Below are 57,671 nucleotides of genomic sequence, written 5' to 3'. Positions count from 1 at the left end.
AAGGAATTCAAATGGATGTCAAAGTCAAGTTTTTGGGAGGTTCAGGATCTGTCACAGGATCTAAATACCTGGTCGATCTGGGAGAGTTTGAGTTTCTGGTGGATTGTGGACTTTTCCAAGGCCCAAGAGACCTGAGAGAAAGAAACTGGGACAAATTCCCCATGCCTGTAGAAGCCTTGGAGGCAATCATCCTTACTCATGGCCATCTAGACCATGTGGGATACTTACCGAAAATAGTCAAACAGGGATTCAAAGGCCCCATCTATTGTACCGAAGCCACAGCTGAATTGGCAAAAATCTTACTTCTTGATTCAGGTAAACTTCAGGAAGAAGAAGCGGAATTCGCCAAAAAGAAAGGATATTCCCGTCACGAAGACCCGCAGCCTCTCTATACCGTAGAAGATGCTGAGGCAGTATTCCCTCTCTTGGTCCCGCAGCCTTTCGAAAAGACCTTTTCCATTTCAAAAAATGTTCAAGTCACCTACTATCATGCCGGTCACATTCTTGGTGCCGCTATAGCCAAAGTGATGATTCAGGGAGATTCCCAAACCAAAAAGCTGGTATTCTCAGGAGACCTAGGCAGATATCATGACCCTGTGCTATACCCTCCTACTTCCATTCCCAAAGCAGATGTGCTTTGGATCGAGTCAACTTATGGAGACCGAAAAGCACCTCAAATAAGGCCGGAAGCCGAATTAGGAGCCGCTATCAATGATACCTTTGACCGGGGAGGACTGGTCATAATTCCCTCCTTTGCCATTGGCCGAACTCAACTGGTCTTGTACCACCTGTATCAGTTGATGGAGAAAAAGAAAATTCCAAAAGTCCCGATTTTTCTGGATAGCCCGATGGCAATTGATGCCACCAAATTGTATTTGGACTTTCATACCGACCATAGATTGACTGCGATGCTGGAAGAAAACGAGCACCCATTTAAGCATCCTCAGCTCCATTATTTTCAGAAGCAGCAACAATCCATGACGCTCAATGAATATCGGGGCAATGCCATCATCATCTCAGCAAGTGGTATGGCTACAGGAGGGCGGGTACTTCATCATCTTTTCCATCATCTTCCTTCGGAAAAAAACGGGGTAATCCTCGTCGGGTATCAGGCCGAAGGCACACGAGGGAGAAGATTATTGGAGGAGGAGCCCGAGATTCGAATTTATGGACAAGAGGTGCCAGTCAAGGCAAAAATCTACCAAATCGAAGGACTTTCTGCCCATGCGGATCAGGATGAGTTGATGGAATGGGCAGAAGGGTTCTGTGAGGTGCCCAAAATGACCTTTATTGTCCACGGGGAAAAAGACAGCGCAGAAGTACTCTCTCAAAAGCTAACCGAAGAATTAGGCTGGCATACAATCATCCCTCAATACCTTGAGTCCATAGTCCTCTTTGAGGGTATATGATAAAAATCCCGTCCAATCCAATTATGAATAGCTGCAGACACATTTTCAAACTTCTATTAATCTTGGTCATGCCCCTATTTTCGACCCTCCACTCCTGCAAGCCATACCAACCCGAAGGACAAGGAATTACCGGTACAATCACTTGGGTAGAAGGCAATCTGATGCCTCGAATTTCGGATACTGGTGAAGAGGTACTACCAAAACCTGAAGGAGTAAAACGTAAACTGGAGGTATATCCCCTAGTGAGTATCAATGATATGAAAATGGAAGATGGGCTTTTTGTCTCTTTAGCAGTCAAACCCATTGCCCAAGTTGAAACAGATGCTAATGGAAAATATAGCCTTCAGCTAGCCCCAGGGAAATACTCAGTGTTCACGGTAGAAGAAGGAGGGCTTTTTGCCAATATTTTTGATGGAGAAGGAAATGCCATGCCGGTCACCGTGAAAGAAGGAGAATGGACCTTAGTGGATATCCAGATCAACTACAAGGCTGTATATTAAAAAAGCCCTGAAAACAGCGTCTTCAGGGCTTGATTTGGGAAGAAGGCAGATTAATCTGCCTTTTCTTTTTTCTTTACAACTATGGTAAGCTCCGTTCCTTCACCTGAATAGTCCGCAGTAATTACGTCCCCTTCAGAAAGGTCACCTTTGAGGATTTCCTCAGCGATGGCATCTTCAAGGTACTTTTGAATTGCACGGTTCAGCGGTCGGGCACCATACTGCTGATCGTAACCTTTCTCGGCCAAGAAGTCTTTGGCTTTATCGGTGAGTTCGATTTGGTAACCCAATTCGGTAATTCTGTGGAATAATTTACCCAAGCTGATATCGATGATTTTGAAGATATCTTCTTTTCCAAGAGAATTAAACACAACCACATCATCCAATCGGTTGAGGAATTCAGGACTGAAAGCCTTTTTCAAAGCAGACTGAATGGTGGACTTCATGATTTCGTCCATATTCTCCTGCTTGGCACGGTTGGCAAAGCCAATCCCTGCCCCAAAGTCTTTCAAGTCTCTAACCCCGATATTGGAGGTCATGATAATGATCGTATTTCTGAAGTCTACTCTTCTGCCCAATCCGTCAGTCAAGATTCCATCATCCAACACCTGAAGAAGAATATTGAACACATCCGGGTGAGCTTTCTCGATTTCATCCAAAAGGACCACAGAGTAGGGCTTTCTTCTGACTTTCTCGGTCAATTGGCCACCTTCTTCATAGCCCACGTAGCCTGGAGGGGCTCCTACCAATCTGGAAACGGAGAATTTCTCCATATACTCAGACATATCGATTCGGATGAGTGAGTCTTCTTTGTCAAACAGGTAGGCAGCCAAAGTCTTCGCCAATTCTGTCTTTCCTACCCCGGTTGGGCCTAGGAAGATAAATGAACCAATGGGCTTTTTGGGATCTTTAAGTCCCACCCGGGTTCTTTGGATGGCTTTGGTTAGCTTTTTAATCGCCTCATCCTGACCAATCACTTTTCCTTTCAGCTCTTCACCCATGTTAAGAAGTTTGTTTCCTTCATTTTGGGCGATTCGCTTGGCAGGAATACCAGTCATCATGGCGATCACTTCGGCGACATTGTCTTCCTCCACCGTGAAGCGCTTGGACTTACTTTCATCCTCCCACTTAGCTTTGGCGATTTCGAGTTGCTCCAACAGCTTCTTCTCCTTATCCCGGAGTTGAGCTGCTTCTTCGTATTTCTGGGATTTGACTACCCGGTTTTTCTCTGTCTTGATGTTTTCAACTTCTGCTTCGAGTTTGAGAATTTCCTCAGGCACATGAATGTTGTTGATATGCACCCGTGCACCTGCTTCATCAAGAATATCGATAGCCTTGTCTGGAAGGAATCGATCGGAAATGTATCGATCCGAAAGCTTAACGCAAGCGTCAATTGCCTCCGGCGTGTAAATTACATTATGGTGATCCTCGTACTTATCCTTGATGTTATTCAAGATCTGGATGGTCTCTTCAGGAGAGGTCGCATCGACCATCACCATCTGGAATCTTCGGGCAAGTGCTCCGTCTTTCTCGATATATTGTCGGTATTCATCCAAGGTCGTAGCTCCGATACATTGGATTTCACCTCTTGCCAAAGCCGGTTTGAACATATTGGAAGCATCCAAAGAACCGGATGCACCTCCCGCTCCAACAATCGTGTGAAGCTCATCGATGAAAAGAATGACATTTGGAGACTTCTCCAATTCATTCATCACCGCCTTCATTCGCTCCTCAAACTGTCCCCGGTACTTGGTACCGGCCACCAACGAGGCGAGATCCAGCGTGACCACGCGCTTGTTGAAAAGCACGCGGGAAACTTTTTTCTGAACAATTCTTAAGGCAAGACCTTCAGCAATGGCCGTTTTACCTACTCCAGGCTCACCGATCAGAATAGGGTTGTTTTTCTTTCTTCTTGAAAGGATCTGAGCTACTCGCTCAATTTCCTTTTCTCGACCAATGATTGGATCTAGTTTGTCCTCTTCGGCCATTTTGGTCAAATCCCTGCCGAAATTATCCAAGACAGGAGTTCTTGATTTTTCAGACCCAGGCTTAGATCCACTTCCTGTACCAGACCCAGAGGATCCAAACAATTTTGAGCCATCATCATCCCCATCCTCAGCTTCTGCTTTGGATCTTGGACTAGCACCCGGGTCGGATTGCATTTCCAGCATATCTTTGATCGTGTCGTAACCTACCTCAAACTTATTCAGGATTTGAGTGGCAATATTGTCTTCATCCCTAAGGATAGAAAGCAGCAAGTGCTCAGTGCCTATCAATTGGCTTTTGAAAATCTTAGCCTCGAGGTAGGTAATTTTCAATACCTTCTCGGACTGCCGGGTCAGGGGAATGTTGGCCATGTTTTTCACATTATGATTGGCAGTTCCCTTTACCGCTCGTTCAATCGCATTGCGCAGCTCATCCAGAGGCACGCCCAATTTCTTAAGAATGGAAACAGCTACACCTTCTCCCTCGCGAATCATCCCTAGCAAGAGGTGCTCTGTGCCGATGTAATCGTGCCCCAGACGCAGGGCTTCCTCCCGGCTGAGAGAAATCACCTCTTTGACTCTATTTGAAAATTTTGCTTCCATTTATTTCCTTTCTGATTGTATAATAAATCTGTACGTATGTTACCGAATTTGTTTTAAAAACACAATCATTTTAACGATTGTTCATTCTTTTTTTGCGGAGCTTTTGAGAACATTTCCGGCCTCGGGCCCCATGCAAAACAACAAATCCAGAATACTCAGGTTGGGCTCAAAGTCTAAGCCAAAAAGCTGAGGGTAAGCATTCGGCTGATAGAAATTCCTCTCCCAAAAAGGCCTTGAAGGCACGATAAGCCGTCTTTGGTCTAGGAAATCAGGGATATGTGCGGAATCCTCCACAACCGATACTTTGACAGGCCATCGCAGAAGCTTAAGACATATTGTCAGCAATCGGGTATTGAATTCCCACAGACTTTCCGTTTGACTTTCGAATACAGGGAGAAAGTAAGGAAAGAAAAACTCAAAGAAAGGCGCCTTGCCATAGGCACTCTGAATCCCGCGGAGGTGAATTGACGGCCACTTTTGTGAATAGTCAATTTTAATCTGATCCAAAGGAAGTCTTGGACGCCTCCCTTGGATAGGAATACTGAGGGTCTCTACCTTGTTAGCCAGCAAAATCCGGGTTCGGTTGAAATAGGACTGCCTTTGGTACTGGTTTTTGGGAAAAAGAAGAATCTCCTCAGCATCAATTATAGCACTGAACCATTCTAGTGTCGGCAGGTAATGAAGATCGACGGCAATTCTTTTCAAGGTTGAGGGATTGGTTAATAGTTTTTCTGTGTCCGTTGTGGGAAGTAGGATAGGGTTATAGGTTGTCTTTTGTCAGGCTGAGCGAAGTCGAAGCCTTGTCTCTTGCTTCTTGTTTCTTGTTTCTTGCCTCTTGTTTCTTTTCTCTATCAAAGAATTTCCTCCAAGTTCCCAAGTCCTTCACGAAGCAGAACTACCTCGTCCCCGGTACAATCCAAAATAGTAGAAGGCACATTGGACCCATATCCCCCATCGATGACCACATCCACGAGATTTTGATACTTTTCAAAAATCAATTCCGGGTCGGTACTGTACTCGATGATCTCATCCTCATCATGAATGGAGGTGGAAAGGATGGGTTGACCAAGTTCCTCCACGATAGCCCGGGGCACTCCATGGTTGGGGACCCGGATACCCACTGTTTTTTTATTGCTATGAAGGATTTTTGGCACTTGGGAGCTGGCTTCCAAAATAAAGGTAAAGGGTCCTGGAAGGCCTTTTTTCATCATCTTGAAAACCGGCTTGGTGATCACCCGAGTGTACTGAGAAATATTGCTCAGGTCGGCACATACAAAGGAAAAGTTGTGCTTCTTGGGGTTGATGCCTTTGATTTTGCAGATCTTTTCCACGGCCTTTTGGTTAGTGATGTCGCATCCCAAACCATACACGGTGTCGGTTGGATAAATGATTATCCCTCCATTTCGTAAGATCTCTACAATTTGTCGAACTCGTCGAGGGTCCGGATTTTCTTCATAAAGCCTGATAAACTCGGCCATGGTTGTTACCTTTCTTTTGAATCTACAAGCTTAACCCATTTTTCGATTAATTCGTGCACAATGGGCAAATCAGCAGGTGCCCAATCCAAGGAAAGCAGGTCTTTTTTTTCCAGCCAAAGGAATTGATCATGCTCTGCCAAATGGACTTGCCCTCCCACTTTATATGCCGCCATGGGAATTAGCCGGATGGTTTTTGTAGGATAGGTAAAATCGGCTGGGCTCAATTTTTCTAAAATTTCAATCTCAATGGCCAGCTCCTCCTGAATTTCCCTCTTCAAGCACTCCTCCGGACTTTCGTCTTCCTCCACTTTTCCACCGGGAAATTCCCATTTGCCCGGCAAATCCATGGTTTGGGACCTTCGGGTAGCGAGAACTTTCCCTTCCGAGAAAATGAGTGCACAAGTGACGGGGATGATTTTCATTTCTTTCAAAATCCGAATTAAAACCTTCTTGTCATTCCTTATGGGAATTCAAAATTTGGATCAAATTGTCTGAATACCCTTCATTAACTAACTCAATTTTTCCTTTTTCATCAATCAGGTAGAAGGTTGGATATCCTTTAACTCCAAAGGCTGAACCTACTTCTTGAGCATCGATTAACGCTGGAAAAGGTATTCCCACTTTAGCCTGATATTTTTCCATTTTCGAAATGTCATCCACGGGATTGACATATAATGGAACTACATTTTCGGCAAAGGAAAAAGAGGGCTTTTTAAACTCATCGATTGCGATCTTACACCAGCCACAGTGGATCATAGAAAAATCCAAGAGCACTTTTTTCCCCTGAAAATCACTCAATTTTACCCATTCCCCCTGAATATCTTGAAGTTTGAAATCCGGTGCAGTATCACCCACTTTAAGGAGATTTGACACTATCGTTTTTTCATCTTCTACTTTTGAAATATAACCTTTTGGGAAATTGGGCTGCAAAGGGTCTTCACCTTGATAAAAGGTATAATTAGAATAAAAAACTTCAATCAGCTGATTTCTTTTGCCGTCGTGATAAAGTCTCCGTGAAAGAAACTCTGGTAGGGAATTGGCAGGATTGATAAACAGATGATTTTCGAGATAAATTTTCTTCTCGGAAATCACCGTATCCATTTCCACCCAAACAAAATCCATCAGGGTTTTCCTGCTTATCACTGTATCTTTTCTGTAGGCAAATGGCTCTTGGACCAGCAAATGGATTGGGCTAAATGACCTGTAAGCATTTCCCCGAAGTAAGTCTGGTTGATTTTCCCATACAGTCACTTCCTTTTTTTTGTGATCTACTCCATAAGAAACGTTTTCTACAAACCAGAATTCTACATCCTCCTTTTTTCCAAAAAAGTCATACCCTAATTCCGCATTAGGATTCTTCCGAAAGAATGACTCAAGAAAAATAGTATCGATATCTCCTAAGTTAGGATCTTCCCAAAGCATCATTTGATTAAACCCAATTTGCTCAGCCTCTAGGATTTTATTTTTGGAACTATGTAATACTTCCTCTGGTGAAAGGGTCTTCTCGCACCCAAAACCTAAAGCCGCAAGTGAGAAAATAAACAACTCTTTTTTCATACCTAATTTTTAAAAACAAATCATGATCACCCAAAATAATAGAACCCTTAGTATTTGTAAGTCAGAAAATGAAATATTCTCCCTTAAATCAAGAATTACAACTTGGAAAGACTAACTTTAAAGATATTCTGTGGGCCGTAAATCAAAAATCCCAAATCGTAAATTCAAGGCAAGCCCAACTTTTTAATTCCCCCGGTTTTATTTCCTATTTTTGCCCCCTATGCAACTCGAGAAGCGTAAAAAAATATTGCTCGTCGCCTTGGTTTCTATCTCCGTCTTGGCGATTTCGATGACCTTCTATTTCTATCAGGTCTTTTTCAGTCCCAATACCTTGATAGAGAAGGATCAGCCCTACTATCTAAAGATTCCTACCGGATCGGTATTCAAAACAGTCAGCAGCCAACTCTATGAGGATCAGGTAATCAATGATGCCCTCAGCTTTAGTTTCGTGGCCAAAGTCCTCGATTATCAAGAGGCAGTAAAACCCGGACTGTATCGGATAGATCCCAAGATGAGTAATATTGAATTGGTCCGAAGGCTGAGGGCTGGAGATCAGGTACCTGTGAAGGTGACTTTCAACAACGTACGAACCAAAGAAGAGTTGGCAGAGAAAATTACTGCAAACTTGGAAGTAAATCCCGATCAGATTCTCAGTCTTATTCAGGATTCAGTCTTTATTCGAAAGTTTGATTTTGAAGAGGAGACCATTCTCTCCATGTTTATTCCCAATACCTATGAGCTTTGGTGGAATACCAGCGCCGAGGGACTTTTTGACCGGATGTATCGGGAGTATCAAGCCTTTTGGACAGAAGAAAGAAAGCAAAAAGCTCAGGCTATAGGACTGACTCCAAAAGAAGTCAGCACTCTGGCTTCCATCGTGCAGGCAGAAAGCCAAAAGGCGGACGAAAGGGCTAAAATTGCGGGGGTATATCTCAACCGGATGAAAATCGGAATGGCTCTCCAAGCCGACCCCACGCTGGTCTATGCCGCGGGGGATTTCACCCTGAAACGAATTCTGAACATTCACAAGGAAATCGACAGCCCATATAATACCTACAAAAACACCGGACTTCCTCCAGGACCGATTAATTTACCGGATATCAATTCTCTCAATGCCGTACTCAATGCTGAAAAGCACCAGTACATGTACTTCTGCGCCAAGGAGGATTTTTCAGGATATCATGCCTTCGCGGTCACTTACAATGAGCATTTGGCCAACGCGAGGCGCTATCAGGCCGCACTGAACGCTGCAAAAATATTTTAGGATGTTCCAAGCCGAAACCCAAATCCGAGTCCGCTACGCCGAAACAGACCAAATGGGCTACGTCTACTATGGCAACTACGCCATGTACTTTGAGGTGGCCCGTGTGGAAGCCATGCGATCGGCCGGTTTTTCCTACCGGAAAATGGAAGAAGACGGGGTGATGATGCCGGTCCTGGAAAGCCATTTTCGCTACCTCAAGCCTGGAAAATACGACGAGCTTTTGACCATCAAAACCACAATCCCCCAACTTCCGGGAGTAAGAATTCGATTTGAATATCAAGTACTTAATGAAGCTCAAGAATTGATCACGGAAGGCTGGACCACACTGGCATTTTTGAAAAAAGATACCCATCAGCCCACCCGACCACCGGGAATTTTATTAGATTTATTGAAACGCTATTTTTAAGGAAAGTGGTCAAAGAAAAAATTTTCAAATACAGAGTACGACTGCAGCTCAAAGCAAGGCGATTAAAAAAGATCCACTTTGGGCACCCGGATAAGAATCTTTATGATGTCACCCGGATTTTTATCCAACAACTTAAAAAAGACGATATCAATGAGCGGGCAGGATCCATGGCTTTTAGCTACACATTGGCCCTTTTCCCATTGTTGCTATTTATCCTAAATCTGATTCCCTACATCCAGCATTTTTACCCCATGGTGACAACTGAAACTATTTTGAGTTTCGTTAGAAGCATTGTTCCATTGGGTATTTACCAAAATGTCGAAACCACTCTGATGGATATCGTATCCAAACCCCGGCAAAGTCTCTTGTCCTTTGGTTTCTTTTTTGCCCTTTTTGCATCTACCCAAGGTGTGGTATCCATGATGGACTCCTTCAATTCGGTCTATCGAACCAAGGAGAATCGGGGCTTTTTCGGAACGAGACTGATAGCGATAAGTATTGTAACCGCTTTGGTGGTGACCATTATCGCAGCCAGTTTGGTCATGATTCTAGGTGAAATTTTCATCAACAGACTGGATGAACTGCATGTATTCAACAGTGGATTCATGTACTTTTTATTCAACACCCTCAAGTTCTTCACCTTACTGGCGGTCTTTTTTATCACCTCTGCGTTTATTTTCAGATTTGCTCCGGCTGTTCACGACAAGTGGAACTTTTTCTCCATCGGTGCCCAACTGTCCGGCTTTCTGATCACCTTAGGCTTCTACGGATTTATATTCTATCTGGAAAATTTCGCAAGCTACAACAAGCTCTATGGATCCATTGGAACCCTGATTGCACTGATGCTCTGGCTTTTCATTACGTCCATGATTGTCCTGGTCTGCTTTGAGGTCAATGTGAGTTTGGATCTGGCAGAAGAAAAGCAAAAACAAAGAGAAAGCCGAAGAAAAGTGCTAGCCGATGATCTGCAGGAAAAATAATTAGGATATAATCAGGCACTTAGGAGAAAAGTGAAAAAGCTACTTGCCTGAAAAGTGTAAAGGATTTACTTTTGCAAACTCGATCGACAAAAGACGAGAACTAGAGGAGTGGCAGAGTGCTTCCCGAAATACTTCGGGACGGCGGTCTTTAAACAACTCAAGTCAAATTAGAGGAGTGGCAGAGTGGTCGATTGCGGCGGTCTTGAAAACCGTTGTACCGCGAGGTACCGGGGGTTCGAATCCCTCCTCCTCTGCATTTGAAAGCCAGACGAAAGTCTGGCTTTTTTATTTTTTATCCTCAAACCAAACCAAAGACATAATCGGTTCAAAGCCAATCCTTCATGTTGGCTTTATAATTAATTTAATCCGTATGAAAAAACCAGACGGATTGTCTGGTTTTTCCTATACACAAATATGCCCCTCTTGCAGGGAACTGACCCGGGGTCATATTTTTTACTCCGGCTGCCCGTTCTCCTGAAAAATTATTTGAATAGCATTGCTTTGTAGCCGGATTTTGTATCACATAGACTTCAGCCAATGCCGGTAGTATTCCTCAAGCATGGGTTGGAGAGTACTCCGATCTCTTTGCCCTTTGTCCTCAATGTACATGGATACTACGTGATCATTTCCGACGACTACTATTCCGCGCTGTTTGGCATTTTGCTGATCTGCCCAAATTGCCGCCTTTCCCAGTCCTTTTATCTTTAGATCCTCCGGCACTTTGTCAAAGTCACGCATAAATCCATTGGAAATGATCGTGTAGGTCGATGGCAAAGACATCAACTGCACCATTAAAGCGACCCCGGCCCCACCCGAGTCTTTGGCTATCATGACACAAGTTCCTTTACTTACATTCATCGCGGAGACGTCTTCCATCTGAAATGAGGCAGGCACCTCAAATATTCTTCTGAATGTCTCCTCATCCATCCCCGCACAGGCATCCCATTCTCCCATGACTTTGTCGGACTCTGAGAGTAAGTCTATATTTTCAAGCTCTATTGTTTCATCAGTCGTTTTGGAAGTGCAGGCAACCAATACTCCTATCGTACAGGCAATGATTAAGATGTGATTTCTCATGGTATTTTAAATGATATGAATGATATAGCTGGATGGCTGAGAATTGCCGCGATCATTGGGTCCTTGCAGGGTCACCTCCACCTCATATTGAGATTTGGGAATACGTCCGACTTGCCGACGGATAAACCCTTGCTGTTCTACTTTGGAGCCCGGTTTCAAGGTTCCAGAAGTTTTTCCGGAATTAGCACCACCTGATTTTCCATCCTGCGGAGCTTTTGGTTCGGGGAGATTTCCGCCTTTTGCTTCAGGGTCATCGATTCTTCCTACCTGGCGACGGATGAATCCCTGCTTTTCCCAGGTATTGATCATGGATTCCTCCAGCCCTTGGGAAAAAAGTGGAAATTCAGAAACATTTTGAGACAATGTGACCGGCATACGTTCCGATTCGAAGAGGACTTTTCCATTTTGTTTCACCCTGTAGACCAGTGCACCTTGGACCTGCCTATTCCCTAGACGCTGTAGCGCTTCGCGATCCAAGTTTAATACAGGTTTTTGGTCTTGGATCATTTTCAAAATCTGCTGATACTCTCCGTCCTGAGAAGGGATGGAAAGGGTTTCTTTTTTGGCTAGGGCCAAAGGAGACTGTGCATGTCCCAAACTTATCGAAGTACACATTATTAGCCCTAAGAAGTAAAATCTAAGTTGTTTTTTCATGATCAAATTCGTTTAGTCGATTAATTCAAGCGTATAGGTGTATCTAAATCTTACATGATCCTTGTCATCATACATTTCTCCTTCGCCTCGGACATAGCGCTTGCCTCCGACCGTTTCCAGCCAAAAAGTTTCATCCGAATTCGGAAGCCGTTTTCGTCCACCACTTGCATTGGGATAGTCCCCTGCTTGAGTCTGACCGGATAAGAATTTAATGATTTCAGCCAAGTTGTTGGATCGATCCCCCCACATATCCGCAGCCAATAGATTAGGTCCCCAGGAAAATCGCATGGAAGTAGTGATTTTCATGGTAGAGGACTGGATTTCAGCCGTTGAAAAGGGAATATTCCAGATCACAAACTTGCCTATGTTCCGTTTTTGACCTTCCGGCCATGTAGTGCCAAAGTTGTTCCCCATCCAACCAAACCAAACAAAATTGCTTTTCCCACGGGTTCGATTATCACGCACGTAGCTGATTTGTTCCTCCCGGGGCTTTGGGCCTTGAATAAGAGTGGATATACTTAAATCCCCTCGTTGGTTTCGTCCCACTCTTGCTTTGGTGAGTGTGACATCGTTGTACGTCATTTTCATCCGGTACATGTTGGAGGAAGCCTTCGGCATGGGTTTGGAAGCTTCTGCCTTGTTTTGGGCCTCTATCCGCTTAGCTTCTGCCTCCCGGGCAGCTTGCCATCGGGCGATGGATCCTACCCCAGTCACAGCCATTTTCACATTTGCTGGATTGAAAGGATCTGAAAACAAGATCAATTCGCCCTTCACGGGTGGGTCAGCACGTTTGCCAGTAGGGTCCAGCCGGGCCAGTTCCAAATCAGCCGTCAGAAAATCGAATTGGGTGGTTTTAGCTTTCCCATAAAAAACCCGCCCATTATCCTGTCGTCCATTGATCATTCCCTGTTCGGACATGACCAGACTGTTCCCGTTTTTATCGGAAAAGGTCAGCAGCTCTTTTTGAGTTTTATTGCCGTCCCATGAGATTGCATTGTCTTTGGTCAAAACCCGAAAGTCTTCACCGGGAGCCAAAAACCCGGAAAATGAAAGATTATCTCCGTTAATCATGATGTCAAACCGACCGGCACTTTTCTGAGCCGAATTGACAAAAGTTCCGGCTGCCCTACGCCCTCCCGGGTAGACTTTCCCAAAAAACACCCATTGATCATGGACTCCGTAAATGTATCCCCCGGCTTGGGTGATGGAAAGTTCCCCTTTGTCGGAGCTCCATACACCTGTCCAGAGATTTCCCTGGGCTTGGGCTCCAAAATTCAAGAAGAGCCCAAAAAACAAAATCAATAGTCTTTTCATAATTGAATAGATTGGTGTGGTTTAATTCCTTTTTTCTCCAAAAACTTGTTCAATGAGTCTGTCTTCATAGTCAGAGACTACCTGAAGATTGATGATGTCCACCCTGCGGTTTTTTGATCTTCCTTCTGACGTATCATTGGAATAAAGGGGATACCGCTGACCATATCCAATGGAAGCCAACTGATTGGTATCCACTCCGAAGTCATTGACCAAAGCTTTGCGAACGGCCGAGGCACGCTGCTCGGAGAGGAGACGGTTTTGCTCCTTATCCCCAGTATTGTCTGTATGGCCCGCTATGGTGTAGCTTCCTCCATTGGCAAGCATAAAATCGGCTATCTGCTTTAGAGAAGGGAAGGATTCCGGCCTGATCTCTGCACTTCCCGGGTCAAAATAGATCCCTGTAGCCTCAAAAACTCCTTCGGCAAGCTTGTTCTTGATTATTGGCGGAGCATCGGCGAAACGAAGATTGGAGAAGTAGAAAAACTCGTCCACATTGGCATTATTGGAATAAAATTTCAGGGATCGGAATGCAGAATGATCAGGCTGAGCTTGGACGATGTCAAATACTTTTTCTTCATTGAGATAGAGTCGGACCCGATTTTTATTTTTCCAAAGCGAAATACGGATCATATCACCCCGCTCCAGATTTTCCTTACTGAGCATTGGAATCGGAGTATTCACGAATTCATTGTATTGGCTATCCTTCCATCTTTTCTCCAAACTCTTGTGATCGGCATTGAAGCCCATATTGATCAAATGAGTACCTGCACGTCTATTTCCCAGCTGAATAGTGGGTGACTCCAAATCATTCAATACCACCAAAAACTGACGAGTGCCCGGGGCAAACTTCTGGGCATCCACATCCAAGATCAGATCAAATTCCAGCGTGAAGTTTTCTGGCAACTCACCCAAATCTAACGGTGTAAATGAATTTTCCCCTTTTCCCAGCTGAATCCATTTCCCTTCAAAACCCTCTAATTCTACCAGCTCCAGTGAACTGGAACTCACCCAACCCTCGGGCATGTCTCCTAGAGCATCCGCCGAAAAATCCGATGCATACAGAATATCCGATCCGAGGATAAAATCAAACTTGGAGTATGCCTGCAAACTCTTTGGGCCGGGGTCAGTGCCAAAAGGTTCTTCCATTTCCTCAGGAAACGCCGGATCAACATCGGCTGACCACTCTTCCTCCCCAGTGCTGGCATTGGGATTTTTCTTTTTTACCCGGATGCTGAAAAGGGAATCAATAGCCTGCTCGGTGGTTTGTTCCGTCTTTTCTTCTGTCTTTCTTTCGACAGTTCTTTTGGCTGCTTCTTCGGCTCTTTTTTTGAGATCTTTGATAAATTGAGCCCTAAGCCCAAAATCTGACAAAAATCCCATTCCGATAAATAGCAGAAGAAAAAATACGTATCGCTTCATCGTTTGATAGTTTTGTTTTTAGCTTAGTGGGTAGAGCGATAGAAAACATTAACCACCCGGAGAAAAAATTTTTATGATAGATCCTAAATGGGTCAAGGCGTTGACAGGAGACGAACTAGGTCTGAAAGAGCTCTACTCTACCTTCAGAACTCCCTTTTTATCTTTTCTGAGAAAAACGGGAATAAATGAAGATGAGGCGCTCTCTATTTTTCATGATACGCTGATCACTTTAAGGAAAAAAGCGATCCAGGGCAAACTGTCGGAAGTGAAGCATCAATTCAAGACCTACCTTTTTGCAATAGGAAAATACAAGGCCTATGACCTGATCCAAAAAGAAGGCAAAAGGGGGTGGATGTCCATTTCTGAATTTCCTGATATTGAGGATAGGGAAGATGCTGAAGACAAAGAGGACCTGGACGAAAACCTAAACCTGATCCAAAAGGGAATTCGACAATTGGGAAATTCGTGCCAAAGAATGTTAACATTATTCTACATTCAGGGACTAAAAATCAAAGAAATCCAGGAAAAGGAAGGCTATGAAAATGAAAATACGGTCAGAGCTCAAAAAAGCCGTTGCTTGAAATCATTGAAAATCTGGCTTGAAAAACAAAAAACCAATGAGTGACCGAGACCTACAGATCGAGCGCTATCTTCAAGGAGAAATGAGTGAAGCTGAAAAAGTACAATTCGAACAGCTAATCGCTCAAGATCCTGAACTTGGGGAGGAAGTCTCATTTCAGCTTGGCGTGCAAAAGGCCCTGTGGAATGAGGACGAAAACTCCTTCCGGTCCGAGCTGAATCGACTGGAGAAGGATCAAAAAGCAAATCTACAGAGAAGGAGATTCTGGATGGCTGCTGCCAGTATAGCTCTCTTTGCGTGCATTGCCGGGCTTTGGCTGTTTTTGCCAAAAGACCAAAATGAATTGTTTCAGGCTTACTTTTCTCCCCAGCCCAATATCTATCAACCCATTACCAGAAGCGCCGGAGAATCCTCTACCTTAAACCAAGGCCTCATTGCTTATGAAAAAGGAGACTGGAAAGAAGCTCTTAGGCACTTTTCCGATCTCGATAAAAGTGAAAAGCCCGAATTCGTCATCCTCTATGAAGGTAACTGCCTCTTGGCGCTTGGAGATTTTTCCATGGCAAAGCAAGCTCTTGACCCGCTATTGACCTCCCAAGATGGCACACTTCGCCACCGGGCAGGATGGTATTGGGCTTTGGCCCAGCTGAACTTAGGCCAAAAGAAGGAAGCAAAGTCACAGTTGGAACAACTGACCGAGGAAGAAGGACCTTTTCAGGAAAGAAGCAAGGAACTAATTCGATTGCTCCCTTAGCCTTTTTTGTCTCCAAATCATTCCGACAGCTAGGATAATCAAGATCATACTCATCCAAATCCATGCATAAGATTTGGAATAAACGGGTTCAGAATCTCCTAGTATGACAAACCCCGCCCAAAAGTACGGATCGGCCAAGGCAGGATCATTCACCTGACTCAAATAGTCCAATTTGGCTAAGCGAAGAGCTTCGTCCTTTCGATTGCCCTCCTTGAGACGCTGGTAAAAAGCTTCCATCAAAATCCCGGTTTCCCTATCCGGAACTTCCCAAAGACTCATGACTGTACTTTGAGTCCCCGCCACCATAAAAGAGTAAGCCAAACTGAGCAATCCGTTACCAAATTGCTCATCCCCCACCCCCGAATTGCAGGCACTCAGCACGGCCAGTTCTGCTTCCAGTGGCATTTCGAATATCTCTAAGGCAGTGAGGGTCTCCTCTTCCACATCCCCAAACCACAGTCTACTGAAATTGGGTGAAATCCCATCCAATTCCCCATGGACTGCCAGATGAATGAGGCCTGCCCTTGGGGCTTTATTCAAGAAATTGGCTTTGGAAGCTGCAGAGTCAAAGTAGGCTTCTCCTCCTGTCAAACGGCTCAATTGTGTCACCTCTTCCCTGTTGCCAGGCAGAGACCTTAACTTGTAGTAGGGCGCAAAACCCATCCAGTCTTTTTCTAAATGATCAATCGGCCTCTTTTGCAAGACCTGGAAGCTAGGGATATATCGGACGGTAGTATTTTCTATCAATGGCTTTTGATCCTTTAGCTTAAAAACCTCAAGAGGCACCTGACAAAGTAAACCATCAGGTACTACGGTAAGGGATTGATAGGAAGAAGAAAAGCCCGGAATCCAATCCTCTACCCATAAATCGGGTAAGGACCCCGATCTCACGGGATTTTTGATCTGACCTACCCAAGAGGTGAGGTCCAAAATCCTGTCAGCGCTATGATCCAGATACCCAAAACTTGATCCTTTAGAATCTCCAATCCAATAAAAAATGGATTCCTCCCCAAGAAAATAAGAAATCAATACTTGCCCCTCCTTGAGGTCGCTTAATATCCTCTGGATCACATCGGAGTCAAGGCCTGACTCTTTTGGTGACTTCATTTTGGATTCGATAGTAGAAAGAAGATTAAGAAGGCTATCCTCCTCCTCATACCAATCCAAAAGCTTGGATTTGTCGGAGTTTTGGCCCTGCTGAATACCTGCGATTTTGATCCTTACTTCTGCCAGAGATTGCCTGATGATCTGCCAAGACCTTTTATCTTTCTCTTTCCACATCTTGACCAACTCCTCACCTCTGCCTTGTTCATAAACCACCTTCCTTTGGATCTCCATCAGCCTAATAGCCAAATCACTCCAGACCTTCGACTTATCTTTCTCCTTTCTTTGAAATGTACAGGCCAAAAACAGCGATTCCTCGATCAATGGCTTTACTTCAGTCAGCACGGAGACAGAATTGATCAGGCCGGTTTGATCTCTTTTCAGAGTCTCCACCTGAGAAATAACTTCGTTCAAAAAGGTTGAAGCTGCATTTTGATCTTGAGTACCCGTCTGCAAAAAAACAGCCTTTAGCCGCATAGCCTGCAAAAGCAATCCACGGGAAGATTTTAATCTAACCAGCTCTTCTATCAACTGATCCAAAGAACGCTCCCAACTCACCTGATTACTTCGACCTTCCTTTTGCTCCAGTTCCAAATGGAGCAGCTTGGATTCTGCCTGAAGTGAGGCTGCATCCTTGAATTTTGAATTAAGAATATGATCCAACTCCGAAAGGTAGATCCTGGCCGAAGGGAAATTTACCTGAGTCATAGCCAAACGGATCAAGCCTTTTAAAGCCTCAATCTTAAAAATATCCCTACCCAACTCATCAGCCAAACTCAAGGCTTGATCAAACGCAGCTTTTGCGCCTGTCACATCTCCCAATTGGCTCAGATACAGGCCCAACTGATTAAATCCCTGTGCTTTTGATCTTCGTACGTCGGTATTCTTTGTCCGTCTTTCTATTTCGAGAATTTCCAAAGCTTGCTTTGCAAGCTTGACTGACTCTTCAGACTTTTTCCGATGATGAAGGACCAATGCCAACTGAAGTTTGGAAGAGGCCATTTGGGTGGAAGATTCCTGACCGATTGCCTGAAAATGCCCCACAGATCTTCTGGCTTGAAATTCTGCCTGGCTGAGATCTCCCATTTTTAAGGCGGAAAGAGACAACATTTTGTAATCATCTCCCAGATAAAAACTGGAATCACCACCGTCTTTTCGATCACTGTCCAAAGCCTGCTTGAAATAGGGCAAGGCCCGAAATGGGTCTCCTAGCCTGTCCAGATATAGAATCCCAAGATTATAAGAATTGGCGGCAATGGTGCTGTAAGGTTTCTGATCCAAGAGTCCCAAAAGCTGAGTAGAAGATTCATAAGCCTCAGCAGATGCCGAAAACTGCTCCAAAGCATCCCAAACCACCCCTTGCACTGTTCTATTGCTCGATGAAACGAGCAAAAACCCCATTTCTGAAAAAATCTGATCTGCTTGCTTCAAGGCGGTCAGTGCTTCCCGATACCTATTGAGGTCAAAATAGGTCCTTCCCAGCCGATCCAAAGACAACCCGTAGACTCGTCTGCTTTGAGGGAACTTCGAAAGTCGATTAACTAAAGATTGCAAATGCGCCAAATCCTGCTTTCCGGTCAAGGCCACTTGAGAAGAATAATCAAAGTAGCTCCATTCGGCTTCAAGCATATTTCTGTTGGGGCTTTGGGAAAAGAGTTCAAGGTAGGAAGGGCCTTTTTCTAAAAGTTCACGATAGCGCCTGCCAAAAAATGTAAGCTCGGTCCAGGCCCGAAACGCCTGATTAAGCTGGGTTTCCGAACCAAGTCCTTCAAGCAAAACCTTCTCCATAAAGTCGGAGGCAGCTTTTCGGTTATAGGAAAAGTTGGTTTTCTTACCCCGATCTATTGAATCCAAATAGGCATCAAATGATTGGGAAAAACCCTCCATCTGAACACAGAAAAGCAAAATAAAAAGACTACTCAACCATCTTTGCATACCAAAAATCCACTAATTCCACGCTTGTGCAAAATAGCAAAATTGGGATTATGAGCGGATTTTTTTCTGCCTTCCCAGGCTAAATTAGGTCTGAAAAATCAGAGGGGTAATCCAAAAATGAGAAGGATTGGAAAGAAGTTTCCGGATACTGTCGCTTGGGCGTTTGGAAAGTACTGACTTGGACAGGATTGACCAGTTCGATGGATTTCATCATGGCTGCCAAGGGCACCATATTGGCATTGGACGAAACAAAAGCGTTTGGATCTGATTTGCCTGCATATCCATCACCTAATTACGATCCCCTGCTTTGCCTACACCCTATAAAAAAGAAGAAGCAGCTTTTCTGCCACCAAAGAATTGATGATGTCACATGGAGGAAAAGTACGGGTTGGAGAATAAACTAACTAAATCTCCTAGGCCACCCTAGTTTGTGAAAAAAGATCGTAGGCCGCTACCAAGACTTGGTTTTCGGCCGAAAGACCATATCTACCAAATCCCTCAATGGCCTCTCTCTCCTCGGCAAATACTGGATAATAATCTTCATCCAGTTCACTCCAGATTATCAAAAGGTAAGAATAGGAAAGCGGACTGTTTCTCCCCTTTTCCATCCAAAGCTCAAATTGATCTTCGGAAAGGGATTTGGGATAATCGGGACTGTCAAACATACTTGGAAATTTGCCCGAAAGGTAAAAAAAGGAAACTTTGAATAGTCAATTCCAGCTCAAATTGGCCAGTATTAATCCAGGTTATCCTTTTTCTTGTTTTTCTCCTGATAAAAATCGCTCATTGCCTGAAGGTCCTCGTCCATGCACAGGGGCATGAAATCAATCCGAAACTCCTCATTTTTTTCCCTGCGCTTTCTGAGAATATCCTCTCTTTTAGCTTGCACTTTTTCGGAATGTTTTTTCAAAGTAAACCTGTTTTTAAAATAGATCATAAAAAAGCTTTTCACACATTGGAAAGGCTGGTAGTCACTAATCACCTAATTGGATGCCAAACTTTATTCCCATCTGAATTTTTCCTCACGCCGATAAAAATTAACAGGAAAAAGTACCCACTTGAAGGCTATAATTTCTGCCTTGTAATTACTCAAAGGTAGGGATTGAGGAGGGTAGAAAAATACCCACTACTGGGTATTTTTTCAAAAAAAGGCAGTTTCACCCCATTTTTTTGAGGTACAAACTGCCTTTGCAAAGGATGTATCCAAAAACAAATTTCCTAGTTTTAGCCATGATTTCTTAGGCAGAAAAAACCCGTTTTTTCAGAAAATCAAGACCTATCAGAATTCCTGAATCAATCGATATACTTTATTTTCCTGAATGTAGGAATTCCCATTGACCGGTAAAGCCTGAAGAAACCCTTGCGAAGTAGGCCAGGAGATAAAATAACTGAATGGGCTCTCATAGATCCGTTGGATTGCATTTAATCTAAGTGTATTCAAGTCCAAACGGTAAAGATTACTTCCATCGGAAATCAGTAAATTCCCTTTCCATTCACTCATGTTTACTTGAAAGTTGAAAAGTGAAGGTCCATTTGCCACAGGTTCAACTTGCCCGCCTATACGATACCTTTTAATCTGCAAGGTTGAATTCCCGGAAACAAAATAGAAATAATCGCCTACCACTACCCAGCTATTTGTATTTCTGACCTCAGAAGGCACCTGAATCTCGCTTAACCTCCATTGGTCAGTGATCGGATCATATTCCCGGAAATTGAGGTAATTAAATAAGACAGCATAAATTTTCCCATTGACGGAGAATGATTTCACTACGTGCGAAAAATCAAAAGGGAAATCGCCCAGTCTTTCCCATCGACCTGACTGAAAATCATAGCGATGAAAATCCTTGTGATGGATCTCATCATTACTGGAAAACTCCACGCCCAAGCCGTAATAAATATACCTGTCATTCAGCCCTACCATCAGTTCGGCAATTCGCTGAAAAGGCTGGTTGGCCTCATCTTGAAATGCTTCCAAGGACGTGTTTCCCACTTGAAGTTGATAAAATTTTTCCCTCTCGTCCCCACTGTTTTCCCAAAAGATAATCCGGTCACCAAATGGATACTTGCGAAATTCATGGAGTTGAGGGACATTCAGTCCATCTTGGAATACTTCCCAAGAAGGAAGAATTTCTATGGGTTGGGAATATTGACTAAAATAACCGGGAAATGACATTCTAATAAAAGAGGGGCCTGTGGGAAGAGATCGTACTGATCCTTCATAGACACCTCCCTCTAAAGAGGTCAATGGATAAATTTCCTGAATAAAGTTTTCTCCCGATTGCAGCAAAAAATCATAAGTTATGTTCAGCTCAGGATAGCTGGTGAAAATCTTTAGCTTTTCCCCCACATAGACTTGCCTGGGCTCCACCGACAGAATAGAAGGTACCGTAATAGAAAACACATCTGAAAGTGTAACCGTCTTCCCGCCGCTTTTGATCAATAAATCGAATTTTTGCTCAGTAGGCTGGAAATTATACGAGGTATTTTCTACCAAAATTTCCAATTGCTGATTGGTCGCGCTCAAAAGGGTTACACGAAAATCATTTTCTAATTCGGGAATCCTCACTTCATTGTTTTCGATTCGCGAATTAAAAAAGTCTCCCTTGATGGTGATTCTGGCACTTTTATAAAAGGAGGTCGGACTTACCTCGGTGACTACTGGAGGAGACGTCCCCAAACTGGTAAATGGAAGAAATTCCCCGTAGACGGTCGTCTCCCCTGCTTTCACATAGGGTCTTACCAGGTAATTTCTACCATCGATCAAGTCGTACTGAATCCGAAGGGACGCGACCTCTCCGCTGGGAGAACCCGCCTGAGACACCTTCATCACATCTGCAAACTCCGTAGGGTTGGCATTGGGTGAACTCAAAAAATACTCAAGACCATGCTCTTGAATAGAATTTCTTCCAGCTTTCTTTATTTCAAAATTTACTGAAACACCGGTCTGATTCAAATCAGAGACACCCAAGCTCTCTATGAATGGATAATCCCTCAGTGTTATTTCTTCCTCTTGTCGGCAGGAAGTCCCGGCCAGTAAAATCATTACAACCCAAAAACTATGTCTTAACCAATTCATCATTTCAAAATTTATATCCCAAATAAAAATTCAAACCTGCCAGCGCTCCACCCTTAGTTTCTCCAGTAGCCTTGGAATAGTTGAATCCAAAAACTACCGCTCTTCGATTGGGAAGATATTTATCAGCACCCAAACCAAATCCAGTGCCGGTAAAGGTTGTTCCCAATTCCAAAGGAGGTGAAGAAGTAGTGACTTGATTGCCTTCTATCTCTGCCATAAAAAGCCCTGAAGTGGAATAGCAAGCCTGAACATAAACCAACCCTGCTTCTGCAAAAATCCTGAACCGATTTGGATTCAAATCAAAGTAATATCGAGCGGCAACGGGTACCTGAACCCAAGACATATCTACAAATACGTCGGTCTGAAAATCAGAACCTTTCCATGAATATTGCCGGAATTGCTGTGCATCCAATTGCGACCATTTCAATCCTAAATTGAAGGAAAGGCTTCTATAAAAGTTCAAAAATAATTCACCGTTCAGCCCGATCACAGGTGCAGCAGCCTGCAGCTTGACCTCCTCGAGACTTTCAGGTATCAAAAACTCAATCGAATTCAATCCAATACCTGCGTGGGGAGTGATGGAGGCAAACTTGGAGAAAGTCCTCTCCTTCTGGATAGTGGTAGCTGTCCTGGAAAAGTAGATGAGTGAACTCTCTTTCAACCTCGTGATAGGGATCAGATTTTCCAGACTCTTATCTGAAAAAGCTGATCTCAAAGTTTCCTTATAATCCTCCTCCAAAGGAAGGAGCTCCTGATCCACTTCCACAAAGAATTGATTGGGTTCCCCGTTCAATTTCCAGAAAATCGCCTTTACGAAAGGCCTGGGAAGTCTTTCCAAAAAGACAAATTGACTTTTTCCTTGCCAGTTCAATTGCTTTCTGAAAAACTTCCTTTCAGATACCTGAAATTCGGAGACCTCTTCGACCGAATATCGCTTAGGCCCTTCCCACTTACTTCTTATGAAATAAACCACCCGATTGTCTTCCACCGGGATTCCCTCGACTTTTCCCTGTGCGAAGATCGAATCATTAATGATGATGTAATCTGTTTTCATGGAAGTTTGGGCCTCCAATCGAATACAGAAGAATAAAAACAGACCAAAAACCAACAAAAATACCCGTATGGGGGCAAGGGAGGGAGTAACTAGCAAGAGGAAAATAATTAGACAGTGAGAATACAGGTTTTCGTTGCAAAAGTAACGGGAGTTCTCAATAGTTAAATAGATAACCGATTTTTCTAATAAAAAAATTTTCAAGTCGAAAAGACCCCACAAAAACAAGAGCTGGAGATAAAATCAAGGGTAATTCTAAATCCATTTATTTGCTCCTTTTCCTCTAGCTTTGCAGGGATGAATAGGGAAATTTTGATCGAATTGGTAAATCAAACCATGCCCTTTGGAAAATACAAGGGCAGACTGCTTTGTGATATTCCCGAGTACTACCTAGTATGGATGAAAGGACAAGGCTTTCCTCCCGGCAAACTAGGGATGCAGCTGAGTTCGCTTTATGAAATTCGACTCAATGGTCTGGAAGGAATCCTTGCCGAACTGAAAAGAACCTACGGAAAAGTATAAAAACTTTACTTTATTCTTTCTTTTTGAAGCCGTTCAAACTCCTCAAGCAAAGCGATGAGCTTTATCCTCACGTGTTTGTCTGAAATGTCCAAACCCATCGCAGAAAATTGGGTTTGAATAAATTTCAGCGCATTGTAGGGAGTCACTTGGATTTTATTGAAAGCGGCTTCTTCCGGGGTTAGAATATTATTGTACATATCCATGAGGACATATCCCTTGTCAGAAGTACGCAATACCTCCAAGGCTTTGTCAATGACAGAGTTCCAATTCATAATAAAGTAATTCAGGCAGGAGTGGGTCTACTCCGGGATTTGGTGTTAAGCAGGTTAAAAATAAGGGGATGAGTTCATTGAATGGATATCCTCGGCCAAGTATTTGACAAAGAGGAGGCATTTTCTGAAAAAAAATCAGATACAATCCAGAAAAAAGATAAAATGCTTGAAAGTCCTTATATTTGTCACACTAATTATTTGCATGACACAAGAACTATTTGCCCGCTATTCCTTCCTACTAGACCGGACCGCCCGGAGAGTGAAGCAATATGCCCAACAGCAATTCAAGCAGGGCGAATTTGACGTGACGGTAGATCAATGGCTGGTCCTGAAAAACCTCTCTGAAAATGGGACCATGAGTCAAACTGAACTAGCCAATTTAGTTTTCAAAGACCATCCTACACTGACCAGAATTATCGATTTGCTTTGTAAAAAAGGCTATGTGGAGCGAGTCACTCATCCTCAGGACAGAAGGAGTTTTCAACTTCACCTCACCCCTTCAGGAGTTTCAAAAGTAACCGAACTCAAGCCTCAAATTCTGGAAATCCGGGAAAAAGCTTGGGAGAACCTGAACGAAAAGGATTTCGAAGAATTCAAGCGGATTTTGAATACGATTTATGAAAATTTGGAGGGGCAAAAAATAGAGGACTAAGAATAGTTAGTACACTAATTATAATTACACAAACATTACTCCCCTTCCGGGGTTAAAGAAGATAAGAAATGAATACCAATATGATCCATACAGATCTTTGCATCATCGGAGCAGGACCCGTGGGGCTTTTTGCTGTCTTCGAAGCAGGCTTACTCAAAATGAGATGCCACCTGATAGACGCGCTGCCTCAGATTGGTGGGCAGTTATCAGAAATTTATCCTCAGAAACCCATCTACGACATCCCCGGGTATCCTGAAATCAAAGCCCAGGAATTGGTGGATAATTTGATGGAGCAGGCCAAGCCCTTTCAGCCCACCTTCACTTTGGGAGAGCGAGTGGATCATCTCGACAAGCAGACTGATGGGAGCTACATCATTACTACCAATGAGAAGACCAAAGTGCACGCCAAAGTTATCATCATTGCCGGTGGATTAGGCTGCTTTGAGCCTAGAAAGCCTGTTTTGAACAATCTGGAAAACTTTGAAGGAAAAGGGGTAACCTACATGGTCAAAAATCCGGAGACCTTCCGTGAAAAAAACGTGGTAATCGCCGGAGGAGGAGATTCGGCTCTCGACTGGACCATATACCTGGCCAAAGTAGCCAATAGAGTGACTTTGGTACACAGAAATGAAACTTTCAGAGGTGCGCCTGATTCGGCCTCCAAAGTTTTTGACTTGGCCAATAAAGGAAAAATCGACCTGATTCTTTCTGCCAACCTAAAAGAGATTGGAGGAAATGGCAAACTGAATTCTGTAACCCTAGAGGGTAAAAACAAAGAGGAAATCAAGATTGACGCAGATTATCTGATTCCTTTGTTTGGTCTCAGTCCAAAGCTTGGACCTATCGCAGATTGGGGCTTGACAATCGACAAAAACGCCATTGAAGTAGATACCCGTGACTATTCTACAGGAGTGGAAAGAATCTATGCCATCGGAGATATCAATACCTATCCCGGAAAACTGAAGTTGATCCTTTGCGGCTTCCATGAAGCAGCCATCATGATGCACTCAGCATTCAAATATGTGTACCCTGACCAAAAGCTCAGCTTCAAATACACCACAGTAAACGGCGTCAACGCATTCTAAATCTACCCCAGCCATGATCAAATTTACTGTAGAGGACCAAGACGGCAACAGACAAGAGGTCGAAGCTCCCGCAGATATGGGACTTAGTCTCATGGAAGTTTTGAAAGCTTCCGAATACCCAATCCTTGCCACCTGCGGAGGCATGGCCTTGTGTGCCACATGCCATATTGAGGTATTGGAAGGACAGGATGGCCTCGGAGATGCCACCGATGCAGAACTCGATCAGCTCGAAAACCTGCCAGAATACTTCCCCACTTCCCGCCTAGCCTGCCAAATCCGAATCGGAGATATCCTAGAAGGAGCTGTGATCAAGCTGAGAGGAGAAGATGTAGTGTAAGGATCGAGAATCCAAAATTTAGAATCAAGAAGCTAGAAGTAACATGATAAGACTACCTGGATAGTGGTAGTTTTTTTTTGTAAATGCATGATAAGAGTAATCTTTTCTTTATTTCTTTTCCTTGTTTCGGTTGGCATTTGGGCTTGTGATTGTTCATGGTGGCATTTGGACAATGCTTACAGAAATTCCTCATTTGTGGTTTCTGGAAAAATTTCTTCGATTAAGAACTACGAAAATGACCCAACATTATTCAAAGTCTCAATTGAAGTTTATGAAGAATTCAAAGGGAAAAATCTGAAAGAATTTTTTGTCAACAATCCAGATAAAGTAGGTGGTATGTGTCATCCCTATCTAAAGGTTGGAGAAGAACTCCTTGTCTATCTTTATCCAATAGAAAATGGACTTCCATTTTTGGGATATTGTTCGAGATATTTTCCTTTGGATTACGTAAAAACCCAGAGCCCAGAATTAGAAATTCTTACGATTTTAAAAAACTCAAAGATCAACTACACTTCATCTTTCAGAGTTGAAGAAATTCTTTTCGAATCCCGGAAAGAAAACGATTTTTTCTCCAGATTATCAGGATTAAAATCCAATCCATCCATTCCGCCTTATGGGATATTTGAGATTGAGTATCACCACCTTTTTGGTCGGTCTACTGCAAGAATCATCCGTGGATTTGGAAATAATCTTGACCCTACTTTGATAAAGTGGCTAGAAAACACATCATGGGAATTATACGATTATTCGCAAGAGCTAAAGCTTTCTAGCCCCACCAAATTTATTTTGGTATTAGAAAATGACTTTTCTGCACTCACAGATTCTTTTGATTTCTCCAGATATACATTCCGATGAAGTAAAAGCTCCTTTTTCTATGGAAATCTGCGTGTTTTCTCCGTTGATCTCCTGGAGGTTTAGCATATCCACTCCAAATAGTTATCCTTTGACACAGCAGTCCACTTTGCATCGGGATAAGCCTTGGCAAAAGCGGCAGGAACTTTGGGCTTTTTGGTTCCCCATTTAAATTCCAGTCCCTGAATCTCCTGAAGACTATTTACTTCCAATAGGTCTATCTCCTGCCCATCGTAGGTTCGCCAGAAATAATAATCCGGAGCATAGCCTCTCGATGAGTTAAATTTCATCCGTTCCACAATCATCCATTGTTCCCAAAGTTGGCCAATATCATTGCGGAAAGCCATCGGGCTGAAGTTGTTAATCAGGGCATTCCGGATTCCATTGTCATAGAAATACCACTTCTTCGATTTGCTTACCTCTTTCCGGAGGTTTTGGCTATATCCACTAAGTGGAAAAATGATAAAGACTTTGGATAGTAAGTCAAGGTAGCGGTCCACCGTCTCCTTGTTCAACTGAAGACTGTTTCCCAACTCTACGGTACTCACTTGACTCCCAACCTCAAAAGCCAACAGCTTCAACAAACGAAATAAGACATCCGCACCTTTGATAGTAGTCAATGCCAGCAAGTCTTTCAATAAATAAGAGTTGACAAGCGACTTAAGGTATTCCTCCTTTTCCTCCAAAGTAGAAAGATGAATTAATTCAGGATAACCTCCATAGATAAGGCGATTCTCAAGTCTTCCCAGAGTCTCAATCAAGTTTTCCTTTTGAGAAAACTCCACCTGAGATAAAGGAAATAGCTGATATACGAGTTGCCTACCCACCAAAGGTTCGCCGGCATCATTGACCAAGTCCAAACTGCTACTTCCCGTGGCGATTATGGTAATTCCGGGAATAGAATCGATCATTAGTTTTAGGATTTTTCCGATTTGAGGTACAGTCTGTGCCTCATCAATGATTACCAGAGTTTTATCTCCAATCATCTGACTGTAATTGACCACGGTCCTGTTTTGAAGGACTTCTGCAACCTGCGCATCCTCCCCCAATAGAAAAAGGGTTCTTTCAGCATAAGCCTGACGGATTTCTTCGATCAAAGTAGTCTTACCCGTACGCCGACTGCCATAGAGCAAGATCACTTTTTGCTTTCCGATCTGACTCAGCATCTTCTTTGCCACAAATCTTGGAATGTCCATATCTTCTTAATTTAACTCAGCTCTATTCTAAAAACTTGTATTTCAATAGCTAGAAAAATTAAAGATACCACTTTTGAAAATTAAAACAGCCTAATTTATATTAATTACGCTAGTCAACCAGCCTATTTTACATAGATTGGGCTGGTTTAAGTCAAAAAACTGTGATTATCAAGGGATTTGAATAGTTAGAATGTAGCATTTTATCAATCTGTGAGAATTGTTTTTCGTAAGTTGTATGAGCAGTACCCAAACAAAATCTGAAATGAAATCGCTTTTGATCCTTCTCCTTTTATTTCCGTTGATCGGATTTCCCCAAATCACCTCAGATCAAAAAGATAATGCCCTGAAAATCCACTATCTGATCGGAGAATATTCCAAAGCACGGGAAACTCAAGACACTGTTTTGCTCAAAAAAATACTTACCGAAGACATCGATCAACTCGTTTCCTCCGGAGAATGGAGAACAGGAATCTCCGAAGCCATCCAAGGCATGCAGTCCAGTACCCAATCCAACCCAGGAACTCGCACTCTCGAAGTAGAAAAAATCAAATTCCTATCCGATGAAATAGCCCTTGTTGACTGCCGCTACATCATCAAAAGCCCTGATGGAACTACCAGAAATATGTGGAGCAGCTTTACGGTTGTTTTTCATAAAAAGGAATGGAAAATCTCAGCCATCCGAAACATGAACCCAACTACCTCAAATTAATTCCACACCCATTATTCAATGAGAAACCTGTTCACTTTATTCCTCGCCAGCCTGATTTTATTTTCCTGCCAAAAAACCACTACAACGCCTTCGGTGATTTTGATCAATGGGAAAATATGGACTGGAGAGGGAGCCGATACATTTGTCAAAGCCATTGCTATTTCAGGTGATACGATTTTCCAAATCGGGGATTCTGAGCTTATTTCTTCTTTGGCTGGACCAGAAACAGAAATTATTGATCTCCAAGGGAAATTGGTGACAGCAGGATTTAACGATGCCCACATCCACTTCTTAGGTGGGTCAATGGGCCTGACGCAAGTGGAACTTTCTTCTGCCAAGACTTTTACCGAAATGGAAAGAATGACCATGGATTTCATCCAAGCCAATCCGGAAAAAGATTGGATTACCGGAAGGGGTTGGCAATACACTTTTTTCGAATCCGGTCTTCCCGATCACGAAACCATGAAATTTTTGAACTTGGAAAAACCAGTATTAATCAAAGCCTACGATGGGCATAGTGCTTATGCTAATCCCAAGGCCTTGGAATTGGCGGGAATCACCAAAGACACTGAATTTTCTGGTTTTGGGGAATTGGTCAAAGATAAAAACGGGAATCCCACCGGGGCTTTAAAGGAAGATGCCATGGGTTTGGTAGGGAAATTAGTCCCTGAGGCCAGCTTCGAAGACAAGCTGAATTCCCTTCGGAAAGGTTTGGCCTATGCCGCTTCTTTGGGAATCACCAGTGTCCAAAACGCCAGCGGCTCCGAAGAGGATCTGAGACTTTTTCAGACCCTTCACCAAAATGGAGATCTAACGCTCCGCTATGCAGCTGCTTTTTCAGTCAATAAAAACAGTACTCCTGAGCAATTGGATCGATTCACCTTTTTGAAAGATAGTGTAGGCACATCCAATCCATGGCTGAGAGCCGATGCGATCAAATTTATGATTGATGGGGTGATCGAAGGCCACACCGGAGCGATGCTGGAGCCCTATTCAGATATTCCTTCCACTGACCCTTTGGCCCTTGGCCAATTGAATTATCCTTTAGATCGGTATCAGGAACTGGTGAAAATTATGGATGCGAAAGGATTCCGGCTTTATACCCATGCGATTGGAGACCGAGGAGTTCGAGAGGTCTTGAATGCCTACGAAAAAGCCCTATCAGAAAATCAATCCAAAGGAAAAAGGCATCGAGTTGAGCATATCGAAACGATCCATCCTGATGATATTCCAAGATTTGCCCAGTTGGGAGTGCTGCCAAGCATGGAGCCTATCCATGCCGAGCCCGGAACTACCGTAGTCTGGTCTAATGCCGTTGGGGAGGGAAGATTGCCTTATTCTTTTGCTTGGAGATCCTTGTTGGATCAAAAGGCAGAGTTGGTTTTTAGCTCTGACTGGCCGGCATGCATCAGTCTCAATCCAATCCGGGGAATTCACATTGCCGTCAATCGCCGAAATCCTGAAGGATATCCCGATGGAGGATGGATTCCTCAGGAAAAAATCAGCATTTTCGAAGCAATGAAAGCCTATACTTATATGGGGGCCTATTCCTCTTTTGAAGAAAATAAGAAAGGTCTTCTGAAGCCGGGTTATCTGGCAGATTTAGTCGTTTTTTCTCAGGATATTTTCACCATCGACCCAATAAAAATCCATGAAGTAGAGGTCTTGATGACTTGGGTGGGAGGAAAAAAAGTTTTTGAAAAACAGTAGCAGAAAATAGCTAACCTACGTTTTTTGGGAAAATCATCAGAAATATGAAACGAAGCATTTTTATCATGTTAAGTTTGATCCTGGCTATCTTTAGCTGTATCGATCAGGAGCAAAAAACTTCTTTGGAATCTCTGGAGTCACTGGAAGCAGAAATCATCGCCCTTTCGGAGTCTGTCTCCTGTACCAATGCTGATCAATGGAAATTTTTCCCAATGGGAAGCAAAGCCTGCGGAGGACCCGAGCGCTACATCGCCTACCACCAAAGCGTGGAAAACTCCATCCTTCCTTTGATCGATAAGTACACCTTGCAGCAAGCGGAATATAACAGGGCCAACAATATCGTCTCAGATTGTCTCCTAGTAGGATCACCCCGGGGAGTGACCTGTGAAAATGGCAAGCCGGTTCTTTTTTATTGATATGAGACTTTTGTCACCAATTTTTTGAGAACAAAGACATTAAAATGGGTGATCTATGAGATCACCCAGACTAACCCTTTTGCTTCTTCTTCTATTTGTCGCTTTGGCATCTTTTGCTCAGGAATCTTCGGATCAAAAAGCTCTTTGGTATGAATATACCTTGCATGCACCACTGTCGAAAAATTGGTTCAATGAGACTGAACTTATGGAACGACACCTCGTGGATCCATTTCTTCAGAGTCAGTTTTTTATCCGAACCAGGTTCCATAAGAAAGTAACTCCTTTTTTTAATTATGGTCTGGGGGGAAGCATGTTCCTCTTCCATATCCCTACCGGTTCAGATCTATCCAATTTTAATCTCCCCGAATTACGTCCTCAGGGGGAATTGAACCTCCGGGCAAAAGTTGCTGGCATTAGTGTGAACAATCGACTGAGGGGCGAATTAAGATTCTTTCAAAACACCAATTTGGAGTACACCGCTTCAGAATCGGGGTTTAATTTCACTGCCGCGAGAATAAGGTATCGCCTTCAAGCGATTTTACCACTGGCTAATCTAAAAGATGAAAAATCACTAAAACTTAAAATTGCCAATGAAATCATGGCCATGGGAGGAGGAGATTTAGAGCAGCTCGCCTTTGACCAAAATCGGATTTCTGCAGATCTCAGCTTCTCTTTTTCCGCCGCCTTAAGCTTGGATTTGGGGTATGTGAATTGGCATCAAGCTAGAATCCACGGAGGATACTTGGATCAGCATATCCTCAGAACGGTGGTGAAGCATCAACTCAAATCAGCTAAAAAATAAAGGCCGGTTTCCCGGCCTTAGGTCGTCTTTGGACCCTGTGTTAAGTTAATTCAGGACAATTTCTTCAGGGGGGTATTGAATCCAAATTATCCTTCAAAGATCAATCTCAAGCAAAATTAGGAATTGCTTATTGTTTCTTTGTGAGACAATAATAATTGCTTCTCCAGAAAATTCCTATTTAATTAGGCGCATAATCTTAAAGTTTATGCCTCTACCCGAATCCACCAATTTTGTCCCCCACTTGGCCTATGATTCGGTGGTTTTTGGATTTTCCAGAGGAAAACTCAAAATCCTAGTCATGGAATATCATGATACAGGGCTTTTTGCACTTCCGGGAGGTTTTGTCAGAAAAAATGAAAACCTGGATGACGCGGTCAAAAGGGGCCTTTTTGAACGAACAGGGCTGAAAGAAATTTATTTGGAACAAGTCCATCTTTTTGGAAATGTAGATCGGTTTGATCCTGCAACCATGAGGCGAATTTTAGAAGCCAATGGCTATACGGTACCAGACAATTACTGGATGCTCGACCGATTTTTTTCCATTGCTTACTATGCATTGATCGATCATGAAAAAGTCACCTTACAACCTGACACTCTTTCTGATTCGATTGATTGGTACGAAATCGACAAACTCCCCGAGCTAATATTTGATCATAAGCAAATTGTGAATAAAGCCCTGCTCACGCTTCGGGAAAATCTGGATCGGAAGCTTATCGGCGGTAATCTCTTACCTGAAAAATTCACCATGAATGAACTTCAGGCTGTGTATGAAGCGATTTTGGGCCAAAAACTCCGTCGCACCAGCTTTCAGCGAAAAATGCTCAGCCTCGATATCCTCGACCGACATGAAAAACTGTTCACCGGCAAAAGCCACAAAGCTCCCTATCTCTACAGCTTCAAAACCCATTAACCTATGCCCAAAAGTCCGTTACTGCTCATCGCGTTGATGGGCTTTCTTTTTTTCTCCTGCGGAAAATCCAAAACCTCCACCGATATCTCTATCCAATCGGTCGCAGTGGAAGGAGGCCTGATCGCCGGAAAAACCGACTCTAGCGGCCAAGTCAAAATCTTCAAAGGCATTCCTTTCGCAGCTCCGCCAGTAGGTGAATTGCGATGGAAGGCTCCCCAACCTGTCAGGCCTTGGGAAGGAACAAAAGCCTGCATCGAAAATCCAGCTGCCCCGATGCAAAATCCTCCAGTTCCGTTTTTTGCCTGGTCTCAAGAATTTTTGATTCCGAAAGAACCTATTTCGGAAGATTGCCTTTACCTCAATGTATGGACAGTTGCAGAGCGGGCAGATGAAAAACTTCCTGTGATGGTCTGGATTTATGGGGGTGGATTCAGCTCGGGAGGGAATACCGTTCCGCTTTACGATGGAGAAGAGTTGGCGAAAAAAGGCATCGTAGTCGTTGCCCTCAACTACCGAGTGGGCATGCTCGGATTTCTTGCCCACCCCGAACTCAGCGCTGAAAATCCCGATCAAACTTCCGGCAACTATGGACTTTTGGATCAGATTGCCGGATTGGAATGGGTGAAAAAGAACATTGCTGCCTTTGGCGGAGACCCGGATAAGGTGACCATAGCAGGCCAATCCGCCGGAGCATTCAGTGTCAACGCCTTAGTGGTCTCTCCTAAGGCAAAAGGCCTTTTCCACAAAGCCATCGCCCAAAGCGGGGGCATGTTTAATCGAGGCTCTGGCTTGGTTTCCGGACTTCAGGGGGCAGAAGATCGTGGAAAACAACTCACCGACACACTTGGAATCTCGTTGGCAGACCTCCGCAAAATTCCTGCTGACAGCCTGCTCAAGTTTCCGGGAAGATTTGGACCTGTGGTTGACGGGAAGGTTTTGCCAAGTGTGAGGCAGGCATTTGAAGAGGGGACTTTCTCAGACGTTCCGCTATTAACCGGCTGGAATGCGGATGATCGGGTTTCCGGCAATCCACCAACCACTCCCGCCGAATTCAAAGCCAACGCGAAAAAGCAATACGGAGGCCGCGCTGGAGAATATTTGCAGCTTTTCCCTGCCGGAAATGAAGTCGAATTGGAAGAAACCCTGAAGACTATCGGAGTCCTCGGATTTGGATTTCAGAATTATACTTGGGCAAGAATGCAGACCGAAAAGGGTCAGAAAGATGCTTATCTCTATTATTTCACCCGAGTGGCTCCCGGTGAACCCAATTACGGAGCTTTTCATTCGGCAGAGTTCAGCTATGCACTTCATACACTGAGAAACTGGAACCGACCTTTTGAGCAGGTGGATTATGACTTGGAAAAAACCATGTCGGATTACTGGGTCAACTTTGTGAAAACAGGAAACCCAAATGGGCCCAATCTTCCCGAATGGCCTGTTTTTGATCCCGAAAATCCACTCATCATCGAACTTGGCGCAGAGGTCAAAACTAGGGCTATGCCGTATTGGGAGCAGATGAAATTTATGGAAAGCCTGAACCGATGATTTTTTATTCCAACATTACCCCCAAAGTCAATTCGAGCTCGATAGGTTGATCCAGGACTGCTTCGATTTCACTTTTTATTTGGACAAAATCCTCCTGGTGCAATTCTTTATCCGAAAGAATGGTCACCGAGATCCGAAGCGGACTGAGGTTTCTGATCTTGACTTCTCTCAAAGTACCATGGGGAATCTGACTGCCGCTTAGGCGTTGGATCAATTGATTTTCGCGAACCATCTCCCGAAAACTTAGAAACAGGGGAGCCGTGACCAAAATCATAAGCCCCAAGGAAATGAATATGCCTTTTTTTGCCAACTGAAAGGGACTAAATCCCAAAACAAGAAAAGTCAACGCTGCGGCAAGTACGATTCCAGCCAGGTTGGTCCCCAAAAGCAGGGCAGCCCCCCAAAAGACATTCCATTCCCCCCAACCCAAACCGATTCCTGACACCGCCAACGGAGGCACTAAAGCGACAGAAATGGCCACTCCAGCAAGAGTTTTGGCTATTTCTTCTTTAGAATGTGCATAGGCACCAGCCACTCCTGCAGCCACTGCGATTCCCAAATCGAGAAGATTGGGTCTGATTCGGGCAAGGATCTCGGAGTTCATTGTTTGCAAAGGAGTAATCCAAGTAATCGCCACCGCAAAAACCAACCCCAATAAAATCCCCCAAAAGAGGGTGATCAAGCTGGATTTGATCAAAATTCCATCCTGACGGAGTGCTCCCATAGCCAAGGAAATAATCGGTCCCATGAGCGGAGCCAAAATCATGGCTCCGATGACTACTGGTCCAGAATCAGCAAATAAACCAAAGGTGGCTATCAAAGTGGACAAGGCCATCAAAACCAAAAAGGAAGAGGTAGTCTGCGAATTTTGCTTCAGGAGGGTAAACAGTTCTTTAAATTCTTCGGTAGTGGCATGTCGCACCCAAGGCAAATAGCCTCTGGTCAAAGCCTCCCTGAGCTTTCCCGTAGGAAGTTTACCAAGGTTGATTTCTTTTCTTTTGGATTCACTTTCTTTGGTCTGTTCAAATCCGACTAAAATATTTACTTCTTGTTCAGAAACCTTTAGCTCCAGCTTTTCAGCTTTGGCTTCGTTACCGTCCAAGGCATAAGTAAATTCTTTCCCGCAAGACACTTCCAAATATTCAGTGGATACATAGCTCACAAAATCAGGTATCCTACCGCCCTTGATAGGAAAAAACAGGTTTTGAAGCCCAAACTGTATGATGGAAAAAAGACTTTTGGGAGCCAGAATCAATACCTGAAGTAAGCCGTCATTCAGCCCGGAATCCTCGATCAACCGCTTGAATACAAGGCTACTTTCGTTATGCCCCGTAGCCAATATCCCCATTGCCGCTACTTCCAAGACTTTTTCCTCTTCTTCGTTTTTAAGCTTGATCTTGAAAGTTTCCAATTTGACCTTGCGAAACAATTTGAGAAAACGGGAGAAACGCTTTCCAAAAGAACGAAAGAAGTCTGATTCGTTGGGATCGAAAAGCACACTCAGGGACTCCCCGATCACCAGAGAACTGATGCAGAGTTCACCATTGACCGAAAGGAGATCAAACGGTTGGATTTTTTCCTGCTCCAAAAACCACTTAAACGCCTTTTCTTTAGAAGCGGCTATTCCAAGGGCTTTGGCAAAAAGCTTAAGCTCAGGGTGAGGTAATAAGGCTAGATTTGGATTTCCTTTGTCCTTTAATTTTCCTAGTATAATTCGGCACTGCTCATCTGACAACCAAAGAAGAAGATGGTCTTTTTTGGAATAATTTTCTAAATCAAAATCATTCCAGTTAATTTTTTCCTGAGGCTGAGGATCCAGTTTTTCAAAAAATCTTTCTCGCTCATCTTCCGGAATAGAGGGATCAAAAACCAACCAATAACTCTTCATAAAAAGGAAATTAAAGGATCAATGGATTAACCCAATATGGAGAAAACCTAGGTCAATTAAAACCTAATGACCATAAAGTCTCAAAGCTACCTGGCTTTTAATTCAATGATTTTCCTTCTAATCCTCTAGAAGCTGATTTAGAATCTCAATCGCAGCCTCAGAAAGCACAGTTCCAGGCCCAAAAACAGCCGAAACGCCCTCTTTTTTGAGAAAATCATAATCCTTCACCGGGATTACCCCACCAGCAACCACCATGATATCCTCTCTTCCTAATTCTCGAAGAGCCTGGATAAGCTGAGGAATCAGTGTTTTGTGACCCGCCGCCAAAGAAGAAGCACCCACGATATGTACATCGTTTTCTACGGCCTGCTCAGCGACTTCTTGGGGAGTTTGGAAAAGCGGTCCGATGTCCACATCAAATCCCAAATCAGCAAATCCTGTGGCAATCACTTTAGCTCCACGATCATGCCCATCCTGCCCCATTTTGGCTACGAGGATTCTCGGTCTACGCCCTTCCATCTCGGCAAACTGATCCGACAATTCTTGCGCTTTCTTAAATGAATCCTGATTTTTCACTTCTGATGCATAGACTCCGGAGATGGATTGGGTTTGGGCTTTGTGGCGACCAAAAGCAGATTCCATGGCCAGTGAGATTTCACCTAAAGTAGCTCTTTTTCGGGCAGCATCCACTGCCAACTCCAGCAAATTCCCTTTTCCTGACTCGGCAGCCTGAGTGATTGATTCCAAGGCCTGATCCACTTCAGCCTGGTTTCTTTGGCTTTTGATTTCTTTCAGACGCTGGATTTGTGATTCCCGGACGGATTGGTTGTCCACTTCCAAAAGATCTATTTCAGTAGATTCACTCACCTGATATAGGTTAACTCCTACGATGATGTCTTTTCCACTGTCTATTCTCGCCTGCTTTTTGGCGGCCGCTTCCTCGATTCTTAGCTTAGGAAGTCCCGCCTCAATAGCTTTTGCCATTCCTCCCATTTCCTCTACCTCTTCAATCAAAGACCAGGCTCTCTGGACCAGTTGATCCGTCAAATATTCTACATAGAAAGAGCCTCCCCATGGATCCACTACCTGAGTGATCCCTGTCTCCTGCTGAAGAACCAACTGGGTATTTCTGGCAATTCGGGCAGAAAAATCAGTGGGAAGGGCTATCGCTTCATCCAGGGAATTGGTATGTAGGGATTGGGTATGTCCCATTGCTGCACCCAAAGCTTCCACAGCTGTTCGGGTCACGTTATTGAAGGGATCTTGCTCTGTTAGGGACCAGCCTGAGGTCTGACAGTGAGTTCGTAGTGCCAAAGACTTTGAATCCTTAGGATCAAATTGCTGGACGATTTTTGCCCAAAGCAATCGACCTGCTCGCATCTTGGCGATTTCCATGAAATAGTTCATGCCAATTGCCCAAAAGAACGACAAACGGGGGGCAAAGTCATCGATATCCAATCCTGCCTTTATCCCGGTTCGAAGATATTCCAAACCATCCGCCAAAGTGTACGCCAATTCCAAATCTGCCGTGGCCCCAGCCTCCTGCATGTGATAGCCTGAAATAGAAATGGAATTGAACTTGGGCATATACTTCGAGGTGTACTCGAAAATATCCCCGATAATCCGCATGCTGGGCTGTGGCGGATAGATATAGGTATTCCGCACCATAAACTCCTTGAGAATGTCATTCTGAATCGTCCCGCTGAGTTTTTCAGGGCTTACGCCTTGCTCCTCAGCTGCTACGATGTAGAAAGCCAAAACAGGAATCACCGCCCCATTCATCGTCATGGAAACCGACATTTGATCCAGAGGAATCTGATCAAAAAGAATTTTCATATCCTCTACCGAATCAATGGCTACTCCCGCTTTTCCTACATCTCCCTGAACCCTGGGATGATCTGAGTCATAGCCTCGATGGGTTGCCAAATCAAATGCTACCGAAAGACCTTTCTGCCCTGCGGCAAGATTTCTCCTGTAAAACGCATTGGACTCCTCAGCAGTAGAAAACCCGGCATACTGCCTGATTGTCCAAGGTCGCTGCACATACATAGTGCTGTAAGGTCCCCTTAGGTAGGGAGGAATCCCAGCTCCAAAGTCCAATTGCTTCAGTTCAAGAATCTTATTCACCTCAAAGAATGATGGAACCCTGATTTTCTCAGGAGCCTCCCAGGTAGAAATTGGTGTAGCAGGAGAATTGGACTGCGAAGAAAATTCCCATTTACTTAGATCTGGTCTCATAGGGTAGTTTGGGTTTGAAGCTCTACTAGGTAAGATGCACGGGTTGGTCGGAGTTGGTGGATTTTTTCTTCAAAAATTTCAAACTCAAGATCGTTTTTTAGCTTTTCACTGGCCGGGAAAATATTGACCCCGATTTTCGTTTTACTCTTGTCCAAAATTTCTTTTTGAACCCTCTCCCTTTCATTCCTTACCTTGGAGTGAATTGTCCCATTGACCAGCACATTTAGCCAACCGCCTGAGGCTTCAAGTTTCTTAAGCCCATCACGCAGTTCATTCTGGATTTCAGTTTGAAGGTTTTCCAGAAAAAAAGAGCCTGCTGCAGGATCCATCACCTTGTCCAAATAAGCCTCTTCTCTGAGGACAGCGGATACATTTCTGGCAATCCTCCGTTCCCTTTTCCCAGCCCGATCCTCGTGCAAAGGAGGTACCCAAAGCCAATTACAACCTCCTAGTACAGCAGCCATAGCCTGATAAGTCTGTCGGATCAGATTGGTATTTGTATCAAGAATTGACTGATCCCAATGGGCGCTTTTTGCCAAAAGGCAAACCTTCTCTTCAGAAAAGTCCATAGGGGAGAGTTTTGCCAGTTGAACAACAACCTGACGCAGGGCCTTAAGGCGGGCAATTTCACCAAAATAATGCTCCCCAACCGCGGTCTCCAGCATAAGTTTTTGGAAAATATAATCCGGATTCTGAACCGACCGGTCCAATATCTCCACCAACTCTCCTAGCATAAATACAGTCCCATCGATAGGATTTGCTCCCGATTCGGTATACCGACTTGCCTGAATTGAAAATGCTCTAAACTGGGGATAAGGCTCTGTCATTTCAAAAATCTCTTCCAATACCTCCAATCCTAATCCAAAATCCTCGTTTTGATCAAAAACGAGGTCTGATGGAGACCAAAGCAATGCACCGTGTATCCGATCCAAAGGAGCAGAATGCCTGTCTACCCAGTCAAAGTAGGACTTCAATGCTGTGACAGGATTTCCCATGGGACGGATGGCAATGGGAATATATTGGGGTAAAACCCCTTCAAGCAACTGATCCAAATCCTCGAAACCGGTCAAATGGAGAATTAATCCTTCAGAACCGTTTTGCAAGGCCTCCAAAACCTGATCGGAAGTATCTCCCGGATGCACACTTGTCATGTTTTGCCAAATCCGTGCAGATTCTCCGGGGAGATCTGACGCTTGATGGAAACTGGATTGATTTGGAATTGTCCCTTCCAAATCCTCCCGGGTATAAAATGGGTCAAGTGAAATCCGACCCCACAAATCGGACTTTAGCACCTCATCAAAATCCTTTCCCTTTAAGTCCTTTTTTGCTTGCGCTATCCATTCCGCCTTGGAGATTGTCGGAAAATCAAAAAAGTCTTTTTTCATGCGATTTGGGTTTATTTCCATTCCAAAAATAACCAATCCATCGAGGTTCACCAGAAGAAATCCGACTAAGCACCTTCTCTATTCGGGAAATATTCAAATCACCTGAAAATCAATCATTAAAACATTCTATCGACAAACATCATTTAGTCCGTGAAAAAAAATGAAAAAAATCGCCTTAACCGAAAATACAACTGAATCCTGTCCACAAACCGAATAAACTGTCAAATCACCTTTTCGATTATCATTTATTCACTTTTTCAAGCCTTTTTCAATTTTTTATTTAAGTTAATTTTCCACAAATTTGACGCCCTCGTCTTAGCCAAGATTTGAGGTTCTTCAAGTAAATCTTTACTAATGAGTCTAGAAGCCAGTGCAGTTTGGAATGAATGCTTGCGTGTGATCGAACAACACGTCAATGAGCAAAGCTATTCCACCTGGTTTAAGCCCATCAATCCGGTCAAACTAGAAGGTTCAAGTCTGACCATTCAGGTTCCCAGCCAGTTTTTTTATGAATGGCTGGAGGACAACTACGTTCAGGTGCTGAAATTGGCCATCAAAAGTACACTTGGCCAAAATGGAAGACTGGAATACGCCGTAGTAGTGGACAAAGGCAACTCAGCCAATCAGCCCTATGTCGTTTCCTTCCCGCAAGGCAATTCTCCAGGGAAAAAGCCTACTACGCCACCTGCAGAAGTTAAGACACCTTTTGAAATGCAGTCTCTGGATGCGGATATGCTTACGCAAAGCAATCTGAATCCAAACTATACGTTCAACACCTACATTGAGGGTGATTGCAATCGACTGGCGCGCTCTGCCGGCTTTGCAGTAGCCACCAAGCCAGGCATCACCTCTTTCAATCCATTGATGGTATATGGAGGCGTGGGTCTGGGAAAAACTCACCTAGTCCAAGCCATAGGCAATGAGATCAAAAATGGTCCCGAGGACAAGTTTGTTCTTTATGTATCCTCGGAAAAGTTTGTGAACCAATTCATGGATTCGATCAAAGACGGAAACGTGAAGAGCTTCACCAACTTCTACATGCAGGTCGATGTTCTGATCATCGACGACATTCAGTTTTTGGCGGGAAAAGACCGAACACAGGAGATGTTTTTTCACATTTTCAACCATCTCCACCAAAGCAAAAAGCAAATCATCATGACCTCTGACTGTCCTCCAAGAGACCTCAAAGGACTGGAAGAGCGTTTGCTTTCCCGATTCAAATGGGGCCTGACGGCTGATCTGCAAATGCCCGACTTCGAGACCCGTGTGGCGATCATCCGAAGAAAAATGCAGTCTGAGGGGATCTTTATCCCTGACGATGTAGTCGAATACTTGGCTTACACCGTTGATACCAATGTCAGAGAGCTGGAAGGAATCTTGATTTCATTGATTGCCCATGCTTCCTTGAACCGAGTGGAAATCGACTTGGGACTGGCCAAAACCGTGATCAAAAACTTCATCAAAGACATTGAAACGGAAGTAGGCATTGAATTTATCCAAAAAGCAGTATCTGAATACTTTGGAATTCATGCCGATGAACTTAAAGCCAAAACACGAAAGAAAGAGATCGTGATCGCCAGACAGGTGGCTATGTTTTTCTCCAAGGAATTCACCAATCACTCGCTCAAATCCATTGGCTATCACTTTGGAGGCAGGGACCACAGCACAGTCATTCACGCCATTCAGACAGTCAATGATATGATGGAGACGGATTCAAGCTTCCGCAACTCGGTGAATGAGTTGAAGAAAAAATTCAAGATCAGATCTTATTGATTTGAAATTTGAGATTTGAAATTTGAGATTTTCTCAAAGCTCAAACTTTTCATTCCCCTGCTTTTACCAGCGGACAATTTCTTTCAGTTCTTCTCTGGAAAATTCCAACTCAGTATAACCCATCGCGTAAGACCCGATCTCATAGGGGATGTAGATTACCTTGAATCGATCTTCCTGAAAGCCCATGGCATTCGCCAGAAAAAAGCCAGTCTCGGGAAGGAGGAATTTCCCGGACTCTTCCAAAGAAATACCTTCCTCTACCTCGTGATACTCCCTGAATTTTTGCTCAGTCAGCTTTAAAAGCTCCTTTTCATTCAAAACTAACTGATTACTATCCAGGGCTTTACCCGAGGTATAGTCCAGATTCAAGAAATAAACCATACTGTTGGGATGAGCTCCTCCGAGATAGGTGTATTGAGAAAAGAAAATGCTCAGGGTTTGATCTGAGGAATAGGACACCTCCCCTTCTACCTGAATTTCCCACTCTTGAGCAGATTCCGGGAATTCGGATCTGAAGCTGAGGAACTCTTCCAAAAACTGATCCGCTCCCGCTTCCAAATCAGGAGAATCCTTCTCTCCGTATTGCATCAAATTCTTGACAGTTTCGCGGATTTGACTGTTGATTATATCTGCTTTCTCTCCACCTTTGGCCATCGGCCATACCAGACGGATTTGAGCACAGCTTTCTCCGACGCATTTTTCCCTCACCAAGGAATCCATCTCAAAAATAAGAGGCGACAAAATCTCTGCCCCTTCCTCTTGGTAAATTTCCCTTGGCCCGCAGGACATGAGCAAAGCAAAAATAGAAATGAAGAAATAATTCATGACTTAGGATTCAGAAAGAGATCGATAAGTTGATTTGCCAGAATCCGGGGATTCAATTCACCGGATTTTACTTTTGGCTTTTCGGTTTCCAGTTTTTGCTTTATCGTGGGATTTCTCAGAAAAGCCTGCCCCAACAAATACTGGATTTGATCTTCCAGCCAAGTCAGCCTTTGCCCTGCCCGATTCCTATCCCAATATCCTGAGGCCTTCATCTTCAGCTCGTAATTCAGTAGATTTTCCCAGATTTTCTCTAAGCCAAATCCAGTCAAAGAACTGGCCAAAAGAACCTGAGGATACCAGTTATTCTCTGTCTCGGGAAAGAGATGAAGCGCATTTTGGTAATTGGCTTTGGCTTTCTTGGCTGCATCCAGATTTTCTCCGTCGGCTTTGTTGATGACCAAAAGGTCTGCCATCTCCATGATTCCTTTTTTGATTCCCTGAAGCTCGTCTCCCGCACCTGAAAGCATCAGCAGGAGGAAAAAATCTACCATATTCTTAACGGCAGTTTCACTCTGTCCTACCCCCACGGTCTCCACCAGAATCACATCAAATCCCGCAGCCTCACAAAGCAAGATTGATTCTCTGGTTTTGCCACTAACCCCACCAAGGGTACTTCCGGATGGACTAGGTCGGATGAATGCCCGCTTGTCGGAGGACAGTTTTTCCATGCGGGTTTTATCCCCCAGGATACTTCCCTTGGTCAGCTGACTGCTTGGGTCTACAGCCAAAACCGCTACCTTTTTTCCTTGATCCAACAGCCAGCTTCCAAACGCTTCGATAAATGTACTTTTCCCAACTCCTGGGACTCCAGTGATCCCGATCCGAATAGACTGACCTGAGAAGGGAAGTATTTCCTGTACCAAGCGGGCAGAGAGTTCTTGGTCTGCATCCAAAGCGCTTTCCACCAGCGTGATCGCCTGACTCAAAACCACCCGGTCACCGCTGAGAACCCCTTCACGAAAAGCTTCAAAACTCAGTCTCTTTTTCATGGCTTGGCAGGTAAAAAGCGGGACTCTCCCATGGGAGTTTTTTCGTATTCTGCGAGAAGGAAAGCAGCAAACTGCTCAGGGAAATGGGGTGCTGTGGGGGAAAGTTCTATTTCTTGGTTTAGATCCCGGGAAAAGAAAAAAACCAGCGTCTTGCCATATTTGGTGTGGGGCTGGGCATCTGCAAAACCTTTCATCCAAGACAAATCCTCGTCCAAAGCCCGAATGGCATACACCCGGATGACAGGCCCGGTGTTGTTCTCATTTCTGAAAAAAGCCAACTCCTCATACTTTCCTTCAAAAACAGACAAGCCGGGTTGAGAAAGGCTTTCACTGATGATTTTATACAAAAGAATACCCACCAGAGTGCCCAAAACATAAATTATCCACTTGTTGTTTTTCATTTTCGGGGTGAAAGCAAGGTTTGTTCCTTTATGGCAGTAATTTAGCCCAAAATTCTGAAAATGGGATTCGAGTACATCAAAGCACTCCATATTATATTCGTGGTCACCTGGTTTGCGGGGCTGTTTTATATCGTCCGCCTGTTTATCTACCAGACCGAAGCTCTGGAAAAACCTGAAGCCGAACGCAAAATCCTAAAACCTCAACTTGACCTCATGGCCAATCGGCTTTGGTACATCATCACTTGGCCTTCAGCGGTATTGACTTTGATTTTTGGGATTTGGGTGTTGACTTACCGATGGGGATATATGCAGCTGGGCTTTATGCATGCCAAACTCGCCTTCGTGTTGCTATTGTATGTATACCACGGCTTTTCTCATGTTTTGTACAAAGAACTACAGCGTGGAAAAGCCCGCTGGACCTCTACTCAGCTGAGATTATGGAACGAAGTTGCCACTCTTTTGCTTTTTGCTATAGTATTCCTGATCGTACTGAAAAGTACCCTGAGTATGGTCTGGGGAATCGTAGGCCTAGTAGGATTGGGAGTATTCCTCATGCTTGGGATTAAGATTTATAAAAAATACAGAAAAGATTAAAACATGAAATTGATTCGATTTTTGCTTGGTTTTGGAGTGATTGTAGTAGCGATAAGTGCCTGCTCTTCGGGTTCAGAATCCGGAAGTTCCGCCATTGAGCTCCCAATTTTGGGAGAAAGGTATGTAGATGACAATCAGGACACCGTATATCACCAGATCGCTGAGTTTTCTTTCATCAATCAAATGGGAGATACGATTACCAATGCAGATGTAGAAGGAAAAATCTATGTGGCAGACTTCTTTTTTACCACCTGCCCTACCATCTGTCCCATCATGAAAAAGGAAATGCTTAGGGTATATGAGCAATACAAGGACAACCCTGATTTTGTAATCCTGAGTCATAGCATTGATCCGACCCATGATACCCAAAAAGTACTCAGGGACTATGCAGAAAAGCTGGGGGTGGAAGATGCCCAAACCTGGAATTTCCTTACGGGTGATCAGGAGAAGATCTTTGAAATTGGGCAAACCAGCTACCTGACTACAGCAATGGCAGATCAATTGGAACCGGGAGGCTTCCTGCATACTGGAGCGTTCGCCTTGGTGGATGGACAGGGAAGAATCCGTGGGGTCTACGATGGTACCAAATCGGACCAAGTGGACCGATTGCTCAATGACATCCCCAAACTGCTGAAGAAATGAAAGGCGTTTTCTCTTTCCTTTTTTTATCAGTTTTGGTATTTGCCTGTAGTCCGAAATCAACCAATGAGGAAAATACCCTTGCTCAGATTTCTGATCCTGAGGTGATGAAATTCGCTGTAAATGGGAAAAGGCTCTATGAAAATTATTGTGCGAATTGCCATCAATCCGATGGGCGGGGGCTGGGGAAACTGATACCTCCTCTCAGGGATGCGGATTATTTCAAAGCCAGCATTCATCGGACTGTATGGATCATCCGAAATGGACAAAAAGGAGAAATCACGGTCAATGGCCAAAAATACGATCAACCCATGCCTGCCAATGCTCAACTTACTCCATTGGAAATCGCGCAAATCACTACTTATCTCTACAATATCTGGGGAATGGAGGAAGGGGTCATTTCTGCTGCTGATGTCGAAAAATACCTTCGAGAATCCCCCAATGGCTACTGAAACTACTGCTTGATCAGGGAATCGGCCTTTTGGAGCACATTTTTAATGTCCTCATTCACTTTAGTGACCTTGACCATTTGATCTTCCAGGTAGGCCTTGACTTCTTCAGGAGTTTTTTCCCCGTCTTCGATTTCATATTGCCTCATCCAGACAAACATGCCCTCGTAGGCTTGGTCCAAGTCTACGGCAAGTGTCTTCAGTGCATCAATTTTTTCCTGATTGGGATCAGGGCTTGCAGACAGTTCTTCTACCATCTGTAGAGCTGTTTTTTCTAGAGATTTAAGCTGCCCCATTTTTGGCATTACCTCATCGTGAACAGCAATCACTTCTTCTCTAAGCTTTTTATTAGCTTCAACTTGCTTATTTCCACAGGATTGAAAAAGAATTATCAGGCCAAAAAGCAAAAAAACAATGGAGTACTTCATATTGATGTGTTATCTATAACAAACATACAATAAAATCTTATTTTAGTTAAAATTAAACCTTCAAAATTTAGTCTGATGATATTTCGCCTTCCATTGGCTAATTTTGATTCAAACTGAAAAATTATGAAACCCTTTTGTTTTGCTGACGGCTCGATCATTGATTCTCAGACTGCTACCATTCACCCAATGGACTTGGGGCTAATCAGAGGCTATGGAATCTTCGACTTTTTCAGGACCGTCGATTATCAGCCCCTTTTTCTCGAAGACTATCTGGATCGTTTTATCGCATCAGCAGAAAAAACTCATTTACCCTTGCCACTTTCCCGAGAAGAACTGAGGAGTGTCATTTTTGAACTGATTGAAAAAAATGACCTTCAACAGGGAGGTTTCCGGATGGTATTGAGCGGAGGAGTTTCGGACAATCACTTCTCTCCCGCAGATGGAAAACTATTCATCTTTGCCGAATCTCTAGATTTCCCTGCGGAAGAAAAGTACCAAAACGGAATCAAACTACTTACTCTTGAGTATGTTAGACCAATTGCCGAAATAAAAACCACCAATTATACCCTGCCTGTATGGCATAGTGTCAATTGGAAAAAGCTAGGGGCTGAGGATGTACTCTATCACTGGAACGGATGGGTCAGTGAAAGCTCAAGAAGTAATTTTTTCATTGTGAAAAATGGAATAATCCACACCCCAGACCAGCATATTCTTCAAGGGATTACACGAAAACAATTGCTGAAAATAGCCCAAAATGCCATCATAAGACCGATTTCTTTAGAAGAGGTCTGGGATGCAGATGAGGCTTTCATCTCCAGTACGACCAAAGTACTCCTACCGGTAACTCAAATAGACGAACGGAAAATCGGCAACGGAAAAGTGGGACCTGTCACTCAGACGATCTTGGGAAAATTCAGAGAGTTGGAAAAAGTAACCGTATCCTAACAAAAAAGCTCCCTACGGAGCTTTTTTGTTATTCTAGGATCAATTCTGCTTCCTTGAGGATATACATCAGTTTTTCCGGGTCAGATGCATTTAAGGTAAGCTTCCCCTTGACTTTGACCCGCTTGGAGGTGTATTTGATAGGTTTGCTTAGCATCACCTCCATCACTGTCTCCGGACCACCTGAACCGCAGAAAAAGCACTCAGCAAGGGGTAGGCTGGACAAAATGATATGATCAGGCTTAAACATCCCCTCAAAAGGGATGATGTAGCCATCTGCCTCCACTACTTTACCTTCCAGCTTGGTAATATTTTCGGAAAAGACCGGAACATATAGCTCCCCAAATTGGTCTTCGCTGATTTTATAAGAAACCTCAGCCAGGTTTTTCCACACGCCTTGAGCCTTTACTCCCTGCATTCCAAGCAAGAAGAAAACCATCATAATGATACTTACAGACCACTTTTTCATTGTATTCAATTTCAAATTTCTCCCTAGTTAAGCTTTTGTCAATTGCTTTGCAATACTGGTCTGATAAGCGGACCAAGCCGGTATAGCAGAGGCAACAATACCCACTCCTAACGCATAAGCTACTATCCAAAGTTCTTGTTTTAGAAAAATCCAAGGCTCTAAAGATGATGTCATCATCGGGTCACCTTTACTGATCAAGAAAGCCAAAAAACTATGTCCTAACCCGATTCCAACCACCGCTCCCAAAAAGGTCAACAGGATTCCCTCCAAAAAGACCAAAATCACCAGCTGCATGCTCGAGGCACCCAATGCCCGAAGAATAGCAAGATCATATTTTCTTTCCTTCAGTGAATTGTACAAGGCTATGAAAATCCCAAGACCTGAGACCCCGATTAATATAAAACCTATTCCCTCCAGCAAAGTGATCCCAATACCCAAAAGCTCAAACAACCTGGAAATCTCAAAAGATGGAGAGGCGGCTTGCATGGAAGTCCCTGAATTGATCATTCGGGGAAGCTGGACTGCAGCCATAGGACTTCGGTACTGCACCAAGAGAGTGGTTACTTCTCTTTCTTCGTCAGTCTGTGGAAAGCCCGTTTTGGCCACGGGATGGTGAAAGTGGTCATGATGCGCTTCTTCATCTTCATGTACAACACCCTCTTCATCAGCTTCTTCTTCTCCACCTTCTTCATCATGTGTATACCAAACGGACTCTATGCTGGTCAATACCAACCGATCGACGACATTGCCACGTGGGAACAAAATGCCTTTGACTACAAAATTATGCTGATCATGATCGTGGCTGCCCACACTGATTCCATGACTTCCCGAAAATTCGCTTCCGAGTGTCAGACCTGATTTTTTTGCTACTTCTGAGCCCAAAACCACTTCGAAAGGCTCTTCCCAAGCCGCTCCCTCCTCAAGCTCAACCCCATACAAAGTCAAATAGTCGTGATTGGTGCCAACGATCCTAAAACCCTGATAATTATCCCCCAAGGCAAGGGGAATGACATTCTTTACGAGACGGTTTCTGGAAAGTCGCTGTGCCTCATCCATTGGAATATTACCAGTGGGAAAATCTATGTGATATACTGAGGAAAGTATCAACTGGAGCGGACTCCCTTTGGCCCCCACCACCAAATCGATCCCTGCAGCATCCTGATTCATTTTCTTTTCGAATTGATCCTGAACAAGTAGCAAAACAGTAATGATCGCCAATCCCAAGGCCAACAAGAAGACATTTAAGCCGGTCGAAAGCGGTCTGAAGGTGAGGTATTTCCAGGCTATTTTGAAGAGATTCATGAGGCTTTGACTTCAATAAAGTTGGGAATATGCTGCTTGACACGCTGATCATGAGTCACGATGATCAAGGCTGCACCTATTTTTGAGGCTTGGGTCTGAAGCAAACGAATGACCTTCTCTGTATTGCTATCGTCAAGGCTAGAGGTGGGTTCGTCAGCAAGGATAAGTTTGGGTGCATTGGCCAATGCCCGCGCTATGGAGACTCGCTGCGCTTCCCCTTCACTGAGGGCTCGGACCGAGGATTTTGCTTTATCGGCAATTCCGAGTTCACGAAGCAGTTCTATTGTTTTTTGCCCTTCTTTTTTACCGAAAAAATGAGCGAGTTCAAGGTTTTCACGGACATTCAGCGCTGCGAGCAGATGAGGCTTTTGGAACACAATCCCAATATTTTTCCCTCTGAATAAATCCAACTTTTGCCCTTTCAAGTCATTGATTTTGACTCCGTCCAAAACCACCTCGCCGGAATCAGGACTCAAAAGTCCACCGAGAAGATTGAGTAGGGTCGTTTTTCCTGAACCGGAATTCCCCAAAATCAATAGAGATTGGCCTGAATCTAAATCGAAATCAGGAAAATGAATGGTCCTTTGCCCGGGATGGGCAAAGCTTAATGATTTGGCTTGTAAAAGCATAATTTATTTAACTGGAATGGATACCCGAAAAACGGTGCCTTTGTTTTGTTCGCTTTCAAATTCGATTTCACCATGGAGCACTTCCATGCATTTTTTAACAATAGATAGCCCCAAACCGGATCCCTCAATGATCCCGACGTTCTTGGCACGAAAAAACCGATCAAAAAGTTGGCTTTGTTCTGATTTTGGAATTCCGATTCCTTTGTCTGCAACCGTTGCCTTAAGAGCGCCGTTTTCGATATTCAACTTAAACTCTACCTGGCCTTTATTTTTTGAGTATTTGACTGCATTGGAAAGGAGGTTTTCCAGCACCTGATAGACTAATTCAGGATCGGTAGTCAGCGTTTTGGGCATTTCTCCGATTTCTGATTTGATAGTTACATCATTTTCGATTCCTGCCTTCACTGTATCCAGGACTTCCTTTACAAATGCCCCCATAAATACTTTCTTTGGCTTGAATTCCAGTTTATTTTCATCAGCTTTTCCAAAGAACAATACACTGGTCAGTAGATTATTCAATGCCCGGACCGAATTCTCTATTTTGTAAGCATGCTTGGTGATCTTTTGGCGGAAAGGGTGATCCTTTTCAGCATAAATCTGAAGAAGCTGAGCAGAACTCAGGATAGAGGTCAATGGCGTTTTGAATCCATGGGAAACGTTCAAAACAATCCGGGATTTCAGCTCATTGATTTCTCGTTCTTTTTCAAGGGCTTTGGTAAGTTCTTTATTGGCTTCGTAAAGCTCTGCAGTCCTGAGCTTTACTTTTTCCTCTAGCTCATTATTGAGTTTCTGGAGCTCTTTTTCTTTTCTGTCCTTGAAAATCGCCAGTTCAATCACCATGTTGAGCTCACGGATATTGAAAGGCTTAATGACGTATGCACTTGGATTGGTACCGACTACTTTATTGAGCGTTTCCGCATCCGAGCTGGCACTAAGGTACACTACAGGGATATCGTATTTTTCATTAATAATCTCTGTCGTGCGGATACCATCTAGCTCCCCTGCCAGATTGATATCCATCATCACAATATCGGCGAGATTATCCTCCAAAATCTCCAAGGCTTTTTCTCCAGAGTCGGCTATTCCTATAATTTGATGGGCATTTTTCTCCAGTGCTCGCTGAAGTAGCAAAGCTGAAACAGAATCATCCTCAACGATGAGGATATTTAATGAAAACATAAGGATGGATTCAAGGTTGGGTTTGGAGGCAAAATACAAAAATTAATCTTTCGGCAAGGGGATTTTCACCTGAACCCGAGTGCCCTTGAATTTATCACTCCAAATGGAAATCGTACCCTGAAGCAGGTCTACGAGATTTTTGGTGATACTCAGGCCAAGGCCAGTCCCATCGAAAAGACGGTTGTTTCCGGTACTTTCTTGTTCAAAGGGCTGATACATTTTCCCCAGAAACTCAGGAGACATTCCTACCCCAGAATCAAGGACTTCCAACACCAATTCTTCTGCTTCTCTTGAAATAAACACCTCAATTTTACCCTCCTGTGTGTACTTGATTGCATTTCCAATCAGGTTATTGAAAATGATTTCCATAAATCTCCGATCTATTTTTCCCTCAAAATCAGGACTGAGGAAATCCATACTTAGCCCCAATGTTTTCTTTGAGGCTGAGATTTTAAGCGGCTTGACCAGAGATTCAAAGAAGGGATGGATTTGCGTAGAGGTATAGACCACTGGCATTTTATTGGCCTCGATCCGAGCCAATTCCAAAAGTGAATTGATGGTTCCCAAAAGACGCTCCCCACTATGTAGAATGATTTCCACCAAATCGGAAAGTTCGGAATCTCCCCTCTTTAGCAACAGTATCTGCTCAGCCCCTCCTATGATTCCATTGAGAGGGGTTCTGATTTCGTGACTGATATTGGACAGTAAGCTTGTTTTGAACCGATTGGCCTCCTCTGCCCTGTCTTTGGCTACTTTCAGGTTTTTTTCTGCAAGCTTCTGAGCCGTTATATCTTTGAAAACGCAAAGAATCAATTCTTTCCCGGAAAAGTCAGATTCAAGCAGGACACAAAACAACTCCATTTCCAAAGGACCTGATTTCCAGTCTATTCGAGCTTCAAATGAAATCCCATTGCCGGGTGTTTCTCGGATTTTACTTAAAACCCTCACCAAGTCTGACCTTAAGTTGGCTTGAGGTGCAAGAAGTTCAGAAAAAGACGTGTTCTCAAGAAGAGCGACTTCTTTATTCATCAACCGCGCAAAAGCAGGATTGGTGGTTAGGATTTGGTCTTTGCCTAGAAACAGTACCATCCCGTCCTGAGAACTGTTCCAGACATTTTTAAACTGCTGCTCGGCAAGGAATTTATCCCGGCTTTTCTGATCTACTTCTGATTTTAAAACACCCAAATTCTTAACCTGCCTATACACCACATTGATAAGTATTCCGATTCCTACCAATAATAAAACGGCAAAACTCAAGAACAGGGGCTGTAAATAAAATTGTCTTTTAATTTTGAATGGAGGAGCTTTAAGTGTAGGAGAAAAAATCTCTCCATCATAGGATGCCTTCAATTCAAAAACATACTCTCCATGAGGCAAATTCGGAAAAAACAACTCATTGGATCTAGGATCTCTAAGTACCTCCCAGGGTGTATCTTCCGAGGTCGCCAGACGATAGTGAACAAATAATTCTTTGGATTCATTGAAAGCCGGCACGGCATATTGAACCCTTAGTGCATTTTTATTACTTGGAACCTCAGAAATATCACCTGAGGAAATATCCAAATCCCCCAAGACTACACTCTTTATAAAAATTTCTGGAGCAATATCTCCACTTGATTGATCATCGGGAAAATAAATGGAGAGGCCCTTGTGAGTTCCTATCATCACTCTACCAGAATTAGCCTGCATAAGCGCCCCTCGATTGACCTCATCCCCTACTAATCCTCCCGGTTCGTCATAATTGATAATTCTTCCTTCAGATAAAATAAAAACGCCGTGATCCGTACCCGCCCAGATTTCACCTCTGCTATCTTTCATCAAGACAAATACCGGATGAGTGATGGTTTTTCCTCCCAAGGAAAAAAGCTCCAGCTTATCGTCTTTGTAAAGCTTTAGCCCATATTCAGTCCCAATCAAAATACCCCCATCCTCCAATTCATAAAAATCATATCCTTCTGCCAAAACATATTTGGGTGACTCGATGACGGGATGTTCATTTTCAAGTCGGCCGGCTCGCATGACTATGATTTTCCCATTAGAAAGCCTACCCGATTTCCTTTGGAAATTGGTCACATCTCCCAATAATTCCCTTATCTCAGAGGAAAGGTCTTTTCCATAATTTCCTTGCTTTAGTGCCTTTAAAGAGGTGAAATAGACTCTTTCAGAATTGGTGATCAGGATACTGTCTCCCAGCACATTGACCGAGGAAATATTGACACCGGTAGGCGGAGAAATTAGATTTAGCCGTTGGCTAGAGGGATCGAAATATCCTACTCCTCCCCAATTGGCAGAAAACCAAACTTCCCCCGACTTAGCTTTCGAAAAATTAATTATGCGCTGATTCGGATTTCCTCTGATGTTATTGTCCCTCAGAAGAGTACTGATACCCGATCTGTCAAATTTTTGAATTCCATTGTTAAATCCAAAAAGGAAAGTCCCGGGCTCTAATTCTGAAATGGCTGTGATTTCCTCTCCCAAAAATTCGATTGATTCCACTCCATAATTTTGGAATGCCTGACTATTACTATTGGCTAATCCTCTGCTACTTCCTACCCACAAAATCCCTTCTCGGTCGACAAAAAGAGTATGTATGTAGTTGGAACGAAATAAATAGAACAAATCCAAAAGAAGGGGGCGACCTCTAGAGGGATGATATCTTTTAAATTGAGAATTGTAATGGTAATAAACATAATCCCCTTTGAAATCCAGCGAAAAGTACGGGGAACTGATGACTTCAGGGTTGGTAAAATCCCTGTCCAAGATTTCCTCTGGAAAATCCGGAGTAGAACCTCTGGCCAGAAAACTATTCCCAAGAAAATAATAGTCTCCTGATGGTGCCTGCTTGACTACAGTGGGGGTATTAGGCAGAGAAATTCCTTTCAGATTAAATTCCTTCAAAAACCCATTTTCCAGAACAAATATCCCCTTGCTGAAGAAAAGGATATCCTTCTCCCTCCACCTCAGAACAGAAGTCAGATTGCCCATCAATGCAGGATCTCTTGAAATAATCTTCTTACTAGTATCCTCTGTGCCCCAATAGATTAAAGAATATCCAGTATCTACAAAAAGACGTTTTTTATCTCCTCTACCCAGGGTGAAAAATCTGATTTCAGAGGAAAATTTTTCATTCAGTCGTTCAGGAAATTCAATTTCCTCCCAACCGGTGGGAGTCCCCTTCAATACAACAGGGACACCGCTTCCATTGTAGAGCCAAAAATGACCATCCTCATCTTTATGAACAGAAATTCGAAATGCAAATTTTCGGAGCAGTGTATCCGTAAGCTCATAGGTCTGAATACCATCTGAATAGACTACCCCGCGAGTGGTGGCAAACCACATCTGGCCTAAGGTATCCTGTTCGATCTGTAGGACAGTCTGGACAGGAAGCCGAACTCCCTTTGGTTGAAGATTAAATTTATAGCTCTGGGCAGAAGCTACATTCTGGCCGATCATAAGCCAGAAACCAAGAATCAGTAGGAATTTGAAACGCCCAAGCATGGGACTAAAATCTGAAAAAGATTCCTCTTCCCAAATTCATCTGAGATTGTTTACCTTTTCTTTTGTCAGCGGGTGGTTTCTTTTATTTTTGTGCCAAACTTAAAAAAGCGCATCGATGAGTGTACTAGTCAATAAGAATTCAAAGGTTATCGTCCAGGGATTTACCGGTTCTGAGGGATCCTTTCATGCCCAGCAAATGATCGAATATGGCACCCAAGTAGTAGGAGGTGTAACTCCTGGAAAAGGTGGTTCCACTCATTTGGAGAGACCCGTTTTCAATTCCGTGGAAGAAGCTGTTCAAAAGACTGGTGCTGACACTTCCATTATTTTTGTACCGCCTGCATTCGCAGCAGACGCCATCATGGAAGCCGCTGACGCGGGAATCAAAGTAATCATAGCAATTACTGAAGGCATTCCTGTAGCTGACATGATGCGAGCCAAGCCTTATATCAAGGAAAGAGGTTGTGTCCTTGTTGGCCCTAACTGCCCCGGAGTCATCACTCCAGGAGAAGCAAAAGTCGGAATTATGCCAGGATTTGTATTCAGACCCGGACGAATCGGCATCGTCTCCAAATCAGGGACCTTGACCTATGAAGCTGCTGATCAGGTAGCCAAAGCAGGTCTTGGCGTATCTACTGCCATCGGTATCGGAGGTGATCCCATCATCGGTACTTCTACGAAGCAGGCCGTGGAAATGCTGATGAATGACCCCGAGACTGACGCCATTGTCATGATCGGAGAAATCGGCGGTAATTATGAAGCCGAGGCTGCCAAGTGGATCAAAGAGACAGGAAACAGAAAGCCTGTTGTTGGCTTTATTGCAGGGCAGACAGCACCTCCGGGCAGAAGAATGGGACATGCAGGAGCGATCATTGGAGGAGCAGATGATACTGCTGCTGCCAAAATGAGAATCATGAGAGAAAATGGCATTCACGTAGTAGAATCCCCTGCAGAAATCGGGGCCACCATGGCCAAAGCTCTAGGTATAAACGCCTAAAACAATCTGAATAATTAATTTCCACCAATCATTCAACCCAAGCCCCGGAAAATACTCCGGGGCTTTTTTTTGACATATTTTCTGGGCCTTTTGTATCTTCCAGAATGCAAGCTCCCCACCTCTTGGTATCTGACCAATTTTACTCCAAAAAGGTAAAAGACCTCCTGGTCAGAAGCATCCGATGGGTAACTCCCGAAACCTCTATTCAAAGCTGTGCTCAATATATGGCACAAGAACAGGTCAGTTGCTTATTTATAGGTCATCAGTCCAAGCAGCTCATTGGATACATTACTGACCTTACCCTGCGAGATCGTGTTTTGGCCGCGGGGCTGGACCCAGGAACAGAGGTAGAAAGGATAATGGAAAAAGATTTGATCAGCATTTCCCCAGAATCCAGTCTGGTAGAAGCTCTTTTGCTGATGTTTCAATCCAAAGCCCGCTATTTGCTTGTCGGCAATGAGCAGGGATTTTTAGGTTGGATCAGCAGGACCAAAGTTCTCACCGAACAAAGTCAAGGCCCCTTCATGTTTATCCAATCCGTGAAAGAGGCGCGTCAGTTTTCCGAACTCAGGGAAAAGTGGCAAAAAATGCCTGACCTGATTCATCTGCTTATCTCCCGAGGAATGAAAGCCGCCTATGTCAATCAAATCATCACTACAGTAGCCGACACCATTTCTCAAAGGGTCATTGAGCGTGTAATAAAATCATTCGCCCCCCCACCGGCCCCGTTTGTATTTTTTGTTTTTGGAAGTGAAGGAAGGGGAGAATTGACCTTGAAAACAGATCAGGACAATGGAATCATCTATGCAGACAAAGCCAATGAACATCGGGAGGAAGTAAGAGCATATTTTCTGGAATTTGCCACTCGGGTATCTTCCGCATTGGATGAAATCGGTCTTTCTTTTTGTGCGGGAAACTTCATGGCTATGAATCCCAAATGGACGCACTCCCTCTCCCATTGGAAAAACAACTACCTACAGTGGGTCAGTGATGCCTCTCAGGAAACCGCTATGAATTATTCCACTTTTTTTGACTGCAGGGGAATTTATGGGGATTTGTCTTTGATTGACGAGCTAAAAAATCACATGGCCAACTTGATGGATCAAGCCTCCGAGCGCTTCTTCCTCAGTTTGGGTCAAAACGCGCTTCAATACGAACCTCCTCTTACCTTTTTCAAGAGAATTAAAACGGAAGAAATCGATGGAGAAAAGCAGCTAAACTTGAAAAAAACTATGCGTCCCATCGTAGACTTAGCTCGGGTTTATGCCTTAAAACACAAAATTACAGAACCCAATACCATCCGTAGAATAGAGCTTTTAAAGGATAAGGGTATATTTTCAGAGAAGGAAGTTCAGGAATTGACCCACGCTTTTGAATATTTCATGAGCCTCAGACTGGAAAGCCAAGCTACCTCACTTCTGGATTCCAATAAAGCCCCTGAAAATTATCTCCTAGTAAAAACATTGACAAAAATCCAGCAAGTCACCCTCATTGAGATATTTAAAGTTATTGAAGAATTCCAGGCGAGAATCCGGATTTCCTTTACCAGATCCTTATAATTTTTGATAGAGAAGGATACTTTTTTAATTTTTTTAAAAAAGTTTATTTTTATTCAATAAAGTTTTTTAATTTTGAATGAAGTTTTAATTTCGGATAAATCGGAATTAAATCTTATCAAAAACGGGATTTTATTGACTTACCCTTCAATAGGACAATAAAACCCGAAATATAATTTGGAAAACTGACAAGAAAACTCAATTCACACCTAATCCATCTTTCCTACATGCTCAGTAAGTATCCTCTATCCGATGTTGAAAAAGCCTTTTTGGCAGAATCAGGAGTAGACAAAATTTCCACTCTGATTCCTTACCTGACCGTAGACAATTTCCCCAAGTTGGGCTTGATGACAGCCTGCCGATTTTTAGAGTGGGCATCTGCCAATCCTGAGGGAGTAATTAGTTTGCCTACCGGCAAAACACCTGAGTTTTTTATCAAATGGACACAGTACCTGCTTGAGAATTGGGATGCGAAGAAAGGAAAAGAAATCAGGGAAAAATATGGGCTCGGGTCGACCAGGAAGCCGGTTTTGAAAGACTTGACTTTCGTACAGATCGATGAGTTTTATCCTATCTCCTCCAAGCAACACAACAGCTTTTACGATTATGTAAATAAATTTTATTTGCAGGGATTTGGACTATCCAAGGAAAAAGCAATTCTGATTAACTCCGATGAAATCCCACTATCCGGAGGCAGACATTTCAGCGAAGTATTTCCAGATCTCAAGGTTGACCTCAGCCTGAGATTCAGAGATCCGATCAATGATCTGGAAAAAATCCAGCAGGAATCCATCTACATGATCGATCAGTGGTGTGGAGATTATGAGCAAAGAATCAGGGATTTGGGGGGGATTGGATTCTTTTTGGGAGGAATAGGTCCTGATGGGCACATTGCATTCAATACCCGGGGCTCGCACCTTTACTCGGTTACCAGACTGACCGAGACCAACTTCGAAACTCAGGCGGTAGCTGCAGGGGATCTCGGAGGAATTGAGGTCTCTGCCAATAGACTAGTCATTACGATAGGATTGGATACCATCGTCTACAACAAAGATGCGGTGGGCATCATAATAGCCGCCGGAGAGGCAAAAGCAGGCATTGTCAAAGACTCTTTGGAGACCAAAATGAATAATGTCTATCCGGCTACAGTACTTCAAAAGCTCAAGAATGGCCGCTTTTACCTTACCAAGGGAGCAGCAGTTAAACTTACTGATTCCTTGGATGCCTACTACGAGAAGGGCGAATGGACTTTTGAAAAAACCGAAAGATCTGTCATCGAGCTTTGCAAAAAGCTGAACAAATACGGACATAGACTCAAACTTTCTGACCTGAAAGCAGA

54 protein-coding genes and 1 tRNA gene (1 of these 55 cut by a window edge) are annotated in these 57,671 nt (G+C 43.6%); 27 read left to right on the top strand and 28 right to left on the bottom strand.

The window, feature by feature from the left end; all coding sequences use genetic code 11:
* Positions 1–11: 11 nt before the first annotated feature.
* Complete coding sequence (locus AAA942_RS18985; protein ID WP_338221881.1) at positions 12–1,409, top strand: MBL fold metallo-hydrolase; 1,398 nt, start codon at positions 12–14, stop codon at positions 1,407–1,409.
* A 68-nt stretch (positions 1,410–1,477) separates the two neighbouring features.
* The gene (locus AAA942_RS18980) at positions 1,478–1,909 is read left to right on the top strand and encodes a carboxypeptidase regulatory-like domain-containing protein (RefSeq protein WP_338221880.1); all 432 of its coding nucleotides are present in this window, start codon (positions 1,478–1,480) and stop codon (positions 1,907–1,909) included.
* A 50-nt stretch (positions 1,910–1,959) separates the two neighbouring features.
* Here the strand turns inward: AAA942_RS18980 and AAA942_RS18975 are convergent, their stop codons facing one another.
* The 5 genes from AAA942_RS18975 to AAA942_RS18955 form a co-directional block, all read right to left on the bottom strand.
* Positions 1,960–4,494 (bottom strand): ATP-dependent Clp protease ATP-binding subunit, encoded by a 2,535-nt coding sequence (locus AAA942_RS18975; protein WP_338221879.1) that lies wholly within the window; start codon positions 4,492–4,494, stop codon positions 1,960–1,962.
* 81 nt (positions 4,495–4,575) lie between these two features.
* Complete coding sequence (locus AAA942_RS18970) at positions 4,576–5,199, bottom strand: WbqC family protein (protein ID WP_338221878.1); 624 nt, start codon at positions 5,197–5,199, stop codon at positions 4,576–4,578.
* Between the two features lie 146 nt (positions 5,200–5,345).
* Positions 5,346–5,972 carry an L-threonylcarbamoyladenylate synthase gene (locus tag AAA942_RS18965; RefSeq protein ID WP_338221877.1) on the bottom strand — a complete coding sequence of 209 codons (627 nt, stop codon included), beginning with the start codon at positions 5,970–5,972 and terminating at the stop codon, positions 5,346–5,348.
* A gap of 5 nt (positions 5,973–5,977) precedes the next feature.
* The gene (locus AAA942_RS18960) at positions 5,978–6,394 is read right to left on the bottom strand and encodes a (deoxy)nucleoside triphosphate pyrophosphohydrolase (protein WP_338221876.1); all 417 of its coding nucleotides are present in this window, start codon (positions 6,392–6,394) and stop codon (positions 5,978–5,980) included.
* 31 nt (positions 6,395–6,425) lie between these two features.
* Positions 6,426–7,529: a peroxiredoxin family protein gene (locus AAA942_RS18955; protein WP_338221875.1), complete on the bottom strand. Its 1,104-nt coding sequence runs from the start codon at positions 7,527–7,529 to the stop codon at positions 6,426–6,428.
* Between the two features lie 220 nt (positions 7,530–7,749).
* On the opposite strand from AAA942_RS18955, the gene mltG reads away from it, so the two are divergent.
* From mltG to AAA942_RS18935, 4 genes are all read left to right on the top strand, one after another.
* Positions 7,750–8,793, top strand: coding sequence for an endolytic transglycosylase MltG (gene mltG / locus AAA942_RS18950; protein WP_338221874.1), 1,044 nt, complete (start codon positions 7,750–7,752; stop codon positions 8,791–8,793).
* Between the two features lies 1 nt (position 8,794).
* On the top strand, positions 8,795–9,199 hold the full coding sequence (locus AAA942_RS18945; protein ID WP_338221873.1) for an acyl-CoA thioesterase: 405 nt from the start codon (positions 8,795–8,797) through the stop codon (positions 9,197–9,199).
* A 5-nt stretch (positions 9,200–9,204) separates the two neighbouring features.
* Positions 9,205–10,179 (top strand): YihY/virulence factor BrkB family protein, encoded by a 975-nt coding sequence (locus tag AAA942_RS18940; protein WP_338221872.1) that lies wholly within the window; start codon positions 9,205–9,207, stop codon positions 10,177–10,179.
* 169 nt (positions 10,180–10,348) lie between these two features.
* Positions 10,349–10,433, top strand: a tRNA-Ser gene (locus AAA942_RS18935).
* A 265-nt stretch (positions 10,434–10,698) separates the two neighbouring features.
* Here AAA942_RS18935 and AAA942_RS18930 read toward each other — a convergent pair.
* Genes AAA942_RS18930 through AAA942_RS18915 form a run of 4 tightly spaced genes read right to left on the bottom strand, consistent with a single transcriptional unit; the run spans position 10,699 to position 14,643 of the window.
* The gene (locus AAA942_RS18930; RefSeq protein WP_338221871.1) at positions 10,699–11,256 is read right to left on the bottom strand and encodes a hypothetical protein; all 558 of its coding nucleotides are present in this window, start codon (positions 11,254–11,256) and stop codon (positions 10,699–10,701) included.
* A gap of 6 nt (positions 11,257–11,262) precedes the next feature.
* Positions 11,263–11,910: a hypothetical protein gene (locus tag AAA942_RS18925; RefSeq protein ID WP_338221870.1), complete on the bottom strand. Its 648-nt coding sequence runs from the start codon at positions 11,908–11,910 to the stop codon at positions 11,263–11,265.
* A gap of 12 nt (positions 11,911–11,922) precedes the next feature.
* Positions 11,923–13,224, bottom strand: a complete 1,302-nt coding sequence (locus AAA942_RS18920) for a hypothetical protein (protein ID WP_338221869.1) — start codon at positions 13,222–13,224, stop codon at positions 11,923–11,925.
* 21 nt (positions 13,225–13,245) lie between these two features.
* Positions 13,246–14,643, bottom strand: coding sequence for an OmpA family protein (locus AAA942_RS18915; protein ID WP_338221868.1), 1,398 nt, complete (start codon positions 14,641–14,643; stop codon positions 13,246–13,248).
* A gap of 73 nt (positions 14,644–14,716) precedes the next feature.
* Here AAA942_RS18915 and AAA942_RS18910 point away from each other — a divergent pair, with 73 nt between their 5' ends.
* Both AAA942_RS18910 and AAA942_RS18905 read left to right on the top strand, forming a co-directional pair.
* A complete protein-coding gene (locus AAA942_RS18910) occupies positions 14,717–15,268 on the top strand; it encodes an RNA polymerase sigma factor (RefSeq protein WP_338221867.1) in 552 nt (183 codons plus the stop codon).
* Positions 15,261–15,977, top strand: coding sequence for a tetratricopeptide repeat protein (locus AAA942_RS18905; RefSeq protein ID WP_338221866.1), 717 nt, complete (start codon positions 15,261–15,263; stop codon positions 15,975–15,977). The genes AAA942_RS18910 and AAA942_RS18905 overlap by 8 nt, the downstream gene beginning before the upstream one ends.
* Here the strand turns inward: AAA942_RS18905 and AAA942_RS18900 are convergent.
* From AAA942_RS18900 to AAA942_RS18880, 5 genes are all read right to left on the bottom strand, one after another.
* Entirely contained in the window at positions 15,957–19,016 is a 3,060-nt protein-coding gene (locus AAA942_RS18900) for a CHAT domain-containing protein (protein ID WP_338221865.1), read from the bottom strand. The two genes, AAA942_RS18905 and AAA942_RS18900, sit on opposite strands and share 21 nt — an antisense overlap.
* 413 nt (positions 19,017–19,429) lie before the next feature.
* Complete coding sequence (locus AAA942_RS18895; protein ID WP_338221864.1) at positions 19,430–19,681, bottom strand: hypothetical protein; 252 nt, start codon at positions 19,679–19,681, stop codon at positions 19,430–19,432.
* A gap of 71 nt (positions 19,682–19,752) precedes the next feature.
* Positions 19,753–19,926, bottom strand: coding sequence for a hypothetical protein (locus AAA942_RS18890; RefSeq protein WP_338221863.1), 174 nt, complete (start codon positions 19,924–19,926; stop codon positions 19,753–19,755).
* Positions 19,927–20,295: 369 nt separating this feature from the next.
* Entirely contained in the window at positions 20,296–22,092 is a 1,797-nt protein-coding gene (locus AAA942_RS18885; protein ID WP_338221862.1) for a hypothetical protein, read from the bottom strand.
* Positions 22,093–22,096: 4 nt separating this feature from the next.
* On the bottom strand, positions 22,097–23,146 hold the full coding sequence (locus AAA942_RS18880) for an outer membrane beta-barrel protein (RefSeq protein WP_338221861.1): 1,050 nt from the start codon (positions 23,144–23,146) through the stop codon (positions 22,097–22,099).
* Positions 23,147–23,440: 294 nt separating this feature from the next.
* On the opposite strand from AAA942_RS18880, the gene AAA942_RS18875 reads away from it, so the two are divergent.
* Positions 23,441–23,665 (top strand): DUF3820 family protein, encoded by a 225-nt coding sequence (locus AAA942_RS18875; protein WP_338221860.1) that lies wholly within the window; start codon positions 23,441–23,443, stop codon positions 23,663–23,665.
* A 5-nt stretch (positions 23,666–23,670) separates the two neighbouring features.
* On the opposite strand, the gene AAA942_RS18870 is transcribed toward AAA942_RS18875, so the two are convergent.
* Positions 23,671–23,937, bottom strand: a complete 267-nt coding sequence (locus tag AAA942_RS18870; protein ID WP_338221859.1) for a hypothetical protein — start codon at positions 23,935–23,937, stop codon at positions 23,671–23,673.
* 202 nt (positions 23,938–24,139) lie between these two features.
* On the opposite strand from AAA942_RS18870, the gene AAA942_RS18865 reads away from it, so the two are divergent.
* From AAA942_RS18865 to AAA942_RS18850, 4 genes are all read left to right on the top strand, one after another.
* Entirely contained in the window at positions 24,140–24,589 is a 450-nt protein-coding gene (locus AAA942_RS18865; protein WP_338221858.1) for a MarR family winged helix-turn-helix transcriptional regulator, read from the top strand.
* A gap of 80 nt (positions 24,590–24,669) precedes the next feature.
* A complete protein-coding gene (locus AAA942_RS18860) occupies positions 24,670–25,674 on the top strand; it encodes an NAD(P)/FAD-dependent oxidoreductase (RefSeq protein ID WP_338221967.1) in 1,005 nt (334 codons plus the stop codon).
* A gap of 13 nt (positions 25,675–25,687) precedes the next feature.
* Positions 25,688–26,011, top strand: coding sequence for a 2Fe-2S iron-sulfur cluster-binding protein (locus AAA942_RS18855; RefSeq protein ID WP_338221857.1), 324 nt, complete (start codon positions 25,688–25,690; stop codon positions 26,009–26,011).
* An 87-nt stretch (positions 26,012–26,098) separates the two neighbouring features.
* On the top strand, positions 26,099–26,866 hold the full coding sequence (locus AAA942_RS18850; protein ID WP_338221856.1) for a hypothetical protein: 768 nt from the start codon (positions 26,099–26,101) through the stop codon (positions 26,864–26,866).
* 59 nt (positions 26,867–26,925) lie between these two features.
* Here the strand turns inward: AAA942_RS18850 and AAA942_RS18845 are convergent, their stop codons facing one another.
* On the bottom strand, positions 26,926–28,059 hold the full coding sequence (locus tag AAA942_RS18845; protein WP_338221855.1) for an ATP-binding protein: 1,134 nt from the start codon (positions 28,057–28,059) through the stop codon (positions 26,926–26,928).
* A gap of 262 nt (positions 28,060–28,321) precedes the next feature.
* Here AAA942_RS18845 and AAA942_RS18840 point away from each other — a divergent pair, with 262 nt between their 5' ends.
* The 6 genes from AAA942_RS18840 to AAA942_RS18815 all read left to right on the top strand — a co-directional run bounded on the left by AAA942_RS18840 (position 28,322) and on the right by AAA942_RS18815 (position 34,151).
* Positions 28,322–28,768 carry a YybH family protein gene (locus tag AAA942_RS18840; RefSeq protein WP_338221854.1) on the top strand — a complete coding sequence of 149 codons (447 nt, stop codon included), beginning with the start codon at positions 28,322–28,324 and terminating at the stop codon, positions 28,766–28,768.
* Between the two features lie 18 nt (positions 28,769–28,786).
* Entirely contained in the window at positions 28,787–30,478 is a 1,692-nt protein-coding gene (locus AAA942_RS18835; RefSeq protein WP_338221853.1) for an amidohydrolase, read from the top strand.
* A 44-nt stretch (positions 30,479–30,522) separates the two neighbouring features.
* The gene (locus AAA942_RS18830; protein ID WP_338221852.1) at positions 30,523–30,894 is read left to right on the top strand and encodes a hypothetical protein; all 372 of its coding nucleotides are present in this window, start codon (positions 30,523–30,525) and stop codon (positions 30,892–30,894) included.
* Positions 30,895–30,949: 55 nt separating this feature from the next.
* A complete protein-coding gene (locus tag AAA942_RS18825) occupies positions 30,950–31,696 on the top strand; it encodes a DUF2490 domain-containing protein (protein ID WP_338221851.1) in 747 nt (248 codons plus the stop codon).
* Positions 31,697–31,901: 205 nt separating this feature from the next.
* Positions 31,902–32,606, top strand: coding sequence for an NUDIX hydrolase (locus tag AAA942_RS18820; protein WP_338221850.1), 705 nt, complete (start codon positions 31,902–31,904; stop codon positions 32,604–32,606).
* A 3-nt stretch (positions 32,607–32,609) separates the two neighbouring features.
* Complete coding sequence (locus tag AAA942_RS18815) at positions 32,610–34,151, top strand: carboxylesterase/lipase family protein (protein ID WP_338221849.1); 1,542 nt, start codon at positions 32,610–32,612, stop codon at positions 34,149–34,151.
* A 4-nt stretch (positions 34,152–34,155) separates the two neighbouring features.
* On the opposite strand, the gene AAA942_RS18810 is transcribed toward AAA942_RS18815, so the two are convergent.
* The 3 genes from AAA942_RS18810 to AAA942_RS18800 form a co-directional block, all read right to left on the bottom strand.
* Positions 34,156–36,039 (bottom strand): TIGR00341 family protein, encoded by a 1,884-nt coding sequence (locus AAA942_RS18810; RefSeq protein WP_338221848.1) that lies wholly within the window; start codon positions 36,037–36,039, stop codon positions 34,156–34,158.
* A 117-nt stretch (positions 36,040–36,156) separates the two neighbouring features.
* Entirely contained in the window at positions 36,157–38,277 is a 2,121-nt protein-coding gene (gene scpA / locus AAA942_RS18805) for a methylmalonyl-CoA mutase (protein WP_338221847.1), read from the bottom strand.
* A complete protein-coding gene (locus AAA942_RS18800; protein ID WP_338221846.1) occupies positions 38,274–39,662 on the bottom strand; it encodes a methylmalonyl-CoA mutase family protein in 1,389 nt (462 codons plus the stop codon). Before AAA942_RS18800 ends, scpA begins: the two co-directional genes overlap by 4 nt.
* 354 nt (positions 39,663–40,016) lie before the next feature.
* Between AAA942_RS18800 and dnaA the strand changes: the two genes are divergently transcribed.
* On the top strand, positions 40,017–41,435 hold the full coding sequence (dnaA, locus tag AAA942_RS18795; protein WP_338221845.1) for a chromosomal replication initiator protein DnaA: 1,419 nt from the start codon (positions 40,017–40,019) through the stop codon (positions 41,433–41,435).
* Between the two features lie 63 nt (positions 41,436–41,498).
* Here dnaA and AAA942_RS18790 read toward each other — a convergent pair whose 3' ends face one another.
* From AAA942_RS18790 to AAA942_RS18780, 3 genes are read right to left on the bottom strand one after another with little or no spacing between them, the layout of a single operon-like run.
* Positions 41,499–42,260 carry a DUF4163 domain-containing protein gene (locus AAA942_RS18790; protein WP_338221844.1) on the bottom strand — a complete coding sequence of 254 codons (762 nt, stop codon included), beginning with the start codon at positions 42,258–42,260 and terminating at the stop codon, positions 41,499–41,501.
* A complete protein-coding gene (gene meaB / locus AAA942_RS18785; RefSeq protein ID WP_338221843.1) occupies positions 42,257–43,249 on the bottom strand; it encodes a methylmalonyl Co-A mutase-associated GTPase MeaB in 993 nt (330 codons plus the stop codon). The genes AAA942_RS18790 and meaB overlap by 4 nt, the downstream gene beginning before the upstream one ends.
* Positions 43,246–43,650: a hypothetical protein gene (locus AAA942_RS18780; protein ID WP_338221842.1), complete on the bottom strand. Its 405-nt coding sequence runs from the start codon at positions 43,648–43,650 to the stop codon at positions 43,246–43,248. The genes meaB and AAA942_RS18780 overlap by 4 nt, the downstream gene beginning before the upstream one ends.
* Positions 43,651–43,710: 60 nt before the next feature.
* Between AAA942_RS18780 and AAA942_RS18775 the strand changes: the two genes are divergently transcribed.
* Genes AAA942_RS18775 through AAA942_RS18765 form a run of 3 tightly spaced genes read left to right on the top strand, consistent with a single transcriptional unit; the run spans position 43,711 to position 45,335 of the window.
* Complete coding sequence (locus tag AAA942_RS18775; RefSeq protein WP_338221841.1) at positions 43,711–44,244, top strand: CopD family protein; 534 nt, start codon at positions 43,711–43,713, stop codon at positions 44,242–44,244.
* Between the two features lie 3 nt (positions 44,245–44,247).
* Positions 44,248–44,886 (top strand): SCO family protein, encoded by a 639-nt coding sequence (locus AAA942_RS18770; RefSeq protein ID WP_338221840.1) that lies wholly within the window; start codon positions 44,248–44,250, stop codon positions 44,884–44,886.
* Positions 44,883–45,335: a c-type cytochrome gene (locus AAA942_RS18765; protein WP_338221839.1), complete on the top strand. Its 453-nt coding sequence runs from the start codon at positions 44,883–44,885 to the stop codon at positions 45,333–45,335. Before AAA942_RS18770 ends, AAA942_RS18765 begins: the two co-directional genes overlap by 4 nt.
* A gap of 2 nt (positions 45,336–45,337) precedes the next feature.
* Here AAA942_RS18765 and AAA942_RS18760 read toward each other — a convergent pair whose 3' ends face one another.
* Positions 45,338–45,760 carry a hypothetical protein gene (locus AAA942_RS18760; protein ID WP_338221837.1) on the bottom strand — a complete coding sequence of 141 codons (423 nt, stop codon included), beginning with the start codon at positions 45,758–45,760 and terminating at the stop codon, positions 45,338–45,340.
* 123 nt (positions 45,761–45,883) lie between these two features.
* Here AAA942_RS18760 and AAA942_RS18755 point away from each other — a divergent pair, with 123 nt between their 5' ends.
* Positions 45,884–46,705, top strand: a complete 822-nt coding sequence (locus AAA942_RS18755) for an aminotransferase class IV (protein ID WP_338221836.1) — start codon at positions 45,884–45,886, stop codon at positions 46,703–46,705.
* A 28-nt stretch (positions 46,706–46,733) separates the two neighbouring features.
* Here the strand turns inward: AAA942_RS18755 and AAA942_RS18750 are convergent, their stop codons facing one another.
* The 5 genes from AAA942_RS18750 to AAA942_RS18730 are packed head-to-tail and all read right to left on the bottom strand — an operon-like array spanning position 46,734 to position 53,734.
* Positions 46,734–47,144, bottom strand: a complete 411-nt coding sequence (locus AAA942_RS18750) for a hypothetical protein (RefSeq protein WP_338221966.1) — start codon at positions 47,142–47,144, stop codon at positions 46,734–46,736.
* 54 nt (positions 47,145–47,198) lie between these two features.
* Positions 47,199–48,473: an ABC transporter permease gene (locus tag AAA942_RS18745; protein WP_338221835.1), complete on the bottom strand. Its 1,275-nt coding sequence runs from the start codon at positions 48,471–48,473 to the stop codon at positions 47,199–47,201.
* On the bottom strand, positions 48,470–49,102 hold the full coding sequence (locus tag AAA942_RS18740) for an ABC transporter ATP-binding protein (RefSeq protein ID WP_338221834.1): 633 nt from the start codon (positions 49,100–49,102) through the stop codon (positions 48,470–48,472). The genes AAA942_RS18745 and AAA942_RS18740 overlap by 4 nt, the downstream gene beginning before the upstream one ends.
* A gap of 3 nt (positions 49,103–49,105) precedes the next feature.
* A complete protein-coding gene (locus AAA942_RS18735; RefSeq protein WP_338221833.1) occupies positions 49,106–50,281 on the bottom strand; it encodes a hybrid sensor histidine kinase/response regulator in 1,176 nt (391 codons plus the stop codon).
* A gap of 42 nt (positions 50,282–50,323) precedes the next feature.
* The gene (locus AAA942_RS18730) at positions 50,324–53,734 is read right to left on the bottom strand and encodes a sensor histidine kinase (RefSeq protein WP_338221832.1); all 3,411 of its coding nucleotides are present in this window, start codon (positions 53,732–53,734) and stop codon (positions 50,324–50,326) included.
* A gap of 160 nt (positions 53,735–53,894) precedes the next feature.
* Between AAA942_RS18730 and sucD the strand changes: the two genes are divergently transcribed.
* The 3 genes from sucD to AAA942_RS18715 all read left to right on the top strand — a co-directional run.
* A complete protein-coding gene (sucD, locus tag AAA942_RS18725) occupies positions 53,895–54,776 on the top strand; it encodes a succinate--CoA ligase subunit alpha (protein WP_338221831.1) in 882 nt (293 codons plus the stop codon).
* Between the two features lie 104 nt (positions 54,777–54,880).
* Complete coding sequence (locus AAA942_RS18720; protein WP_338221830.1) at positions 54,881–56,335, top strand: DUF294 nucleotidyltransferase-like domain-containing protein; 1,455 nt, start codon at positions 54,881–54,883, stop codon at positions 56,333–56,335.
* Positions 56,336–56,559: 224 nt separating this feature from the next.
* Positions 56,560–57,671, top strand: partial view of a glucosamine-6-phosphate isomerase gene (locus tag AAA942_RS18715; RefSeq protein ID WP_338221829.1) — the 5' portion only. Its footprint extends 1,216 nt past the window's final position; only the first 1,112 of its 2,328 coding nucleotides appear in the window; its start codon is at positions 56,560–56,562; its stop codon lies off the right edge, out of view.

It is taken from the genome of Algoriphagus sp. oki45 (genome assembly GCF_036245605.1).
In the GTDB taxonomy this organism is placed as follows: Bacteria; Bacteroidota; Bacteroidia; order Cytophagales; family Cyclobacteriaceae; genus Algoriphagus.
This window is presented reverse-complemented; position numbering and strand designations above follow the sequence as displayed.

Excerpts from the sequence above, each read along its gene's own strand:
- AAA942_RS18985 (WP_338221881.1), top strand. The coding sequence starts at position 12 with ATGGATGTCAAAGTCAAGTTTTTGGGAGGTTCAGGATCTGTCACAGGA.
- AAA942_RS18980 (WP_338221880.1), top strand. The coding sequence starts at position 1,478 with ATGCCCCTATTTTCGACCCTCCACTCCTGCAAGCCATACCAACCCGAA.
- AAA942_RS18975 (WP_338221879.1), bottom strand. The coding sequence starts at position 4,494 with ATGGAAGCAAAATTTTCAAATAGAGTCAAAGAGGTGATTTCTCTCAGC.
- AAA942_RS18965 (WP_338221877.1), bottom strand. The coding sequence starts at position 5,972 with ATGGCCGAGTTTATCAGGCTTTATGAAGAAAATCCGGACCCTCGACGA.
- AAA942_RS18960 (WP_338221876.1), bottom strand. The coding sequence starts at position 6,394 with ATGAAAATCATCCCCGTCACTTGTGCACTCATTTTCTCGGAAGGGAAA.
- AAA942_RS18955 (WP_338221875.1), bottom strand. The coding sequence starts at position 7,529 with ATGAAAAAAGAGTTGTTTATTTTCTCACTTGCGGCTTTAGGTTTTGGG.
- mltG (WP_338221874.1), top strand. The coding sequence starts at position 7,750 with ATGCAACTCGAGAAGCGTAAAAAAATATTGCTCGTCGCCTTGGTTTCT.
- AAA942_RS18945 (WP_338221873.1), top strand. The coding sequence starts at position 8,795 with ATGTTCCAAGCCGAAACCCAAATCCGAGTCCGCTACGCCGAAACAGAC.
- AAA942_RS18930 (WP_338221871.1), bottom strand. The coding sequence starts at position 11,256 with ATGAGAAATCACATCTTAATCATTGCCTGTACGATAGGAGTATTGGTT.
- AAA942_RS18925 (WP_338221870.1), bottom strand. The coding sequence starts at position 11,910 with ATGAAAAAACAACTTAGATTTTACTTCTTAGGGCTAATAATGTGTACT.
- AAA942_RS18920 (WP_338221869.1), bottom strand. The coding sequence starts at position 13,224 with ATGAAAAGACTATTGATTTTGTTTTTTGGGCTCTTCTTGAATTTTGGA.
- AAA942_RS18915 (WP_338221868.1), bottom strand. The coding sequence starts at position 14,643 with ATGAAGCGATACGTATTTTTTCTTCTGCTATTTATCGGAATGGGATTT.
- AAA942_RS18910 (WP_338221867.1), top strand. The coding sequence starts at position 14,717 with ATGATAGATCCTAAATGGGTCAAGGCGTTGACAGGAGACGAACTAGGT.
- AAA942_RS18905 (WP_338221866.1), top strand. The coding sequence starts at position 15,261 with ATGAGTGACCGAGACCTACAGATCGAGCGCTATCTTCAAGGAGAAATG.
- AAA942_RS18900 (WP_338221865.1), bottom strand. The coding sequence starts at position 19,016 with ATGCAAAGATGGTTGAGTAGTCTTTTTATTTTGCTTTTCTGTGTTCAG.
- AAA942_RS18895 (WP_338221864.1), bottom strand. The coding sequence starts at position 19,681 with ATGTTTGACAGTCCCGATTATCCCAAATCCCTTTCCGAAGATCAATTT.
- AAA942_RS18885 (WP_338221862.1), bottom strand. The coding sequence starts at position 22,092 with ATGAATTGGTTAAGACATAGTTTTTGGGTTGTAATGATTTTACTGGCC.
- AAA942_RS18880 (WP_338221861.1), bottom strand. The coding sequence starts at position 23,146 with ATGAAAACAGATTACATCATCATTAATGATTCGATCTTCGCACAGGGA.
- AAA942_RS18875 (WP_338221860.1), top strand. The coding sequence starts at position 23,441 with ATGAATAGGGAAATTTTGATCGAATTGGTAAATCAAACCATGCCCTTT.
- AAA942_RS18870 (WP_338221859.1), bottom strand. The coding sequence starts at position 23,937 with ATGAATTGGAACTCTGTCATTGACAAAGCCTTGGAGGTATTGCGTACT.
- AAA942_RS18865 (WP_338221858.1), top strand. The coding sequence starts at position 24,140 with ATGACACAAGAACTATTTGCCCGCTATTCCTTCCTACTAGACCGGACC.
- AAA942_RS18860 (WP_338221967.1), top strand. The coding sequence starts at position 24,670 with ATGATCCATACAGATCTTTGCATCATCGGAGCAGGACCCGTGGGGCTT.
- AAA942_RS18855 (WP_338221857.1), top strand. The coding sequence starts at position 25,688 with ATGATCAAATTTACTGTAGAGGACCAAGACGGCAACAGACAAGAGGTC.
- AAA942_RS18850 (WP_338221856.1), top strand. The coding sequence starts at position 26,099 with ATGATAAGAGTAATCTTTTCTTTATTTCTTTTCCTTGTTTCGGTTGGC.
- AAA942_RS18845 (WP_338221855.1), bottom strand. The coding sequence starts at position 28,059 with ATGGACATTCCAAGATTTGTGGCAAAGAAGATGCTGAGTCAGATCGGA.
- AAA942_RS18840 (WP_338221854.1), top strand. The coding sequence starts at position 28,322 with ATGAAATCGCTTTTGATCCTTCTCCTTTTATTTCCGTTGATCGGATTT.
- AAA942_RS18835 (WP_338221853.1), top strand. The coding sequence starts at position 28,787 with ATGAGAAACCTGTTCACTTTATTCCTCGCCAGCCTGATTTTATTTTCC.
- AAA942_RS18830 (WP_338221852.1), top strand. The coding sequence starts at position 30,523 with ATGAAACGAAGCATTTTTATCATGTTAAGTTTGATCCTGGCTATCTTT.
- AAA942_RS18825 (WP_338221851.1), top strand. The coding sequence starts at position 30,950 with ATGAGATCACCCAGACTAACCCTTTTGCTTCTTCTTCTATTTGTCGCT.
- AAA942_RS18820 (WP_338221850.1), top strand. The coding sequence starts at position 31,902 with ATGCCTCTACCCGAATCCACCAATTTTGTCCCCCACTTGGCCTATGAT.
- AAA942_RS18815 (WP_338221849.1), top strand. The coding sequence starts at position 32,610 with ATGCCCAAAAGTCCGTTACTGCTCATCGCGTTGATGGGCTTTCTTTTT.
- AAA942_RS18810 (WP_338221848.1), bottom strand. The coding sequence starts at position 36,039 with ATGAAGAGTTATTGGTTGGTTTTTGATCCCTCTATTCCGGAAGATGAG.
- scpA (WP_338221847.1), bottom strand. The coding sequence starts at position 38,277 with ATGAGACCAGATCTAAGTAAATGGGAATTTTCTTCGCAGTCCAATTCT.
- AAA942_RS18800 (WP_338221846.1), bottom strand. The coding sequence starts at position 39,662 with ATGAAAAAAGACTTTTTTGATTTTCCGACAATCTCCAAGGCGGAATGG.
- dnaA (WP_338221845.1), top strand. The coding sequence starts at position 40,017 with ATGAGTCTAGAAGCCAGTGCAGTTTGGAATGAATGCTTGCGTGTGATC.
- AAA942_RS18790 (WP_338221844.1), bottom strand. The coding sequence starts at position 42,260 with ATGAATTATTTCTTCATTTCTATTTTTGCTTTGCTCATGTCCTGCGGG.
- meaB (WP_338221843.1), bottom strand. The coding sequence starts at position 43,249 with ATGAAAAAGAGACTGAGTTTTGAAGCTTTTCGTGAAGGGGTTCTCAGC.
- AAA942_RS18780 (WP_338221842.1), bottom strand. The coding sequence starts at position 43,650 with ATGAAAAACAACAAGTGGATAATTTATGTTTTGGGCACTCTGGTGGGT.
- AAA942_RS18775 (WP_338221841.1), top strand. The coding sequence starts at position 43,711 with ATGGGATTCGAGTACATCAAAGCACTCCATATTATATTCGTGGTCACC.
- AAA942_RS18770 (WP_338221840.1), top strand. The coding sequence starts at position 44,248 with ATGAAATTGATTCGATTTTTGCTTGGTTTTGGAGTGATTGTAGTAGCG.
- AAA942_RS18765 (WP_338221839.1), top strand. The coding sequence starts at position 44,883 with ATGAAAGGCGTTTTCTCTTTCCTTTTTTTATCAGTTTTGGTATTTGCC.
- AAA942_RS18760 (WP_338221837.1), bottom strand. The coding sequence starts at position 45,760 with ATGAAGTACTCCATTGTTTTTTTGCTTTTTGGCCTGATAATTCTTTTT.
- AAA942_RS18755 (WP_338221836.1), top strand. The coding sequence starts at position 45,884 with ATGAAACCCTTTTGTTTTGCTGACGGCTCGATCATTGATTCTCAGACT.
- AAA942_RS18750 (WP_338221966.1), bottom strand. The coding sequence starts at position 47,144 with ATGATGGTTTTCTTCTTGCTTGGAATGCAGGGAGTAAAGGCTCAAGGC.
- AAA942_RS18745 (WP_338221835.1), bottom strand. The coding sequence starts at position 48,473 with ATGAATCTCTTCAAAATAGCCTGGAAATACCTCACCTTCAGACCGCTT.
- AAA942_RS18740 (WP_338221834.1), bottom strand. The coding sequence starts at position 49,102 with ATGCTTTTACAAGCCAAATCATTAAGCTTTGCCCATCCCGGGCAAAGG.
- AAA942_RS18735 (WP_338221833.1), bottom strand. The coding sequence starts at position 50,281 with ATGTTTTCATTAAATATCCTCATCGTTGAGGATGATTCTGTTTCAGCT.
- AAA942_RS18730 (WP_338221832.1), bottom strand. The coding sequence starts at position 53,734 with ATGATCGGCCAGAATGTAGCTTCTGCCCAGAGCTATAAATTTAATCTT.
- sucD (WP_338221831.1), top strand. The coding sequence starts at position 53,895 with ATGAGTGTACTAGTCAATAAGAATTCAAAGGTTATCGTCCAGGGATTT.
- AAA942_RS18720 (WP_338221830.1), top strand. The coding sequence starts at position 54,881 with ATGCAAGCTCCCCACCTCTTGGTATCTGACCAATTTTACTCCAAAAAG.